General features: G+C 59.0%; 52 protein-coding genes (2 of these 52 running past the window's edge). 26 read left to right on the forward strand and 26 right to left on the reverse strand.

Translation table 11 applies throughout. The features are described 5' to 3' along the window. Together BK662_RS04125 and algB are read right to left on the reverse strand one after the other, a co-directional pair. Positions 1-1,777, reverse strand: partial view of an ATP-binding protein gene (locus BK662_RS04125; protein ID WP_123356953.1) — the 5' portion only. It extends 14 nt beyond the left edge of the window; 1,777 of the gene's 1,791 nt are visible here — the first part of the coding sequence; its start codon is at positions 1,775-1,777; its stop codon lies beyond the left edge, outside the window. 10 nt (positions 1,778-1,787) lie between these two features. Next, complete coding sequence (algB, locus tag BK662_RS04130) at positions 1,788-3,134, reverse strand: sigma-54-dependent response regulator transcription factor AlgB (RefSeq protein ID WP_123356955.1); 1,347 nt, start codon at positions 3,132-3,134, stop codon at positions 1,788-1,790. 435 nt (positions 3,135-3,569) lie between these two features. On the opposite strand from algB, the gene BK662_RS04135 reads away from it, so the two are divergent. From BK662_RS04135 to BK662_RS04165, 5 genes are all read left to right on the forward strand, one after another. Continuing rightward, entirely contained in the window at positions 3,570-3,854 is a 285-nt protein-coding gene (locus BK662_RS04135) for a hypothetical protein (protein ID WP_123356957.1), read from the forward strand. Positions 3,855-3,936: 82 nt separating this feature from the next. Beyond that, complete coding sequence (locus tag BK662_RS04140; protein ID WP_003177151.1) at positions 3,937-4,101, forward strand: DUF1328 domain-containing protein; 165 nt, start codon at positions 3,937-3,939, stop codon at positions 4,099-4,101. 2 nt (positions 4,102-4,103) lie between these two features. Further along, complete coding sequence (locus BK662_RS04145; RefSeq protein ID WP_123356959.1) at positions 4,104-4,568, forward strand: inhibitor of vertebrate lysozyme family protein; 465 nt, start codon at positions 4,104-4,106, stop codon at positions 4,566-4,568. A gap of 684 nt (positions 4,569-5,252) precedes the next feature. Then, positions 5,253-6,584, forward strand: a complete 1,332-nt coding sequence (gltP, locus tag BK662_RS04155; RefSeq protein WP_123356961.1) for a glutamate/aspartate:proton symporter GltP — start codon at positions 5,253-5,255, stop codon at positions 6,582-6,584. A gap of 204 nt (positions 6,585-6,788) precedes the next feature. After that, the gene (locus tag BK662_RS04165) at positions 6,789-8,018 is read left to right on the forward strand and encodes a spore maturation protein (protein ID WP_123356963.1); all 1,230 of its coding nucleotides are present in this window, start codon (positions 6,789-6,791) and stop codon (positions 8,016-8,018) included. 118 nt (positions 8,019-8,136) lie between these two features. On the opposite strand, the gene BK662_RS04170 is transcribed toward BK662_RS04165, so the two are convergent. From BK662_RS04170 to BK662_RS04210, 9 genes are all read right to left on the reverse strand, one after another. Continuing rightward, entirely contained in the window at positions 8,137-8,763 is a 627-nt protein-coding gene (locus BK662_RS04170; protein WP_123356965.1) for an ABC-type transport auxiliary lipoprotein family protein, read from the reverse strand. Continuing rightward, entirely contained in the window at positions 8,760-9,698 is a 939-nt protein-coding gene (locus tag BK662_RS04175; RefSeq protein WP_123356967.1) for an MlaD family protein, read from the reverse strand. The genes BK662_RS04170 and BK662_RS04175 overlap by 4 nt, the downstream gene beginning before the upstream one ends. Position 9,699: 1 nt before the next feature. Next, positions 9,700-10,503, reverse strand: a complete 804-nt coding sequence (locus tag BK662_RS04180; RefSeq protein ID WP_063342006.1) for an ABC transporter ATP-binding protein — start codon at positions 10,501-10,503, stop codon at positions 9,700-9,702. Continuing rightward, complete coding sequence (locus BK662_RS04185; protein ID WP_032830765.1) at positions 10,500-11,648, reverse strand: ABC transporter permease; 1,149 nt, start codon at positions 11,646-11,648, stop codon at positions 10,500-10,502. The genes BK662_RS04180 and BK662_RS04185 overlap by 4 nt, the downstream gene beginning before the upstream one ends. Before the next feature lie 54 nt (positions 11,649-11,702). Further along, positions 11,703-12,731 (reverse strand): DUF5924 family protein, encoded by a 1,029-nt coding sequence (locus BK662_RS04190; protein WP_123356969.1) that lies wholly within the window; start codon positions 12,729-12,731, stop codon positions 11,703-11,705. A 226-nt stretch (positions 12,732-12,957) separates the two neighbouring features. Beyond that, positions 12,958-14,334 (reverse strand): M16 family metallopeptidase, encoded by a 1,377-nt coding sequence (locus BK662_RS04195; protein ID WP_123356971.1) that lies wholly within the window; start codon positions 14,332-14,334, stop codon positions 12,958-12,960. Between the two features lie 56 nt (positions 14,335-14,390). Beyond that, entirely contained in the window at positions 14,391-16,049 is a 1,659-nt protein-coding gene (locus BK662_RS04200) for a Na/Pi cotransporter family protein (protein ID WP_123356973.1), read from the reverse strand. Positions 16,050-16,263: 214 nt separating this feature from the next. After that, positions 16,264-17,031 carry a TerC family protein gene (locus BK662_RS04205; RefSeq protein WP_123356975.1) on the reverse strand — a complete coding sequence of 256 codons (768 nt, stop codon included), beginning with the start codon at positions 17,029-17,031 and terminating at the stop codon, positions 16,264-16,266. An 84-nt stretch (positions 17,032-17,115) separates the two neighbouring features. Next, positions 17,116-18,423 carry a CitMHS family transporter gene (locus BK662_RS04210; protein ID WP_123356976.1) on the reverse strand — a complete coding sequence of 436 codons (1,308 nt, stop codon included), beginning with the start codon at positions 18,421-18,423 and terminating at the stop codon, positions 17,116-17,118. 320 nt (positions 18,424-18,743) lie between these two features. Here BK662_RS04210 and BK662_RS04215 point away from each other — a divergent pair, with 320 nt between their 5' ends. Continuing rightward, entirely contained in the window at positions 18,744-19,145 is a 402-nt protein-coding gene (locus BK662_RS04215) for a GFA family protein (protein WP_123356978.1), read from the forward strand. On the opposite strand, the gene BK662_RS04220 is transcribed toward BK662_RS04215, so the two are convergent. Then, entirely contained in the window at positions 19,146-19,472 is a 327-nt protein-coding gene (locus BK662_RS04220) for a DOPA 4,5-dioxygenase family protein (RefSeq protein ID WP_123356980.1), read from the reverse strand. Positions 19,473-19,556: 84 nt separating this feature from the next. Between BK662_RS04220 and BK662_RS04225 the strand changes: the two genes are divergently transcribed. Further along, positions 19,557-20,222 carry an NAD(P)-dependent oxidoreductase gene (locus tag BK662_RS04225; RefSeq protein ID WP_123356982.1) on the forward strand — a complete coding sequence of 222 codons (666 nt, stop codon included), beginning with the start codon at positions 19,557-19,559 and terminating at the stop codon, positions 20,220-20,222. A gap of 66 nt (positions 20,223-20,288) precedes the next feature. Here the strand turns inward: BK662_RS04225 and BK662_RS04230 are convergent, their stop codons facing one another. Continuing rightward, on the reverse strand, positions 20,289-21,239 hold the full coding sequence (locus tag BK662_RS04230; protein WP_123356984.1) for a choline sulfate utilization transcriptional regulator: 951 nt from the start codon (positions 21,237-21,239) through the stop codon (positions 20,289-20,291). Positions 21,240-21,353: 114 nt separating this feature from the next. On the opposite strand from BK662_RS04230, the gene betC reads away from it, so the two are divergent. From betC to BK662_RS04245, 3 genes are all read left to right on the forward strand, one after another. Then, positions 21,354-22,868, forward strand: coding sequence for a choline-sulfatase (gene betC / locus BK662_RS04235; protein WP_123356986.1), 1,515 nt, complete (start codon positions 21,354-21,356; stop codon positions 22,866-22,868). A 16-nt stretch (positions 22,869-22,884) separates the two neighbouring features. Continuing rightward, a complete protein-coding gene (choX, locus tag BK662_RS04240; RefSeq protein ID WP_123356988.1) occupies positions 22,885-23,805 on the forward strand; it encodes a choline ABC transporter substrate-binding protein in 921 nt (306 codons plus the stop codon). Between the two features lie 191 nt (positions 23,806-23,996). Next, positions 23,997-25,565, forward strand: coding sequence for a SulP family inorganic anion transporter (locus BK662_RS04245; RefSeq protein WP_123356990.1), 1,569 nt, complete (start codon positions 23,997-23,999; stop codon positions 25,563-25,565). Positions 25,566-25,692: 127 nt separating this feature from the next. On the opposite strand, the gene aroE is transcribed toward BK662_RS04245, so the two are convergent. Both aroE and hemF read right to left on the reverse strand, forming a co-directional pair. Beyond that, positions 25,693-26,514 carry a shikimate dehydrogenase gene (aroE, locus tag BK662_RS04250; RefSeq protein ID WP_123356992.1) on the reverse strand — a complete coding sequence of 274 codons (822 nt, stop codon included), beginning with the start codon at positions 26,512-26,514 and terminating at the stop codon, positions 25,693-25,695. A gap of 81 nt (positions 26,515-26,595) precedes the next feature. Beyond that, positions 26,596-27,510 (reverse strand): oxygen-dependent coproporphyrinogen oxidase, encoded by a 915-nt coding sequence (gene hemF, locus BK662_RS04255; RefSeq protein ID WP_123356994.1) that lies wholly within the window; start codon positions 27,508-27,510, stop codon positions 26,596-26,598. Positions 27,511-27,684: 174 nt separating this feature from the next. Here hemF and BK662_RS04260 point away from each other — a divergent pair, with 174 nt between their 5' ends. Beyond that, entirely contained in the window at positions 27,685-28,662 is a 978-nt protein-coding gene (locus tag BK662_RS04260) for an NADPH:quinone reductase (RefSeq protein WP_123356995.1), read from the forward strand. Between the two features lie 115 nt (positions 28,663-28,777). On the opposite strand, the gene tsaC is transcribed toward BK662_RS04260, so the two are convergent. The 3 genes from tsaC to BK662_RS04275 all read right to left on the reverse strand — a co-directional run bounded on the left by tsaC (position 28,778) and on the right by BK662_RS04275 (position 31,602). Further along, positions 28,778-29,335 carry an L-threonylcarbamoyladenylate synthase type 1 TsaC gene (gene tsaC, locus BK662_RS04265; RefSeq protein WP_123356997.1) on the reverse strand — a complete coding sequence of 186 codons (558 nt, stop codon included), beginning with the start codon at positions 29,333-29,335 and terminating at the stop codon, positions 28,778-28,780. Between the two features lie 54 nt (positions 29,336-29,389). After that, the gene (gene dprA / locus BK662_RS04270) at positions 29,390-30,496 is read right to left on the reverse strand and encodes a DNA-processing protein DprA (RefSeq protein ID WP_123356999.1); all 1,107 of its coding nucleotides are present in this window, start codon (positions 30,494-30,496) and stop codon (positions 29,390-29,392) included. Between the two features lie 80 nt (positions 30,497-30,576). Next, complete coding sequence (locus BK662_RS04275) at positions 30,577-31,602, reverse strand: LysM peptidoglycan-binding domain-containing protein (protein WP_123357002.1); 1,026 nt, start codon at positions 31,600-31,602, stop codon at positions 30,577-30,579. Positions 31,603-31,771: 169 nt separating this feature from the next. Between BK662_RS04275 and def the strand changes: the two genes are divergently transcribed. From def to BK662_RS04300, 5 genes are all read left to right on the forward strand, one after another. After that, positions 31,772-32,278 (forward strand): peptide deformylase, encoded by a 507-nt coding sequence (def, locus tag BK662_RS04280; RefSeq protein WP_008007919.1) that lies wholly within the window; start codon positions 31,772-31,774, stop codon positions 32,276-32,278. A gap of 70 nt (positions 32,279-32,348) precedes the next feature. After that, positions 32,349-33,308, forward strand: a complete 960-nt coding sequence (fmt, locus tag BK662_RS04285; protein WP_123357004.1) for a methionyl-tRNA formyltransferase — start codon at positions 32,349-32,351, stop codon at positions 33,306-33,308. Next, on the forward strand, positions 33,305-34,615 hold the full coding sequence (gene rsmB / locus BK662_RS04290) for a 16S rRNA (cytosine(967)-C(5))-methyltransferase RsmB (protein WP_123357006.1): 1,311 nt from the start codon (positions 33,305-33,307) through the stop codon (positions 34,613-34,615). Before fmt ends, rsmB begins: the two co-directional genes overlap by 4 nt. Before the next feature lie 22 nt (positions 34,616-34,637). After that, positions 34,638-36,011: a Trk system potassium transporter TrkA gene (gene trkA / locus BK662_RS04295; RefSeq protein WP_030127845.1), complete on the forward strand. Its 1,374-nt coding sequence runs from the start codon at positions 34,638-34,640 to the stop codon at positions 36,009-36,011. Between the two features lie 169 nt (positions 36,012-36,180). Beyond that, the gene (locus tag BK662_RS04300) at positions 36,181-36,495 is read left to right on the forward strand and encodes a tetratricopeptide repeat protein (RefSeq protein WP_008007911.1); all 315 of its coding nucleotides are present in this window, start codon (positions 36,181-36,183) and stop codon (positions 36,493-36,495) included. Positions 36,496-36,610: 115 nt separating this feature from the next. Here the strand turns inward: BK662_RS04300 and BK662_RS04305 are convergent, their stop codons facing one another. Continuing rightward, positions 36,611-37,498, reverse strand: coding sequence for a lysophospholipid acyltransferase (locus BK662_RS04305; RefSeq protein ID WP_123357008.1), 888 nt, complete (start codon positions 37,496-37,498; stop codon positions 36,611-36,613). 40 nt (positions 37,499-37,538) lie between these two features. Then, positions 37,539-38,096 carry a DNA-3-methyladenine glycosylase I gene (tag, locus tag BK662_RS04310; protein ID WP_123357010.1) on the reverse strand — a complete coding sequence of 186 codons (558 nt, stop codon included), beginning with the start codon at positions 38,094-38,096 and terminating at the stop codon, positions 37,539-37,541. 81 nt (positions 38,097-38,177) lie between these two features. Here tag and glyQ point away from each other — a divergent pair, with 81 nt between their 5' ends. The 4 genes from glyQ (at position 38,178) to BK662_RS04330 (ending at position 42,588) form a co-directional block, all read left to right on the forward strand. Beyond that, the gene (glyQ, locus tag BK662_RS04315) at positions 38,178-39,131 is read left to right on the forward strand and encodes a glycine--tRNA ligase subunit alpha (RefSeq protein ID WP_003213601.1); all 954 of its coding nucleotides are present in this window, start codon (positions 38,178-38,180) and stop codon (positions 39,129-39,131) included. Next, complete coding sequence (glyS, locus tag BK662_RS04320) at positions 39,128-41,182, forward strand: glycine--tRNA ligase subunit beta (RefSeq protein ID WP_123357012.1); 2,055 nt, start codon at positions 39,128-39,130, stop codon at positions 41,180-41,182. Before glyQ ends, glyS begins: the two co-directional genes overlap by 4 nt. Positions 41,183-41,186: 4 nt before the next feature. Next, positions 41,187-41,726 (forward strand): D-glycero-beta-D-manno-heptose 1,7-bisphosphate 7-phosphatase, encoded by a 540-nt coding sequence (gmhB, locus tag BK662_RS04325; protein WP_185047079.1) that lies wholly within the window; start codon positions 41,187-41,189, stop codon positions 41,724-41,726. A gap of 82 nt (positions 41,727-41,808) precedes the next feature. Beyond that, positions 41,809-42,588 carry a lysophospholipid acyltransferase family protein gene (locus BK662_RS04330; protein ID WP_123357016.1) on the forward strand — a complete coding sequence of 260 codons (780 nt, stop codon included), beginning with the start codon at positions 41,809-41,811 and terminating at the stop codon, positions 42,586-42,588. A 181-nt stretch (positions 42,589-42,769) separates the two neighbouring features. On the opposite strand, the gene BK662_RS04335 is transcribed toward BK662_RS04330, so the two are convergent. Both BK662_RS04335 and BK662_RS04340 read right to left on the reverse strand, forming a co-directional pair. Beyond that, positions 42,770-45,082, reverse strand: a complete 2,313-nt coding sequence (locus BK662_RS04335; RefSeq protein WP_123357018.1) for a CHASE2 domain-containing protein — start codon at positions 45,080-45,082, stop codon at positions 42,770-42,772. An 18-nt stretch (positions 45,083-45,100) separates the two neighbouring features. Next, positions 45,101-46,096 (reverse strand): FecR family protein, encoded by a 996-nt coding sequence (locus BK662_RS04340; protein WP_123357020.1) that lies wholly within the window; start codon positions 46,094-46,096, stop codon positions 45,101-45,103. 463 nt (positions 46,097-46,559) lie between these two features. On the opposite strand from BK662_RS04340, the gene BK662_RS04350 reads away from it, so the two are divergent. Next, positions 46,560-47,279 carry a response regulator transcription factor gene (locus tag BK662_RS04350; protein ID WP_123357022.1) on the forward strand — a complete coding sequence of 240 codons (720 nt, stop codon included), beginning with the start codon at positions 46,560-46,562 and terminating at the stop codon, positions 47,277-47,279. 72 nt (positions 47,280-47,351) lie between these two features. Here the strand turns inward: BK662_RS04350 and gyrB are convergent, their stop codons facing one another. The 4 genes from gyrB to dnaA are packed head-to-tail and all read right to left on the reverse strand — an operon-like array spanning position 47,352 to position 53,562. Further along, complete coding sequence (gene gyrB / locus BK662_RS04355; protein ID WP_007902994.1) at positions 47,352-49,769, reverse strand: DNA topoisomerase (ATP-hydrolyzing) subunit B; 2,418 nt, start codon at positions 49,767-49,769, stop codon at positions 47,352-47,354. 5 nt (positions 49,770-49,774) lie between these two features. Further along, positions 49,775-50,878, reverse strand: coding sequence for a DNA replication/repair protein RecF (gene recF, locus BK662_RS04360; RefSeq protein ID WP_008007898.1), 1,104 nt, complete (start codon positions 50,876-50,878; stop codon positions 49,775-49,777). Between the two features lie 20 nt (positions 50,879-50,898). Continuing rightward, entirely contained in the window at positions 50,899-52,002 is a 1,104-nt protein-coding gene (gene dnaN / locus BK662_RS04365) for a DNA polymerase III subunit beta (protein ID WP_007903001.1), read from the reverse strand. Between the two features lie 39 nt (positions 52,003-52,041). Continuing rightward, positions 52,042-53,562 carry a chromosomal replication initiator protein DnaA gene (gene dnaA, locus BK662_RS04370; RefSeq protein ID WP_123357024.1) on the reverse strand — a complete coding sequence of 507 codons (1,521 nt, stop codon included), beginning with the start codon at positions 53,560-53,562 and terminating at the stop codon, positions 52,042-52,044. Positions 53,563-54,129: 567 nt separating this feature from the next. Here dnaA and rpmH point away from each other — a divergent pair. The 5 genes from rpmH to mnmE all read left to right on the forward strand — a co-directional run. Then, entirely contained in the window at positions 54,130-54,264 is a 135-nt protein-coding gene (gene rpmH / locus BK662_RS04375) for a 50S ribosomal protein L34 (RefSeq protein ID WP_003213577.1), read from the forward strand. Positions 54,265-54,280: 16 nt separating this feature from the next. Then, the gene (gene rnpA / locus BK662_RS04380; RefSeq protein ID WP_038983561.1) at positions 54,281-54,682 is read left to right on the forward strand and encodes a ribonuclease P protein component; all 402 of its coding nucleotides are present in this window, start codon (positions 54,281-54,283) and stop codon (positions 54,680-54,682) included. Then, positions 54,675-54,920 (forward strand): membrane protein insertion efficiency factor YidD, encoded by a 246-nt coding sequence (yidD, locus tag BK662_RS04385; protein ID WP_052966011.1) that lies wholly within the window; start codon positions 54,675-54,677, stop codon positions 54,918-54,920. Before rnpA ends, yidD begins: the two co-directional genes overlap by 8 nt. A 2-nt stretch (positions 54,921-54,922) precedes the next feature. Continuing rightward, a complete protein-coding gene (gene yidC / locus BK662_RS04390; protein WP_123357025.1) occupies positions 54,923-56,611 on the forward strand; it encodes a membrane protein insertase YidC in 1,689 nt (562 codons plus the stop codon). Positions 56,612-56,690: 79 nt separating this feature from the next. After that, positions 56,691-57,434: the 5' portion of a tRNA uridine-5-carboxymethylaminomethyl(34) synthesis GTPase MnmE gene (gene mnmE, locus BK662_RS04395; RefSeq protein ID WP_123357027.1), read on the forward strand. Its footprint extends 627 nt past the window's final position; the window shows 744 of its 1,371 coding nt (coding positions 1-744); the start codon lies at positions 56,691-56,693; its stop codon lies off the right edge, out of view.

The raw sequence follows: 57,434 nt of genomic DNA on the forward strand, positions 1-57,434 counted from the left end.
CCATGTAGAACTGGGTCCCCTGCCCCGGCCGCGAATAGACACCCATCCGCCCGCCATGCAGTTGCACGATTTCCTTGCACAGCGCCAGACCAAGCCCGGCACCGCCCTTTTTGCGGCCGACCTGGACAAAGGGCTCGAAAATCCGTCCCTGCTGGCCGTAGGCAATGCCTTCGCCGTTGTCCTCGACACTGATAATCATCCGCTCTCCATGGCGCCGGGCCTGCAAACGGATCAGTCCATCGTGGGAAGTATGGCGCAAGGCGTTGTCGATCAAGTTGTCGAGCACCCGTTCCAGTTGCGCCTGATCGGCTTGCAGCCGCGGCAACGGGCCCTGCACTTCCACCAGCAGCTCAATGCCCTTCTCCTGCGCCGAGCCGGCAAAACGTGTCTGGGCCTGATCCAGCAAGTCTTCGATGGAGCACGGTGCCAGCGTGAGTTTTTGCAGGCCGTTTTGATAGCGAGAGAAATTCAGCAGGTCGTTGATCAACTGCATCAGGCGCTGCATTTCTTCGTTGACCGTGTCCAGAAGGTCGGCTTCGCGGGAGTCTGCGGAAAAATGCGTCCGCTCGCGGAACAGGCCGAATGCCATGTGCATCCCGGTAACCGGTGTGCGCAACTCATGGGAGGCGCGCAAGACGAACTCGCTGCGTACCCGTTCGAAGGCACGCTGTTCGGTGACGTCATGCAATACCATCACCGCGCCGAGAATATGACCCTGGGTATGGCTGACTGGCGTCAGGCTATACGTCAGCAATCGCGACTCACCATCGACCTCGATACTCAGATCGTCCGGCGCTCGCTCCAGAGTGCCGCCGCGCAACACCAGTTGCAGTTGTTCATCCAGTTCGGGACGCTCGAGCGCCGTACCCAGCCCTTGACCGAGACGCTCGGTGTCCCAGCCTAACTGGCGCTGAGCCACTGGGTTGAGGTGCTCGAGATGACCTTGACGATCGATAATCAGCAAACCGTCGTCGATGCTGTCGAGCACCGCTTGCAAACGTTGCTGACCGGCGAGCAGCTCGTCGATATTGGTCGCCTGGTGCTCACGCAGGGCCTCAGCCATGATTCCGAACCGCCGGGTCAACTGGTTCAGTTCCACCGCGGAAGAAATCGGCAGGGTCACTTCGAAATTGCCCTGGCCGATATTGTCAGCTGCCTGCACCAGAGCCTCAATCGGAGCCCCGAACCGCCGGGCGATCGCATGGGCGGTAATGAATCCGATGAACAACACTGCCACCCCGACCAACCCAAGCAGACCGGCAATCAACAGTGCCCGCTCCCGGGACTCGCGCTCGATCTCAGTGATGTTATCCAGTGCGCGCTTCTGTTCAGAGATCAAACCGTTACGCAACGCGTTGAATTTTTCCGTGAGATCCCCGTCATCATTGACTACCTGTACCGGAGCGCGGGAAAGATCAAAGGCCTGCAGCAAGCTCTGATAATCAGCCTTGGCCCTTTTGAAACCATACTGGGCACTCTCGCCAGACGGTTCGCGAGCAATGCCTTCGTCAAGCAATTCGAGGGAGTGTTGCCTGGAGGCCTCGAACGCCGCAGGGTCAGGGTTCTCGCCGAGCACGATGATCAGTTGATCACCCAGGGTCTGACGCAGCTTCAATCCCAGATCCAGCGTGACGAAGTTGTCACGGATGAGGGCTTCCTGGGTCCCTGCCATCTGCATCACGCTGACCAGCCCGAGCAAGAGCCCAAGCAGCGCCACCGTAATCAGCGCGGAAATACTCAGAAACAGCCGGGTGCGCAACGTCATCGCCAGTTTCATCGATTACGACTCACAGGTTGTACTGCTTGCGTTTGCGGTACAGGGTCGAGGCATCGATGCCCAGGGTCTTGGCTGCCTGATCCAGCGTGTCGGCCGTGGCGAGGACCGCGCCGATGTGAGCTTTCTCCAACTCATCCAGGCTCAACGCAGCACCAATGCGCGGCGTGTGGTTGGCCGGGGCCTCGGCCATGCCCAAGTGGCTGAGTTCGACCCGCTCCTGCGGACAAATAATGCTCGCGCGCTCCACCACGTTGCGCAGCTCGCGAATGTTGCCCGGCCAGCGGTAGCTGAGCAGCGCTTCGCGGGCCTCGTCGCTGAAACACCGGGCCGGACGCGAGTATTCCTTGACGAAGCGCGCCAGGAAACGGTCTGCCAGGTTCAGAATGTCTTCCCTGCGCTCACGAAGCGGCGGCAGGTGCAACGTGATGACGTTCAAGCGATAGAGCAAGTCTTCACGAAAACGGCCCTCGCGAACCATGTCTTCCAGGTTGAGGTTAGTGGCTGCGAGGATTCGCACGTCGGCGCGACGGGTCACCGGGTCGCCCACGCGTTCGTATTCCTTATCCTGAATGAAACGTAGCAACTTTGGCTGCAAGGTCAGGGGAAAATCGCCGATCTCGTCGAGAAACAACGTTCCGCCATCGGCCTGATTGACACGACCCAAGGTGCTTTCGCTGGCACCGGTGAATGCGCCCCGGCTGTGGCCGAAAAGCTCGCTGTCCATCAACTCGGCAGTCAGGGATGGGCAGTTGATGGTGACGCAGGATTTCTTCTGGCGTTTGCTCCAGCCGTGGATGGCCTGTGACAGTTCACCTTTACCGGTGCCGGATTCGCCGAGAATCAGGATATTGGCGTCAGTACTGGCGACCTGGCGTGCGGTTTCGAGCACCACTTTCATGGCCGGACTGTGGGAGTCCAGTCCCTCTTTGGGTTTGCGCACTTCACCTTCGAGGGCTTCCAGGCGCGCCGAGAGTTGGCGTACTTCCAGCTGTTTGGCAGTGGCCAGACGCAATTGGTCGGGGCTGCAAGGTTTGACCAGGTAGTCGGCGGCACCGGCTTGAATCGCATCCACGGCAGTGTCCACGGCCGAGTGAGCGGTCACGATCACCACCCGCATCCACGGCGCCTGGATGCGCATCTGGGCCAGCACATCGAGCCCATTGTCTTCACCCAGGCGCAAATCGAGGAAGCACAGATCGAAAACCTGGCGCTGCAACAAGGCTTCGGCCTGAGCAGCGCTGGTCGCGGTAGCCACGCTGTAGCCTTCATCTTCGAGGCAATAGCGAAAGGTTCGAAGGATGGCGGATTCATCATCCACCAGCAGAATGCGGCCTTGATGCTCAGTGGCTGATTCCATGTTCCTGCGCTCCTTTAATTGTTGATTTTGGTTAGGCCCGGAAAAATCGGGCAAGTTGCATGATTGATTGTGGCCGATTTCCGCCAAATCAGCGGAGCTATCTACTTGGTAACAAGATAACCAACTGATTTATCTGGTTTTTTATTAATAAACCGTTCTTCCGCGCTTGCCTGCGTCCCTTTCTGACATCTGCGCCCTTCCCTCAATTCCAAAAATATTGAAAGTTTCGGCGGGTTCATCGTGCATTACGCACGGCCTTGAATGGGCCATCGTGCAGGATGCGTCCAAACCGATTTCCACAAATCACTTAACACATTGATTTAAATAGAATTAATTCTGACAAAAAAGGTGGCATGCAGGCTGCAGGAGTCTGGTAACCAGGGCATTTAATGAACCAGCGCCCGCCAAACTACCCAGTGTGGGAGGAACTTCAGGATGAATCGCCAAGGTGCCGCCCAATTGCGTATCTCGCCATTGCTTGTCCAGCAAGGCTTGTTTGCCCTGCTGGCGCTATTGATCACCTTGATTGGCGGCCAACAGTACTTGCGTTGGGAACAGAGTCAGCAGCCAGAGACGCCGCACCTGTCGATTCCACACACTCCCCAAACCCACTTCAGCGCCGTCAGCAGCAGCCTGACTGACAGCGACTCGATGCGAATGATGGATGTCGACCAGGCCCAGCCTGTGGATGAGACGCCTCAGGAACGTTGGGTGTTTTAAGCAAACCAACTTGGCGCGCTCGACGCGCCGGGAAAAGCAGCACAAGCAACACCTTTAAACAGAAAGCGTAAGGAGAATCACCATGTTGAGCTGGGCAATCACATTCTTGATCATTGCCATCATCGCTGCAGTACTGGGCTTCGGTGGTATCGCGGGCACCGCCACGGGTATCGCCAAGATTCTCTTTGTCGTATTCCTGGTGATGTTCATTGCTTCCTTCTTCTTTGGCCGCCGCGGTCGAGGCTGACCATGAGCATTTCGTTAAAGATAGTGGCAGCCGCCCTGCTTCTGGGCGGCTGTGCCATGGCAATGGCGGCCAATGATGGCCAGATGCGGGCCAATGAATTGCTCACTGCAGACCCGCAGTACCGGGAAACCTGGCAAGGCGTTGTGAAGAAAGAGGAACGCCTGCCGGAATGGGTGATGAACCTGTCCGGCGATGCCGAGCAGATGAATGCTGTCGAAGAGGATGGCGACAAGTATGTGGTCGGGCCGCTCTGCGAAACTCGACAGACGTGTCTGAACAGACGCTTGATCGTGGCATTCAGCTTCGACAAAAAGGATGCCTACGCCATGCTCGTCGAAGTGCCAGCAGGCCTGCCGGCCGACAAGTCGCCCACACGACATGCCGACTACCGCTTCCTGGGAAAACCGGACGAAGGCATGCAGAAGTTATTGATGGAACAACTGAAGAAAGATCCGAATTGGTACTGAGTTTCGAAACACGAAAGAGGCCACAGCGTTTCTTTCCATTGCGCTACCCGAGGACGGTAGACGCATGACCAAGGGGTCGGGACGTTCTGACTGTTTCAGGGTCGGAGTGACCTACGGGTACAGGGAGTACCTGCTCACGGGCCGGGTCAGGTAAAGCTGCGACGCAAGTTCGCCGGGGCCAAGCGGCTTGACGGACTTGCGGAGAGCTTCAACGTGCAAAACGTTGATCTAGAGCATTCAGCTCATCTGTTCTTGCTGCATATTCCCCGCAAAACCGTTTCGCGGTGTTTCTTCGTGACCGTATATCGAGAAAGCTCCGACTTTCCCTGAAAGAGAATTCGCAGCCCAACGTAGGCTTTTTCCTAAATTTGCGTCTGTTTAAAAAACATCGACCTGCGCTGAAATGGCCGGCTCACGGCACTTATGCCCGCCGAAATGTCACCTTCGAACCGCTTGGGACGCAGGCTTCCGTTAGAAAATCTCATGCCGATTCGGCATAGGGTAGGCGTTTACGGCATTAGACGGCGCTTCCCGGCATCGGAATAGTTGCGCCTTTTTCGCTGCCTGAGAGCTGTAAATGCTCGCTCGCGGGGACCTTATACGGGGGCCGATGCAAGACTTGTTCGCCACTGGGCGTTTCAGTTCATGCATCGGCCTGAGTCAAACGCAAGTAAGGGTAAAGATATGAAGAAGGCAAAGCTTAGCCTCGCCTGGCAGATCCTCATCGGTCTGGTTCTGGGGATAGCAATTGGTGCAGTGCTCAACCATTTCAGTGCCGAAAAAGCCTGGTGGATTACCAATATCCTGCAACCGGCAGGCGATATCTTTATCCGTCTGATCAAGATGATCGTGATCCCGATCGTGATTTCCTCGCTGGTCGTCGGCATCGCTGGCGTAGGGGATGCGAAAAAACTCGGGCGTATCGGTCTGAAGACCATTCTTTACTTCGAGATCGTCACCACAATCGCCATTCTGGTCGGTCTGGTGCTGGCCAACGTGGTCCATCCGGGCACCGGCATCGACATGAGCACCCTGGGTACGGTGGATATCTCCAAGTACCAGGCCACTGCCGCCGAGGTTCAGCATGAACACGCGTTCGTCCAGACCATCCTCAACCTGATCCCGTCGAACATCTTTGCGGCCATGGCGCGCGGCGAGATGCTGCCGATCATCTTCTTCTCCGTGTTGTTCGGTCTCGGTCTGTCGAGCCTGCAATCGGACCTGCGCGAACCGCTGGTGAAGATGTTCCAGGGCGTATCGGAAAGCATGTTCAAGGTCACCCACATGATCATGAACTACGCCCCGATCGGCGTGTTCGCATTGATCGCCGTGACCGTGGCCAACTTTGGCTTCGCCTCCCTGCTGCCGCTGGCCAAACTGGTTGTTCTGGTTTACTTCGCTGTCGCCTTCTTCGCCTTCGTAGTGCTGGGCCTGATCGCTCGCCTGTTCGGCTTCTCGGTGATCAAGCTGATGCGCATCTTCAAGGATGAGCTGGTACTGGCCTACTCCACCGCCAGTTCCGAAACCGTGCTGCCGCGCGTGATCGAGAAGATGGAAGCCTACGGCGCGCCGAAAGCCATTTGCAGTTTCGTGGTGCCGACCGGCTACTCGTTCAACCTCGACGGTTCGACCCTGTACCAGAGCATCGCGGCGATCTTCATTGCCCAGCTCTACGGCATCGACCTGTCGATCAGCCAGCAATTGCTGTTGGTACTGACACTGATGGTCACCTCCAAAGGCATCGCCGGCGTACCGGGTGTGTCCTTCGTGGTACTGCTGGCTACTTTGGGTAGCGTCGGCATTCCGCTGGAAGGTTTGGCGTTCATCGCCGGTGTCGACCGCATCATGGACATGGCCCGTACCGCACTGAACGTAATCGGCAACGCCTTGGCCGTGCTGGTCATCTCGCGTTGGGAAGGTATGTACGACGACGCCAAGGGCCAGCGCTACTGGAACTCCCTGCCGCACTGGCGCAGCAAGGAAAAGCTGCCGGTTGGCGAAATCTCCAGCAACTGACGCATAACCCTGCGGGAGCGGGCTTGCTCGCGAAAGCGGTGGATCCGTCAACAGAGATGTTGAATGTTCCGGCCCCTTCGCGAGCAAGCCCGCTCCCACATTGGTCTTTTGCTGGCAGTACCAAACAAACCCCGGAGAAATCCGGGGTTTGTCGTTTCTGACTACCCCGCTATTATTCGCCGCATCTTCCGGGGGATTTGACTGATGCTTAATGGCCTGTGGCTTGGCTTCTTCATCGTGGCGGCCGTATCGGCGCTGGCGCAGTGGCTGATCGGCGGTAACACCGGGATCTTTGCGGCGATGGTGGAGAGCATTTTCGCCATGGCCAAATTGTCGGTCGAGGTGATGGTACTGCTGTTCGGCACCCTCACCCTCTGGCTGGGTTTTCTGCGGATCGCCGAAAAGGCCGGGATCGTCGAATGGCTGGCCAAGGCGCTGGGCCCTCTGTTCCTGCGCCTGATGCCGGAAGTGCCGCCCGGGCATCCGGCCATCGGCTTGATCACACTCAACTTCGCCGCCAATGGCCTGGGCCTGGACAACGCCGCCACGCCGATCGGTCTCAAGGCCATGCGTGCGTTGCAGGACCTCAACCCCAGCGACACGATTGCCAGCAATGCGCAGATCCTCTTTCTGGTACTTAACGCCTCTTCCCTGACCCTGCTGCCGGTGACGATCTTCATGTACCGCGCCCAGCAAGGCGCGCCCGATCCGACCCTGGTGTTCCTGCCGATCCTGCTCGCGACCAGTTGTTCGACCCTGGTCGGCCTGTTGTCGGTGGCGTTCATGCAGCGTCTGCGCCTATGGGACCCGGTGGTGCTCGCTTACCTCATACCCGGTGCCTTGGCCCTCGGCGCGTTCATGGCGCTGCTGGCGACGCTCTCGGCGACCGCTCTGGCGAGCCTGTCATCGATCCTCGGCAACCTGACGCTGTTCGGGCTGATCATGCTGTTTCTGGTGATCGGCGCATTACGCAAAGTGAAGGTCTACGAGGCGTTCATCGAGGGCGCCAAAGAAGGCTTCGACGTGGCCAAGAACCTGCTGCCGTATCTGGTGGCGATGCTCTGTGCCGTGGGCGTGCTGCGAGCATCCGGAGCGCTGGATTTCGGTCTGGACGGGATTCGTCATCTGGTGGAGTGGGCCGGTTGGGACACGCGCTTCGTCGATGCGCTGCCGACGGCCATGGTCAAACCCTTCTCCGGCAGCGCCGCACGGGCAATGCTGATCGAAACCATGAAGACCTCCGGAGTCGACAGCTTCCCGGCGCTGGTGGCGGCGACTGTCCAGGGCAGTACCGAAACGACCTTCTATGTGTTGGCGGTGTACTTTGGCGCGGTGGGCATTCAACGCGCACGGCATGCGGTGGGGTGTGCATTGCTGGCGGAGTTGGCGGGGGTGCTTGGCGCGATCGGGGTTTGTTACTGGTTCTTCGGCTAAACCAAGAACCCTGTGGGAGCGAACCTGCTCGCGATGAGGTTGGCACATTCAACAATTCTGTTGGCTGTTAAACCGCCATCGCGAGCAGGCTCGCTCCCACATTGATGTGTGTAGGTCTTCAAGGCCTCAGCGGTGGCGCGACTTTCTGACCTTGTTCAATCGCCCAAGCCACCACCTGCGCCGTCAATTGGTCGCTGGCCAAGCCAAAACCGGTCACCACCGCCGGCACCTTTACATCGCTCAACGGCTGACGCACTTCAAAGCGTCTGCTGGCGAGGATTCGTTGGTCATACCCACGCACCAGCAACGCATCCAGGCGCACGACCACGCTCGCCGCCGTGCCTTGGTACTCGGTCTGGAACGCTTGCAGGTTGCCGCCCAGTTCCAGGTCTGCCTGGAAATTACTGTCATCGGTGCTGAGCAAGGGCACGCGACCGTCACGCTGGAAACCATCGAGCAGACGATTGCGCAATAGCACCGGTGCCGGATCGCTCCAGCGTGAAGCCTTGTAGCTGCTGATCAGGTCACCTTGAGGTATCACCGCGATTTTCGGGTTGTTCAAGGCTTCGCTGGTCTGAGGCTTGGCCAGCCGCAACGACCAGCGCTGCGGCGTGCCGTGTTGGGCCGATGCGTCGCGCTGTGCCGACGGCAGTCGATAGACATCGGACGGCTCGGCCTTGGGGAAAATCGAACAGGAAGCGACCAACGCAAAACCGGCGAGGAGGGCGAGATGAGCCAGCTTCATGGCGTGAACTCCTTGTTTTTGTCACTGCCCAGCAGGTAACCGCTGGGGTTGGCCTCAAGCCGCTGGGAAATGGTCCGCAGCGAACTCAAGGTATCGCGCAGTTCACGCACCGCCGGTGCCAGGCCATTGAGGCCCTGCATGCCGCTGTTGAGGGAATCCTGATTGGCAGAGAGCAATGTATTGATGGTCGCGCTGCTTTGTTCCAGGGATTTCATCGCTTGCTCGGCACTGCCGAACATCTGCTTGCCTTGATCGTTGAGCAGGCCGTTGGCGTTGCGCATCAACGCGGTGGTCTGTTCCAGGGTGGCGCTGGCCTGCTTGCCAACCGAAGCCAGTTGCTGCATCGCCTGACGAATATCGCCGCGCTGATCGGCTATGGTGCCGGTGGTTTGCTCCAGGTTTTCCAGGGTGCTGCTGATACGCGCGACGTTCTCCGAGGAAAACAACTGATTGGCGTTGTTCATCAACACGTTCACGCCCGCCATCAGATCACTACTGTCATCCATCAACCGGGCAATGGGCGAGGGCGATGCAACGATTGTCGGCAAATCACCGTCCTTACCCTTGAGGGTCGGACTTTGTGGCGTGCCGCCGCTGAGCTGGATGATCGAAGTCCCGGTGATCCCGGTCAGCGCCAGTTTGGCCTGGGTGTCTTCCTTGATCGGAGTGTCTCCGCCCAGGCGAATCCGCGCCAACACCCGGCGCGGATCGTTCGGGTCCAGACGCAGCATCACCACGTCGCCGACCTTGATCCCGCTGTACTGCACGGCGCTGCCCTTGGACAGGCCGCTGACCGCCTCGTTGAAGACGATTTCGTAATCCTTGAATTCGGTATCGACGCTGGACTTGGCCAGCCACAGACCGAAGAGCAGGGCGCCTGCCACCACTATGACGGTGAACAGGCCGATCAATACGTGATGGGCTCGGGTTTCCATGTCAGACCTCGTTGAGCTGGTTAGCGGCCGTCAGCGCCGCGCGGCCGCGAGGGCCATGGAAGTATTCGTGAATCCACGCATCATCGGTTTCCGACACCTTGTCGATGGCGTCCGCCACCAGCACTTTTTTCTGCGCCAGCACCGCCACCCGGTCGGTGATGGTGTAGAGCGTGTCGAGGTCGTGGGTCACCAGAAACACACTCAGGCCCAAGGCATCGCGCAGGGTCAGGATCAGTTGATCGAAACCCGCGGCGCCAATCGGGTCTAGACCGGCGGTGGGCTCGTCGAGAAACAGGATGTCCGGGTCCAGCGCCAGTGCTCGGGCCAGGGCTGCGCGCTTGATCATGCCGCCGGACAGTGAAGCAGGGTATTTGTCGGCCGCCGACAACGGCAGCCCGGCCAACGCCATTTTCACTGCCGCTAGGTGCTCGGCGTCGGCACGGCTCAGGCCGGCGTGTTCAATCAGGGGCAGGGCGACGTTCTCGGTCACCGTGAGCGAAGAGAACAAGGCACCTTTCTGGAACAACACTCCGAACCGTCGCTCGACCAGCGAGCGCTCGTGTTCCGACAGGCTCGGCAAGTTCTTGCCGAAGACCTTCACCAGCCCTTCGCTGGGCTGACGCAGGCCGACAATGCTGCGCAGCAGCACCGATTTGCCGCTGCCGGAACCGCCGACCACCGCCAGAATCTCGCCCTTGTACAAGTCCAGGTCGAGGTTCTCATGCACGCTCTGGCGGCCGAAGCGATTGCACAGCCCACGGACTTCAATCACCGCCTCTGAAGGCGCTCGGGGTAAACGACTCACCAGTCCATCTCCATGAAAAACAACGCAGCCACGGCGTCGAGCACGATCACCACGAAGATCGACTGCACCACACTGGACGTGGTGTGCGCGCCGACGGACTCGGCGCTGCCGCTGACCTTGAAGCCTTCGAGGCAGCCGATGGCGGCAATCAGGAACGCAAAAATCGGCGCTTTGACGATCCCCACCAGAAAGTGCTGAACGCCGATGTCCGATTGCAGCAGTGACAGGAACATCGCCGGCGAGATATCCAGCGACAGCGCGCAGACTACGCCACCGCCGACAATCCCTGACACCATCGCCAGAAAGGTCAACATCGGCAACGCCACCAGCAACGCCAGGACGCGGGGTACTACCAGCAACTCCATCGGGTCGAGGCCGAGGGTGCGGATCGCGTCGATTTCTTCATTGGCTTTCATCGAACCGATCTGCGCGGTGAACGCGCTGGCGGTGCGGCCGGCCATCAGGATCGCCGTGAGCAATACGCCGAACTCCCGCAGAAAAGAAAACGCCACCAGGTCCACGGTGAAAATGCTCGCGCCAAAACTCGCCAGCACCGTCGCCCCGAGAAACGCCACCACAGCGCCCACCAGAAAGGTCAGCAGGGCGACGATGGGCGCGGCGTCGAGGCCGGTCTGTTCAATGTGAGCGACCATCGGCGTGAGGCGCCAGCGCTTGGGCCGAAACAACCCGCGAGCGATGGTTTCCAGGATCAGGCCGACGAAACCCAACAGCTGCAACGTGTCCTGCCAGACCGCGTCGACCGCGCGGCCGATGCGGGTCAGCAGTTGAATGCCGACGCTGATTTCCGGTTCTTTGATCGGCACACAGAAATCGGTGAGCGAGCAGTACACCGTCTGCAACAAGGCGCGATCAGCGGAGGAAAGGGTGCAGTCGGGATGTTCGGCAGATTTGCCCAGACGCTCGGCCCCCAGCAACTCCACCAGCAATGACGCACCCGCCGTATCGAGCGCGCCGAGGCCATTGAGATCGATGTGGGTGTTGTTGTCGTATTGGCCACGGAGCTTTTCGCTCAGGCGGCTGAGATCGGCGTAATGGGCGAGCGTCCAGTCACCCGTGACCCGCAACAGGGCAGGGCTATGCGAGGTGTCCAGTCGGGCACTACCGGGCATTGTGCTGCTGGTCATAAGCTCCGTGCTTGTTCGGCTATTACGCAGATCTGACTAATAGCACGAACCGCGTTACTTTTCTTTGATGGGTGTGCTGTCCGCGACCTTGAAGCGCAGCACGCCAATCAACTGACCGTCCTCAGTCAACACCCGAACCTGCCATTTGCCGGCGGGGTTGCCGGGGAAGTTCTGCTTGTGAGTCCAGGCGCGGTAGCCTTCCTTACGCCCCCCGTTGATGTCCAGCGGGATACGGTCGACTTCTTTACCGTTGAACATCCAGACGTGATAAATCCGCTCGGCCAGACCCCGCGGGGCGTTGATCGCGGTGTACGCGTACAGCCCACCTCCGCGAATCTGTTCGGCGCTGACTTCTTCCAGGCTCTTGCCGGGGGTTCGATCCTGCATTTGGGTACTGATCGCCACATCGGTCATCCACAGGGTCGCCGGCGGAACCCAGGAGCGCAGCACCCAACCGGCGGCGCCGATGCCGAGGGTGATGCTGAGGATCGCCAACGCATTGCGCACGGTGCGAATCGGGAAGATCGAGGCCAGGCTCGGGAACGCCAGCACCATGGCAATGCCCAGCGCCAGTTTGAAGCTCTGGGCGGTGGTCAGGTGCAGGATGACGGGCAGGGCGGTCAGCAGGGCCGCGAACAGGGTCAGGGTGTGCAACGCCAGGAACGCCCAACGGCGTGGTGCCAGCCATTTGTAGTAGAGCGGGTCGATGATCGAAATCAGCGCCGCCATGCTCAGTAATCCAGTGAAGAACAACTGGCCGCTGTTCCAGGTAGTGGTGATTAAAAAGAATGGCAGGACGAAGAACAGGCTTTCCTGATGGATCATCTGCGTCGCATAACGCAGCAGGGGCTGGGGTATTTCGCGCTTGAAGACCCTGGCGAACAGCTTGGTGAGGCTGTTTTCCAGCATCAGCCAGACCCAGCTGACCAGCATGATGGTGGTGATCCAGGTCGCCAGCCCTTGTTGGCGATCCACCAGCATGAAGCTGCCGACCCCTGAAATGAAACCGCCAAGCGCAATGACCCCGGGATAGCGCTTCATCAATTCCAGGATGCGCTGTACGTACAGGGTCAGATTCGGCATTCGGCGGTTCACAATAGTCGTGGGAAAAATCCTCGATAGGGTACCGCCCGGGAGGCCCTGTGGCGAGGGGGGCTCGCCCCCGTTGGGCTGCGAAGCGGCCCTGAAAAACGGCAACCCGGTTTATCTGACATACCGCATGCATTGATATTGCGACTGCTGCGCAGCCGAACGGGGGCAAGCCCCCTCGCCACAGGTGGAAACCATGCCTCGGTCCAAACAGGATTGGCTATCGTCTGCGGTATACGCGCCAACCCAATATTCCAAGCACCATCAGTCCAAAGCCCCCGACAATCGCCCACATCACCTGGTCATAACTCATCAGCGGCTTCTCGATCCGCAGATACCCCGGTTGCAGCAGCAACTCGCGCATTGCCTTGTTCGCCTCGGCCAGCGTCACGTCTTGCAGCGCCTTGGCCGGGTTGACGAAATGGCCGTCCTCGTAGTCGCCAAGGGCGCTCCAGTAATAGTCCGCCAGGGCGCTGTTGCCTTGCACGGCCCAGGCCTGGCGAGCGATGGCGGCTTGCTTGAGACGGGCGAAGGTGGCGGCCTGGAGACCATTCTTGAGTAGATCGGCTTTAAGCTCATCCAGCACCTGTTCCGCTGCCAGCACGTCGTCGCGATCAAGGTCGGCGTTCAGGCTCATGAAGCCCACACCGCCAAATACCTCGCGCTCGGCCGAAGGACCGTAGGACAACCCATGAGCCAGGCGCAATTGGCGATAGAGCGCCCAATCCAGATAGTCCTTGAGCAGGTCGAAGGTTTCGTCATGCTGGTCTTCCAGCACCGGTTCCGGCACCAACCAATGCAACTTGGCACCGCCGCCGACGAAACCGTTACTCAAATTGCGCTCGTGGGCCGCGCTGGCCTGAATGTCTGGCAGCGGCAGGTGAGCGCTAGGCTCAACCGCTTCGAGCGCACCATAGGCCCGTTCCAGATAGGCCGGCAGCAGGCGGTCGAGATCGCCGACAACGATCAGGGTCATGTTGTTGGGCGCGTACCAGTCCTTGCGCACCTTCTCCAATTGCTCGCGGGTCAGGTGATCGACTTGCGCGCGCTCGGGGCATTTGAGGCCCAGTTCCACCGCCAACTGATTACTCGCGGTGTGCCCCAGGTCCTGGCGATCCAGCCAGCGTTGCAGGTGCGAGTAATGACCACCGTCTTCGCGCTCGACCACTTGCTTGGCGACGTTGATCGCATTGTCGTCGATACGGGTCTGGGTCAGCAGCGCCAATAACAGGTCGAGAACCTTGCGCTGGTTTTTCGCCGGGGCTTCGATGACGAAAGTCGTGTCGGCATTGCTGGTGTAGGCATTCCACTCTCCGCCCAGGGCCTGCATGCGCTCTTCCAGACCGCCTTCGCCGGTGGCGTCGATGCCGCTGAACAGCAAGTGTTCGAGCAGATGCGGCAGCTCTTTGTCGGCACAGCTGAAATCATCCAGGCCCACGCCAACCACCAACCGGATCGCCACATGCCCGCGCTCGGTGCCCGGTTTGAGGACCAATTGCAGGCCGTTGCGCAACGTGTAGCCCTCGACCTGAAAGCGATCCAGGGCAATTGAAGGCAGTGAACCAAGTAACAGACAAGCGAACAACAGACAACGCATAACGAGTTTCCGTACGACCAGCGTAAGTTCAACAGACTTCAGGCAACTGTGGACGTTCAGGGTGAATGAGTGATGTCAGTCATATCATCGACCGCCAGAGCGCCGGTGTCCGAAGTGCCCAGCACCGCATAGGCGCTGCTGCAGAACAGTGAATTCAAGCGTCTCATGTCAGCAATCAGTTCCAGATGCAGCGAACTGGTCTCGATACTTTGCACGATCTTACGGTTTAAACGGCTGACATGAGCGTGGGCCAGACGGCGTTCCTGTGCGCGAAAGCGACGTTTCTCACGCAGTAACTGGCGAGCACTTTCCGGGTCGGCACTAAGGAACACTGACAACCCCAGACGCAGGTTGGCAATCAGCTGACTGTGCAGCCCCGCCAACTCCTCCAGGCCCACCTCGGAAAAAGACCGGCGTTGCGAGGTTTTCTGCTGCTGAACCTTGCGCAGCATGCGTTCGATCAGGTCGCTGGAGAGTTTCAGGTTGATCGCCAGCTCGATGGTTTCCGCCCAGCGCCGACTGTCCTGCTCGCTGAGGTCTTCGCGGGGCATTTGTGCCAGATAGAGTTTGATGGCGCTGTAGAGCGCTTCAACATCATCGGTCAGGCGACGCATTTCCTGGGTGACGGCTGTCTGTTTGCCGCGCAGCACGTCGAGCATGGCTTCGAGCATGCTGTCGACCAGATCGCCGATGCGCAGGGTTTCCCGGGCAGCGTTGGCCAGCGCCAGACTCGGGGTGACCAAGGCGGTCGAGTCAAGATGCCGCGGTTTGGCCGTGCCATTGATGTCCGGCCGCTCTGGCAGCAACCACGCACAGAGCCTGGCCATCGGCCCGACGCTGGGCAACAGGATCAGGCAACGCACGGTGTTGTAGAGCAGGTGGAAGCCGATGACCATTTCCTGAGGGCTGAAGTCGAGGCTGTCGATCCAGTGCACCAGCGGATCGAGCACCGGAATGATCAGCAGCAGGCCGATCAGTTTGTACAACAGGCTGCCAAGCGCCACCTGACGGCCGGCCGCGTTCTGCATGCTGGTGCTGAGGAAAGCAAGAATACCGCTGCCGATGTTGGCACCGATCACCAGACCGATGGCCACTGGCAAACTGATCACGCTGGCACCGGCAAGGGTCGCGGTCAGCAGGACGGCAGCCAGGCTGGAATAGGAAACCATCGCGAACAGCGCGCCGACCAAGGCATCGAGCAAAATGTCGCCAGTCAGCGAGGCGAAGATGACCTTCACCCCTTGCGCCTGAGTGATCGGCGCGGCGGCCTCGACGATCAGTTGCAGCGCGAGAATGATCAGCCCCAGACCGATGCTGACCCGGCCCATCTGCCCGACCCGGGTCTGTTTGCGCGACAGAAAGAAAATCACCCCGAGGAAAATCAGCAGCGGCGACAACCACGACAAGTCGAGAGTCAGTACCCGCGCCATCAGCGCGGTACCCACGTCGGCACCGAGCATGGTCGCCAGGGCCGGCGTCAGCGCCATCAGGCCCTGACCGACAAACGAGGTCACGAGCATGGCGGTGGCATTGCTGCTCTGGACCATGGCGGTCACCATGATCCCGGCGACAAACGCCAGCCAGCGCCTGGACATGTTATGGGCGATCACGTGGCGCAAGTTGGAGCCATAAACCCGCAGGATGCCGGTTCGGACGATGTGCGTGCCCCAGATCAAAAGGGTCACGGCCGATAACAAATTGAGCAGGGTGAGCATGCAGGCCCCCTGTGGTGGTAGCGCCCCAGTGGGGCAAGTCGACGGTGCCGCGCGTTTTTCTACGTTCTGTACTTAAGCTGTAGTTGGCTAACGGTCTGGACGCCAGCATCGCATAGCTAAAGAGGCGATTGAAACAAAACTGTCATGAAAAACAGTTTGCTGCAGAGATGACAAAGGGGCCCGAAGGCCCCTTTGTCATAGCAGGGTGTTCGGGTTACTGACCCGGAACATCCTTGCGCAGTTTCACTGGATCCTGCTGCTGCTTCTTCTTTTTCATCGCGGTGCGCATCTTGATGTTGATCGCTTCCACCGCCAACGAGAACGCCATCGCGAAGTAGACGTAGCCTTTTGGCAAGTGCACGTCGAGCGATTCGGCAATCAGCACAGTACCCACCAGCAACAGGAACGACAGCGCCAGCATCTTCAGCGACGGGTGCTTGTCGATGAACTCGCTGATGGTGCCAGAAGCCCACATCATCACCAGTACCGCAACGACAATCGCCGCGACCATGACCGGTACGTGGGAAACCATGCCCACCGCCGTGATCACCGAGTCCAGCGAGAACACGATGTCGATGATCGCGATCTGGATGATGGTGTACAGGAAATTGCCGCCCTTGCCCGAAGGCTCGTCGCCGCCTTCATCTTCACCTTCCAGCGCGTGGTACATCTCTTGCGAGCTTTTCCACAGCAGGAACAGACCACCGAAGAACAGGATCAGGTCACGCCCGGAAATACCCTGGCCGAACACTTCGAACAGGTCTGAAGTGAGGCGCATGACCCAGGTGATCGACAGTAGCAACAGGATCCGCGTGACCATGGCCAGCGCCAGGCCGAAGATCCGGGTGCGCGCCTGCATGTGCTTGGGCATGCGGCTGACCAGGATCGAGATCATGATGATGTTGTCGATGCCCAGGACGATCTCCAGGGCAGTCAGGGTGAAGAAGGCAACCCAGATTTCAGGGTTGGTCAGCCATTCCATGTGTATTCCTTTGAGGATGTGTTAAACCACGAAGGGCCCGGGCTTCAACAACAAAGCCTGGACCCGTCATGGTGAGTCTTGAGCTTATAGAGTGCTGAACAGCGGAAAAATCCCCATCAGCAATGCAGCGAACAGTATGCACAGGCAAACCAGCACTGCCCACTTCAAGGTGAACCGCTGATGGTCACCGAATTCGATACCGGCCAAGGCCACCAACAAGTAAGTCGATGGTACCAGCGGGCTCAGCAAGTGGACGGGCTGACCGACGATCGAGGCACGTGCCATTTCCACCGCGGTTATACCGTAATGACTGGCGGCTTCGGCAAGTACCGGTAACACGCCGTAATAAAATGCATCGTTCGACATGAAGAACGTGAACGGCATGCTCACCAGCGCGGTGATCACGGCCAGGTACGGGCCGAGGAAATCGGGGATGACCGCCAGCAGGCTTTTCGACATGGCATCGACCATGCCGGTGCCCGACAGGATACCGGTGAAGATACCCGCGGCAAAGATCAACCCGACCACCGCCAGCACGCTACCGGCGTGGGCCGCGACACGGTCCTTCTGTTGTTGCAGGCATGGGTAGTTGACGATCATCGCGATACTGAACGCCACCATGAACAGCACCGGCAGCGGCAACAGACCAGCGATCAGGGTGCCCATGAGCGTCAGGGTCAGCGCGCCGTTGAACCAGATCAGCTTTGGACGACGGGCGTCCGGGAACTGCGAAACACTGATTTCGCTGTGGTCGACTTCATCACCGACCAGATGCAGTTCACCCAGACGCGCACGCTCGCGTTTACCGTAGAAGTAGGCAATCGCCAGAATCGCTACCACGCCGGCCAGCATCGCCGGAATCATCGGTACGAAGATTGCGGACGGGTCCACGTGCAGCGCACTGGCCGCACGAGCGGTCGGGCCACCCCAAGGGGTCATGTTCATCACGCCACCGGCGAGGATGATCAGACCGGCCATGATCCGCGGGCTCATGCCGATGCGGCTGTAGAGCGGCAGCATGGCGGCCACGCAGATCATATAAGTGGTCGCGCCATCACCGTCCATGGACACGATCAGCGCCAGTACGGCGGTACCGACCGAAACTTTCAACGGGTCGCCCTTGACCAGTTTGAGGATCTTGCGCACGGCCGGGTCGAACAGGCCGGAGTCGATCATCAGGGCGAAGTAGAGAATGGCGAACATCAGCATCACGCCGGTCGGCGCGAGTTTAGTGATGCCTTCGAGCATCATCGGGCCGATCTTCGGCGAGAAGCCGCCGAACAAGGCGAAGATGATCGGGATGATGATCAGAGCGATCAGCGCGGACAGGCGCTTGGTCATGATCAGGAACATGAACGTGATGACCATGGCGAAGCCAAGGAAAGTCAGCATAGGAATACTCCAGGCGTAGCGCGGCTAGGGAATGGCGAACCGGATGGGGTCAGCGCAGAACGGGAAGCACGAGACGTACGGGCGGAGTGACAGCGAAGAGGCGGGTAGTAGCGGACATCAGAATCACCATTGTTGTTGTTTAATGGACCGGGCGGGCGATAAAACACTCGCATTGGCCAACCGGTCTGTTGCCGGCAGTGAGGGCGATCCTAATCGGGGAAGCTTTCAGCCAGCTTTCGCGAGTGAAAGCATTGACCGAATGTACAACCGGTCGTCGGCCGGATTGAAAGTCCGTAAACACGGGGCCAGGAGCAAAAGACATGGGCGAACTTCACACCGGCGGCTGCCACTGCGGACAAATGCGCTATCAATTCAGCGGGCCATTGCACGACATCGCTCACTGCCACTGCTCGATTTGCCGACGGGTCAGCGGTGGAATCGTGACCACCTGGATCACCGTGTCCGCCTCAGCATTTGCATGGATGGCGGGTACGCCGTCCCGGTACGAGTCTTCGTCTACTTGCGTGCGATATTTCTGCCCAAACTGTGGGGCGCAACTGGCGCTGGTGACGAAGCTCAGCCCCGAGAGCATCGACGTGACCATCGCCACCCTCGACCATCCCGACCAGGCGCCGGCCGAGCGGCATATCTGGACCGACAGTCGTTTGCCGTGGCTGCATCTGGACGAGCACTTGCCCGGAGAGGCCCAAGAACAACTCTGATCAGAAAACAGACAGGTTCAGCGGCCGGATCGCGCCCATCCAGATCGCGTGCTCGGTGTGGTCAAGCAGATCGTCGCCCGTGTCCGGGTGCAGGAATATCACTAATCCCTTGCGGTTAAGCGCCAGCCACGGCAACACCTCGCCAATGTATTGCGGCTCGAAAGCCAATTGGCAGCTCCAGTCCGGATGCGGGCCGACCGGGCGTTCGTGCAGGCGCCCCATCTTCAGTGGAAACAATTGCGCTGCCTGCTCACACAAGGCCCGTGCCTGTGGCAGGGTGCTGGCATCGAAATAGACGTGGGCGTGGTAACCCTTGATCGTTTGCATCTGACTCCCTCTGAAACCTTGTCGAACCCTCGCCGCTTCCCGCAGGTCACACACCATATACGCTGAATAGTAGGGAGCACGGCCATGAAAAATGCCGAAACCCCGGTGGTGAAGGTAGTGCTTTATGGTGCCATGAGTAGCCTGGGCAGTGCGCTGATGGCTGAAATGCTGCGGCGCCAGCATGAAGTGATCGCGATTCTCGATGACCTGAACGCGCTCGCGCCGCGCCCGGGTTTACGCACCAAGGCCGGTGACCTGTTCGATGCCAAGCGGGTCAAGCAGAGCGTGGCCGGCTGTTCGGCGGTGATCTGCCTGCTCGATGCGCCAGGCTTGCCGATGAACAGTGAACACATCGAAAAATCCATCGTGCCCGGCCCGGTCGAGGAGGTGCTGGCGGTGGATGCACTGATCGACGGCATGCAGGCCGCAGGTATTGCCCGGCTGTTTGTGGTGGGCGATTTCGAGGTGCTGGACGATCCGGAAATAGAAGACCCGCTGCAACGCCACGCCGCCGAAGAAATCCGCGAAGCTCTGCAAAGCAGCTCGTTGCACTGGACCTTGGTGAATGCACCACGCCGCGTGCCCGGGCTGACCATCGAGCATTTCAGTCACGTCGGCAGTAGCCTGGAACCTGGCCTGGCCGCAGCGCTGGAACGGCTGAACAGGGTAGCCGTAGGGATTGCCGATGAGCTGCACCTGAACCTGCATGTTGGTGAGCATGTGAGTTTTGTTGGGACTTCGGAATCGTAAAAGATCGCAGCCTTCGGCAGCGCCCACAGGCGCGTAGGAGCTGCCGAGGGCTGCGATCTTTTCGCTTTACACCGCAATCGAAGGCAAAGGAAGGCCATTGAGCGATTGCGCACTGCTGGCCTGTTCCGCCATCAACCAATCCACAAACAGCTGAATCAACGCCCCACGCCGTTTGCGCTGGGGCAGAACCACGTAATAGCCCAGCCGGGAAATCACCGTGTCGGCAATCGGGCGACACAACAGACCTTGCGCCAACAAGTTATCCACAAGGTGCCGCCATCCGATCGCAACGCCTTGGCCGCCAATCGCCGCCTGAATCAGCAAGGTGTAGTTGTCGAAGCGCAGTTGCCCCGGCGCTGGGGCCGAGGTGATCCCCAACTCGCGAAACACGCCGCTCCAGTCGAACCAGTTGCTGCTGTTTTCGCCTCGCAGGTGCAGCAGCGGAAACTCCAGCAATGCATGAGCCGGCAAGGGCAGGGGACGGTCCTTCAATAGCAGCGGGCTGCACACCGGAAACACCTCTTCGCTGAACAGCCAGTGGCTCTCGCCTTGCTTGAACCGGCCATCGCCGAACAGCACCGCCACATCGATGTCGGTACGCAGCATGTTGTGGCTGCGTTCGCTGGTGACCAAGCTGACGTCCACTTGAGGGTTGGCGGTATGGAAGCGGTGCAGACGCGGCATCAGCCAGTACGCAGCGAAGGCGAAATCGGTGGCCACCTGCAACACTTCGTGCTGTTGTTGTGCGCTGATTGCGCTCAATCCTGCGTCGATATTCTGCAAACCGAGCTGAACTTGCTCGAACAAAATAGACCCGGTCTCAGTCAGCTCGATACCGCGATAAATACGATCGAACAACCGGGTAGCGAGCCGTTCTTCCAATCGCTTGATCTGCTGACTGATGGCCGGTTGCGTGGTGCCGAGCTCCACCGCGGCGGCGGTGAAACTGCGTTGTCGGGCCGCGGCTTCAAAGGCACGCAGCAGGTCCAGGGACAAATCACCGAGGGCGTCATACATAAGCTGTGCTTATCCTAGTCATTGCCTGGCATGGGCTTTACCACAAGGATTATGGACTCCATGCTCGATCACAGCACTCTCGCATAAATATCCACTATGGAATGCCGCGATCACATGAAGCGCAAAAATATTCTTTTCATCATGGCCGATCAAATGGCCGCGCCAATGTTGCCGTTCTACGGCCCTTCGCCTATCAAACTGCCGAATCTCAGCCGCCTCGCCGCGGAAGGCGTGGTGTTCGACGCCGCGTATTGCAATAGCCCTCTTTGCGCGCCGTCGCGTTTTACTCTGGTCAGCGGTCAGTTGCCGAGCAAGATCGGCGCCTACGACAACGCGGCCGATTTTCCCGCCGACGTTCCAACCTATGCCCATTACTTGCGTCGCCTTGGTTACCGCACCGCGTTGTCGGGCAAGATGCATTTCTGCGGCCCGGACCAGTTGCACGGCTATGAAGAACGCCTGACCAGCGACATCTACCCGGCCGATTACGGTTGGTCGGTGAACTGGGATGAGCCGGACGTACGACCAACCTGGTATCACAACATGTCGTCGGTGCTGCAAGCCGGGCCCTGCGTGCGCACCAATCAGCTGGATTTCGACGAAGAGGTGGTGTTCAAGGCCCAGCAATACCTGTTCGATCACATCCGCGAGGATGGCGATCAGCCGTTCTGCCTGACCGTGTCGATGACTCACCCACACGACCCGTACACGATTCCCAAAGCTTTCTGGGATATGTACGACGACACCGACATCCCTTTGCCCGAAACACCCGCCCAGGATGAACTCGATCCCCACTCCCAGCGTTTGCTCAAGGTCTATGACCTGTGGGACAAGCCGCTGCCTGTGGATAAGATTCGCGACGCGCGTCGTGCCTACTTCGGTGCGTGCAGCTATATCGACAGCAACGTCGGCAAACTTCTGCAAACACTCGAGGAAACCGGGCTGATCGATGACACCATCATCGTATTCTCCGGTGACCACGGCGACATGCTCGGCGAGCGCGGCCTCTGGTACAAAATGCACTGGTACGAAATGGCTGCCCGTGTACCGCTGTTGATCAGTGCACCAGGGCAATTCGGGGCCGGGCGGGTCAGCGCGGCGGTGTCCACTGCCGATCTGTTGCCGACCTTTGTCGAACTGGCCGGCGGCTCGCTGGAACCGGGTCTGCCGCTGGACGGCCGCTCGCTGGTTTCGCACCTGCAAGGGCAGGGCGGTCACGATGAAGTTTTCGGTGAATACATGGCTGAGGGCACCATCAGCCCGTTGATGATGATTCGCCGCGGTGCCTACAAATTCATCTACAGCGAAGACGACCCTTGCCTACTCTTCGATGTACATAACGACCCGCGTGAACACGAAGAACTCAGCCATTCGCCGCAGCATCGGCAGCTTTTCGAGGATTTTCTCGCCGAGGCGCGGGCCAAATGGGATATCCCGGCGATCCACCAACAGGTGCTCGCCAGTCAGCGACGCCGGCGTTTCGTCGCCGACGCCCTGACCATCGGCAAGCTGAAGAGCTGGGATCACCAGCCGCTGGTGGACGCCAGTCAGCAGTACATGCGCAACCACATCGACCTCGACGATCTGGAACGTAAAGCACGTTATCCACAACCCTGCCAAAACCAATAATGTTAAGGGGAAGTCCATGCAAAGGTTATCCACAGTACTGACGGTCGGGCTTCTGGCTCTGGGCAGTGCCTCGGCCTATGCCGAGCAAAGCTGCGAGACGGTGAAAATGGCCGACCCGGGCTGGAGCGACATTGCTGCAACCAACGCCATCACCGGGATTCTGCTGGACGGCATGGGCTACAAGGCCAAGGTCGACACGCTGGCGGTGCCGATCACCTTTGGCGGTCTGAAGGATGGCCAGGTGGACGTATTCCTCGGTAACTGGATGCCGGCGCAGCAAGGTTTCTACGACAAGTTCGTGGCCAACGGCGACGTAACTCAGTTGGCGAAGAACCTTGATGGCACCGAGTTCACGCTGGCGGTCCCGGATTACGTTTGGGACGCGGGTGTGCATAACTTTAATGACTTGAATAAATTCGCCGACAAGTTCGACAAGAAGATCTATGGCATCGGCTCCGGCGCCCCGGCGAATATTTCGCTGCAAGAGATCATCAAGAAGAACGACTTCGATATGGGCCAGTGGAAGCTGATTGAGTCCAGTGAGCAGGCGATGCTGGCCGAAGTGTCTCGCGCCGTGAAGAAACAGAAGTTCGTGACCTTCCTCGGCTGGACGCCCCACCCGATGAACGTGCAGCTGAAAATGCATTACCTGAAGGGCGGCGAGAAGTACTTCGGTGACACCGGCAGTGTTTATACACTGACCCGCAAAGGTTATGCACAGGCCTGCCCGAACGTCGGCAAACTGCTCACCAACCTGAGTTTTACCCAGGAAATGGAGAACAGCATCATGGCCGAGGTGATGAACAAAAAAGTCAGCAATGCCGCGGCGGCCAAGGCCTGGATCAAGGCCAATCCGGCGGTGCTGGATAAGTGGCTGGACGGTGTGAAGACTGTGGACGGGAAGGATGCGTTGCCGGCCGTGAAAGCCAAGCTCTAACACCCCTCTGTGGCGAGGGAGCTTGCTCCCGCTGGAGTGCGTAGCGCTCCCATTTCGGCAACTGCAGTTTGTCAGTCTCACCGAGTTGTCCGGACTTGCGACTGCTGCGCAGCCGAGCGGGAGCAAGCTCCCTCGCCACAATGATCGTTTTACCCTGTTACCCTTGCGCAAAACCCCGCCCGAGAGGACCCATGGCCTTCCCCAGCCGCCATTCACTCTTTCCCTTCCTGACCTGGTTGCCCCGGCAAACCCGCGTCAGCGTCGGCCGTGATCTGATTGTCGGCCTGAGCGGTGCGATTCTCGCGTTGCCACAATCGATTGCCTACGCCCTGATCGCTGGTCTCCCACCAGAATACGGGTTGTACGCCGCGATTATCCCGGTGCTGATCGCCTGCCTCTGGGGTTCGTCGTGGCATTTGATCTGCGGTCCTACGGCGGCCATTTCCATCGTCCTGTACGCCAGCGTCAGTCCTCTGGCCGTCCCCGCGTCGCAAGACTACGTCACGCTGATCCTGCTTCTGACACTCCTTGCGGGCATTTTCCAGTGGCTGCTGGGTTTGCTGCGTTTCGGCGCCTTGGTGAATTTCGTCTCTCACTCGGTGGTGCTGGGCTTCACCCTTGGCGCAGCGGTGGTGATTGCCATTGGGCAACTGCCGAACTTGCTGGGGCTGGATGTGCCCAATCAGGCCACGGCGCTGAACAGCCTGGTGCTGCTGTTCAGTCATCTCAGTGAAGTGGACAAACCCTCGCTGGTACTGGGCCTGGCCACGGTGGTGATAGGCATCGTGCTGAAACTGCTGTTGCCCCGTTGGCCGACATTGTTGATCGCTCTGGTCCTGAGCGGATTGCTGGTATGGCTGTGGCCAGCGATGTTCGGTCATGTGAAGCTAGTCAGCGCCTTCGTCGGGCGACTGCCACCCTTCAGTCCGTTGCCGCTGGATCTGGACCTGGTGTTGCGCCTGCTGCCTAGCGCGGTGGCGGTCGGGATGCTCGGGCTGGTGACGAGCCTGTCGATTGCTCGCTCCTTGTCGGCGCGCTCGCAGCAGTTGCTCGACGCCAATCAAGAAGTCCGCGCCCAGGGTTTCTCGAACATGGTCGGTGCGTTTTTTTCCGGATCGCTGTCAGCCGGTTCCTTCACCCGCTCGGCCCTGAGCTATGACGCCGGTGCCTGCTCACCGTTGGCGGGGGTTTTTTCAGCGGTGTGGGTGGCGTTGTTCGCTATCTTCGGCGCGGTATTGATCGCGCACATTCCGATCCCGGCCATGGCCGGCAGCATTTTGTTGATCGCCTGGGGATTGGTCGACCATCGCGGCATTCGCGCCTTGTTGCGGGTCAGCCGTGCCGAGTTTCTGGTCATGGCGCTGACCTGTGTCGCGACGCTGTTGCTGGAATTGCAAACGGCGATCTACGCCGGTGTGCTGGCCTCGCTGTTCTTCTACCTTAAACGCACTTCGCAGCCTCGGGTGCAGCATTGGCGCGAGGGCGACGAAGACATTCTGCGAGTCGGCGGTTCAATCTTTTTCGGCGCCAGTCATTACCTGCAAGTGCGTTTGCAACGGATGCACGGCGCGCGGGTAGTGATCGAGGCGCAGCAAATCAACTTCATCGACTATTCGGGCGTGGAAATGCTGCATCAGGAAGCGCGGCGGCTGCTGCGCCAGGATCGCAGCCTGACCCTGCGGCGAGCACGGCCGCAGGTGGTGGAGGAATTGAGGAAGCTCGAAGGCGCGGAGAAATGCCCGATTCGCTTCGAAGATTGAAACACTGACGTTGATGCAACGGGATAACCTGTGGCGAGGGAGCTTGCTCCCGCTGGGTTGCGAAGCAGCCCTAAAATCTGCGGGCGCTTCGCACCCGAGCGGGAGCAAGCTCCCTCGCCACAAAGAACTACAGCGCCAATTGCCGGCGGAGTTCGGCCAGCACCGGCGCTGTATCCGGGCGCACGCCGCGCCACAGATAGAAAGCTTCCGCCGCCTGCTCGGCCAACATTCCCAGGCCATCCATCGCCACCGCCGCACCGTGCTCGCTGGCCCAGCGGCAGAACGAGGTCGGGTCTTTGCCGTACATCATGTCGTAGCAAACCGTCTTGCCCGGCTCGATCAAACTGCTGGCAATCGGCGGTACATCGCCTGACAGACTGGCGGACGTAGCGTTGATGATCAGGTCCACCGGTTCCAGCAACCAATCGAAGCCGCTGGCCGACACCGGCCCCAGATCCGCGAACAGTTCCGCCAGCACTTCGGCTTTTTCCACCGTGCGGTTGGCGATGATCACCGACGCCGGTTGCTCCGCCAGAAGCGGTTCCAGCGCCCCGCGCACCGCACCGCCGGCCCCGAGCAGCAGGATGCGCTTGCCCGCAAGGCTGAATCCGGCGTTGACCGTCAGGTCCCGTACCAGACCGGCCCCATCGGTGTTGTCGCCGAGCAGCGTGCCATCAGCCAGTTTGCTCAGGGTATTCACCGCGCCGGCCCGTTGCGCCCGCTTGGTCAAGCTGTTCGCCAAACGATAGGCGTCTTCCTTGAACGGCACCGTCACATTCGCCCCACGCCCCTCGCGGAAAAATGCCTGGGCACAGCCGGAAAAATCATCGAGGGGCGCCAGCAAAGTGCTGTAGTCCAGTTTTTGCCCTGTCTGCTCGGCGAACAAACGGTGGATCAGCGGCGACTTGCTGTGGCCAATCGGGTTACCGAATACGACGTAACGATCCATCTACATTCCTCAACCGTAGGAGCTGCCGAAGGCTGCGATCTTGACTGCAGCCCCGACGATGCAAAAACTCAAACCCTGGAATCAGGCCTTGGCCAACCAATCGCGGTCTTGCAGGAAGTACTCGGTCAGGCGCGCTTCTTCACTGCCCGGCTCGGCCTTCCAGTCGTAGGCCCAGCGCACTTGCGGCGGCAGAGACATCAGGATCGATTCGGTACGCCCGCCCGATTGCAGGCCGAACAACGTACCGCGGTCATAGACCAGGTTGAACTCGACGTAACGACCACGGCGAAACTCCTGGAATTCACGCTGTTTGGCCGTGAACGCATCATTCTTGCGGCGCTGCACGATTGGCAGGTACGCGTCGATAAACGCATCGCCGATGGCGCGCATGAAGGCGAAGCTGGTGTCGAAGTCCCACTCGTTCAAGTCATCGAAAAACAGGCCGCCAATGCCACGCGGCTCGTGGCGATGCTTGATGTGGAAGTAACTGTCGCACCAGGCCTTGTAGCGCGGGTAGACGTCTGGCCCGAACGGCGCGCAAGCCTGTTCGGCGACGCGGTGCCAGTGCATGCAGTCTTCTTCATTACCGTAATAAGGGGTCAGGTCGAAGCCGCCACCGAACCACCAGACCGGCTCTTCACCTTCTTTTTCAGCGATGAAAAAGCGCACGTTGGCGTGGGATGTCGGTACATGGGGGTTGTGCGGGTGAATCACCAAAGACACGCCCAAGGCTTCAAAGCCTCGGCCGGCCAATTCTGGCCGATGAGCGCTGGCGGAGGGTGGGAGACCGCTGCCAAAGACGTGGGAAAAGTTAACGCCGCCCTTTTCGATGACCGCGCCGTTTTCAATCACTCGGGTGCGACCGCCACCGCCGGCAGGTCGGGTCCAGGCGTCTTCGACGAAATGTGCGCCGCCGTCTTCGGCTTCCAGGGCAGCGCAAATGCGGTCTTGCAGGTCGAGCAGGTAGGCTTTTACGGCCTCGGTGCGGGTAGTCATGGCATCACCTTGAATCGGGCAAAGCTACGCGGCGCTCATACAGGCCGGCGGCAAATTGCTGCGTAGGATAACACTGCACCTTGTGCCGTCGCAGTTGACGAAGGTCAAGCTTTAAGAGTCCGATAGGGCGCTTGGCGCTACAACTCTAGAAGCTAATACTTAAGGAAAGTGCAGATGGCAAAGCGTATCCAGTTCCGCGCCCATGGCGGCCCCGAAGTACTCGAGCATGTCGATTACCAGCCCGCCGAACCCGGCCCACTGCAGGTGCGCGTGACCAACAAGGCCATCGGCCTGAACTTCATTGACACCTATTACCGCGGTGGCCTCTATGCGCCACCCGCCTTGCCGTCGGGCCTGGGCGCTGAAGGCGCGGGGGTGGTCGAAGCAGTCGGAAGCGAAGTCACCCGCTTCAAGATCGGTGATCGCGTGGCATACGGCAGTGGCCCTTTGGGTGCTTATAGCGACGTTCATGTATTGCCGGAAGCCAATCTGGTGCATCTGCCGGACGCCATCAGCTTCGAACAAGCCGCCGGCGTGATGCTCAAAGGCCTGACCGTGCAGTACTTGCTGCGTCAGACGTATGAACTCAAGGGTGGCGAAACCATTCTGTTCCACGCGGCAGCCGGAGGCGTCGGTTCCCTGGCCTGCCAATGGGCCAAGGCCTTGGATGTGAAACTGATTGGCACAGTCAGTTCAGCAGAGAAAGCCGCACTGGCGAAAGCCAATGGTGCCTGGGCGACCATCGATTACAGCCATGAAAACGTCGCACAACGCGTGCTGGAATTGACTGACGGTAAAAAAGTGCCGGTGGTGTACGACGGCGTAGGCAAAGATACCTGGCTAACCTCGCTCGACAGCGTCGCGCCTCGAGGGCTGGTGGTGAGTTTCGGTAATGCTTCAGGCGCAGTGGATGGAGTGAATCTGGGGATTCTCGCGGGGAAGGGTTCGCTGTACGTGACCCGACCGACCCTGGCGACCTACGCCAACAACGCTGAAAACCTGCAAAGCATGGCCGATGAGCTGTTCGAGATGATCATCAGCGGCAAGTTGAAGGTGGACATCAGTCAGCGCTATCCATTGGCTGAAGCGGCCAAAGCGCAGACCGAATTGTCGGCGCGGCGCACGACTGGCTCGACCGTTTTGTTGCCTTGAGGACGCCATCGCGAGCAGGCTCGCTCCCACAGTGGATCTTTGTCGAACACAAAATCCATGTCCACCGGAGACCTAATGTGGGAGCGAGCCTGCTCGCGATTGGCAGCGCTGCGGTCTAATCCGGGCGCACCACGTGGCCGGTGGCCAGATCACGAATCACGCTCGGATTCTTCCGCCCACCCAGATTGCCACCCAGCACCCAATCAACCTGCCCACGGAAATACTGCTCCACGCGAAGCCGCGTCCGCGCCGCCGGCCGTCCCTGAGGGTTGGCCGAGGTTGAAACCAACGGCCCGACCAACGCACACAAATCCCGCACCAGTGGGTGATCGCTAACCCGCAACGCCACCGTTTCATGCACACCGGTAATCCACTGGGGCAATAGATTCTGATGCGGCACCAACCAGGTGTTGGGGCCCGGCCAAGTGCTGGCCATGCGGTCCATCCACAATTCAGGGAAGTCTTCGAAGAGGAAGTCGAACTGGCGAATATTATCGGCCACCAGAATCAGGCCTTTATCCACAGATCGCCCCTTGATCAGCAACAGACGATCCACCGCCTCTTCGTCCCATGGGTCGCAACCCAGGCCCCAGACAGCTTCGGTTGGATAGGCAATGACCGCCCCAGCGCGAATTTCTCGTGCGGCTTGTTGCACACGCCAACTGTTGACCATGAAAGACTCTCCGGAATAAGGCTCTGCGCAGTTTACCGATCTTCCTTATAAAACCTAGCGTCCGCGCGCAAGCCAGCGGCCGCTTTCACAGACCGCACGGCCGTCCATTTCCAGCTCCGTCAGCGCTGCCAATACTTTCGACAGCGCCCAGCCGCTGGTGATCGCCAGGGCTTCGCTGGTATGGGGCGCCGCGTGGAGCAATATGAGCAGCGGATGAGTCTCTGTCGTCTGCGGCGTTTCTGTGGATAACGGCAGCCGTTGCCAGCCGCGCAAGGCTTCGAGGATGTGCTCGATGGTTTCCACCAGCACCGCACCGTCGCGGATCAGCTGATGGCAACCCTTTGCACCAGGGTGATGGATCGACCCTGGAATCGCATACACTTCACGCCCCTGTTCCGCCGCCAGCCTGGCGGTGATCAACGAACCACTGGCAACACTCGCCTCGACCACGAGCACGCCGAGGGACAAACCGCTGATGATTCGATTGCGCCGGGGGAAATTGCTGGGGGAAGGGCCGGCGTCCAGCGGAAACTCCGAAAGTACCGCGCTTCCCGAAGCAATCATGGCGTCCGCCAGCCGTCGATTGCGCTGTGGATAAAAATTTTCAAGCCCCGTGCCAAGTACGCCGACCGTTTGCCCGCCAACGTCCAGAGCCGCCTGATGCGCGGCAGCATCGATGCCCAGGGCCAGCCCGCTGGTGATGACAAAACCCGCGCCGGCCAGACTGCGGGAAAACGCGGTGGCAGTGTCCATTCCCGGTCGCGAAGCACGACGGCTGCCGACCATCGCCAGCTGTGGTTTTTCCAGAATTCCCGGATCTCCCGCGACGAATAACAGCGGCGGCGCATCACTGATTTGCGCCAGCAATGCGGGGTAGTCAGGTTGGTCCCACATCAGTAAATGCTGGCCCGGGCGCTCTAACCAAGCCAATGCGTGACTGGCGCCGTCACGGACTTCACTAGAGCGCCGGGCTTCCGCGCAAGCGAGTGGCAGGCCCAACGCACGCCAGGCGCTGGCCGGTGCGCTGATGGCTTTGGAGGCCGAGCCGAAGGCCTCAAGCAACTTCTTGAAACGCGCAGGGCCGAGTTCCGGCAAACGGTGCAGGCGTAAACGGGCTTCCAGTTCCGCAGGGGAAACGGACGTACAGGCAGACAGCGACATGGATCATCCTTGATCGTTATAGAGTCCCGTCGAATCGGGAATAAGCTGTGGATAACTCTGTTGGTAACTTGTGAGCAGGCTTAAGGATTTCGCACCTTGTCCATCACCGCCAGGGAGCGCGATGCGTTAAGGACAAGCCCGTAGCTGAGCTTGTCGTAAGTGCGAAAGACCATCAGCAAACCGGCCCGCTCGTCGGGAATTTTCAATGGCTGGCCGGTGATCCGGTCACGCACGGTTTCACCGGTTTTCATCACTGCCAGCACATTGCCTTCGGCCAGGCCATCGCGCTGCCCCTTGTTCAACGTGACGACATCCAGTGCGCCTATCTGGGTGACCCCACGCGGGACATCGATAATCAAGCCGTCGATTTCGGTTGTTGGCGCACTGGGCATGAAGGTCGAATTGATCGAGCGCTCTTCACCACCGAACAGCCGGTCGCCGAGTCGTACTTCCTGAGTGGTGCGTTGCAGGGCCAGGGTGGCGACGTCGCCTTCAGTGGCAATGATCTCGCCGCCACCGATGTCGTCGGCGTTTATCCCCAGAAACTCCTTGCTCTGCGGATCGGTGTAGACCTTGCCCTGACGGAAGATGCCGTACACCGGTTGTGCCGGGTCGAAATGGCCACGCGCGAATATTCGATCACCCGTACCGCTGAGCACCCGTTCGGCATCGCCGGCGACGATGTAGGGCGCCTTGTCGAAATCCTCTGCCTTGTCGACGATACGATTGCTCAGCAGAAAGCTGTTGATCGATTTCAGCGGAATGCTCGGAATGGCATCGGCCACCGGCGAGCTGCGAATTCGTGGCGAAAGCTTGATGGTGCCCCGGGAAGCACCGCGATTGAGGGTCAGGCGTGGCTGACCGTTGACGTAAACCAGCGACAGCGTATCGCCCGGATAGATGAGATTGGGGTTTTCGATCTGTGGATTGGCCTGCCAAAGCTGCGGCCACTCCCACGGTTCACGCAGGTATTTGGCGGAAATGTCCCAGAGTGTGTCCCCTGCCACCACGGTGTATTGCTGTGGAAAACCTTCCCTGAGTTGCACTTGCCCGTGCGCAAAACCGGCCGAGGCCAGAAGGAGCAAGGCGAGTAGTGATTTCCTCATGCGGTGAATCCCTTTATTATGTACGTTCGCGTGAAACGCCAGAGCCCTCGTGGCTCGCTTCCGGCTCATTATTGAAAAGCCGGAAGCTACGTTCACAACGGTAGCCTGCATCCTCGGACTCGCCAGGCCATCGACCCGACTTTACCTCACACGTGCAGCAATTGAGCTTATGGCCATTTTAGACATCCTCGAATTCCCCGACTCGCGCCTGCGTACTATCGCCAAACCAGTGGCTGTAGTGGACGACGAAGTGCGTCAGTTGGTCGATGACATGTTTGAAACAATGTATGAAGCGCCAGGCATCGGCCTTGCCGCGACCCAGGTCAACGTGCATAAACGTATCGTCGTGATGGACCTCTCCGAAGACCGCAGCGAACCGCGGGTGTTCATCAACCCCGAGTTCGAAGTCCTGACCGACGAGGTGGACCAGTATCAGGAAGGCTGCCTCTCGGTGCCGGGTTTCTACGAAAACGTCGACCGCCCGCAAAAGGTCAAGATCAAGGCCCTGGACCGCGACGGCCAACCGTACGAACTGATTGCCGAAGGCCTGCTCGCGGTTTGCATCCAGCATGAATGCGACCACCTCAACGGCAAATTGTTCGTTGATTACCTGTCTACGCTCAAACGCGACCGGATCAAGAAGAAACTGGAAAAGCTCCATCGCCAGAACGCTTGATGCCCTTCTTTCAAAGGCTTGCTGCGGCAAGCCTTTTTCTTTTCAAGACGCTTTGTAATTGAGAGTTTTCATGACTGAGCCACTGCGCATTGTCTTTGCCGGTACCCCGGAATTCGCCGCCGAACACCTCAAGGCCCTGCTCGACAGTCCTTACGAGATCGTTGCGGTCTACACCCAACCGGACCGTCCGGCGGGCCGTGGGCAGAAGCTGATGCCGAGCCCGGTCAAGCAGTTGGCGTTGGAAAACAATATCCCGGTGTTGCAGCCACCAACCCTGCGCAACGAAGACGCTCAGGCTGAACTGGCCGCACTGCAACCGGATTTGCTGGTGGTGGTCGCTTACGGGCTGATCCTGCCGCAAGTGGTGCTGGATATTCCGCGTCTGGGCTGCATCAACAGTCACGCATCCTTGCTGCCACGCTGGCGCGGTGCGGCGCCGATCCAGCGCGCTGTTGAAGCGGGCGACAGCGAAAGTGGCGTGACCGTCATGCGCATGGAACTGGGCCTCGACACCGGGCCGATGCTGCTCAAGGTCACTACACCGATCAGCGCCGAAGACACCGGCGGCAGCCTCCATGATCGCCTCGCTGAAATGGGCCCACCGGCCGTGGTTCAGGCGATTGCCGGCCTGGCTGCAGGCACTCTGGAAGGCGAAGTGCAGGACGACAGCCTCGCCACCTACGCACACAAATTGAACAAAGACGAAGCGCGCATCGACTGGAGCCGCCCGGCGGTTGAGCTGGAGCGTCTGGTTCGCGCCTTCAACCCATGGCCGATTACCCACAGCACGCTGAATGGCGAAGCGCTGAAAGTGCTGGCTGCGAGCCTGGCCGAAGGGAAGGGCACGCCGGGTGAAATCCTCAGCGCCAACAAGGACGGTTTGGTTGTCGCCTGCGGTGAACAGGCGCTGTGCCTGACCCGTCTGCAATTGCCCGGCGGCAAGGCGCTGAACTTCAGCGACTTATTCAACAGCCGTCGTGAGAAATTCGCCGTCGGCACCGTTCTCGGTCAAGCGGCGGACGCTCAATGAACCCACGTCTGGCCGCCGCCAAGGCACTGGCCGCTGTTCTTAACGGAAAAGCCTCACTCAACAGTTCTCTGCCGACACAAATGGACAAGGTCGAAGACCGTGATCGCGGCTTCACCCAGGACCTGGCGTTCGGCACGGCTCGCTGGCAGCCGCGTTTGTCGGCGCTGGCGGCCAAGTTGCTGCAAAAGCCGTTCAAAGCAGCTGATGCCGATGTCGAGGCGTTGTTGCTGGTCGGCCTCTACCAGCTGCTCTACACCCGGGTTCCGGCCCACGCGGCCATCGGCGAAACCGTCGGTTGCGCCGACAAACTGAAAAAGCCGTGGGCCAAAGCCTTGCTCAACGCCGTGCTGCGCCGCGCCCAACGGGAAAGCGAAACGCTGCTGGCGGAGCTGGAACACGACCCGGTGGTGCGCACCGCTCACCCGCGCTGGCTGCAAAAATCCCTCAAAGCCTTCTGGCCTGAGCAGTGGGAAGCCATTTGCGCGGCGAACAACGCGCATCCGCCGATGATTCTGCGGGTCAACCGCCGCCATCACACCCGCAATGCTTATCTCGGGTTGCTGACTGAAGCGGGTATCGCCGCCACGCCGTGTGTTTACAGCCGGGACGGCATCATCCTCGACGCAGCGGCCGACGTGCGCAGCCTCCCGGGTTTCGCCGAAGGCTGGATCAGCGTGCAGGACGAAGCCGCGCAACTGGCCGCTGATCTGCTGGACCTCGCGCCTGGCCAACGGGTGCTGGACGCCTGCTGCGCACCGGGCGGCAAAACCTGCCACATCCTTGAGGCCGAGCCCAAACTGGCCGGCGTGGTGGCTGTGGATCTGGAAGCCAAGCGTCTGGTGCGAGTGCGGGAAAACCTTGCACGCCTGGGCCTGAGTGCCGAACTGATCGCCGCCGACGGCCGCGACACCGTGACCTGGTGGGACGGCAAACCGTTCCAGCGCATCCTGCTTGATGCGCCGTGCTCGGCTACCGGAGTGATTCGTCGTCATCCGGACATCAAACTGACCCGCCAACCCGATGACATCGCCGCGCTGGCGGTGCTTCAGGGCGAGCTGCTCGATGCCATGTGGATAACGTTGGAAGTGGGCGGCATTCTGCTTTACGCCACTTGCTCCACGCTGCCGACCGAGAACACCGAAGTCATCGAAGCGTTCCTCGCTCGCACGCCGGGTGCCCGTGAACTCGATATCGCCAGTCAGGCCGGCATCAAGCAGCCCCATGGTCGCCAATTACTGGCCCAGGAAGGCGGTCATGACGGGTTCTATTACGCCAAGCTGATCAAGATTGCCGCCGCGCGCGGTTAACCGGTTTTAAGGGAGTGACTGGATGAAAATCATCATCCTCGGCGCAGGGCAGGTCGGCGGTTCGCTGGCAGAACACTTGGCCAGCGAAGCCAACGACATCACCGTGGTCGACACCGATGGCGAACGCCTGCGCGACCTCGGCGATCGGCTGGACATCCGCACCGTGCAGGGTCGCGGTTCGCTACCGACCGTACTGCGTCAGGCCGGTGCCGACGACGCCGACATGCTGGTTGCAGTGACCAATAGTGACGAAACCAACATGGTGGCCTGTCAGGTCGCTCACACCTTGTTCCACACGCCAACCAAGATCGCCCGGGTCCGCGAAGCCGCGTACCTGACCCGCGCCGAACTCTTCGATAACGAAGCGATTCCGGTCGATGTGCTGATCAGTCCGGAGCAAGTCGTTACCAACTACATCAAGCGCCTGATCCAGCATCCGGGTGCGTTGCAGGTAATCGACTTCGCCGAAGGCAAAGCGCAACTGGTGGCAGTGAAAGCCTATTACGGCGGTCCGCTGGTGGGTCAGCAACTGCGACAGCTGCGCGAACACATGCCGAATGTCGAAACCCGCGTTGCAGCGATTTTCCGGCGTGACCGGCCGATCCTGCCCCAGGGCGATACGGTGATCGAGGCCGACGACGAAGTGTTTTTCATCGCCGCCAAAGCGAATATTCGCGCGGTGATGAGCGAAATGCGCCGCCTCGATGAGAGCTACAAACGCATCGTCATCGCTGGCGGCGGGCAGATTGGCGAGCGTTTGGCCGAGGCCATCGAAAGCCGCTATCAGGTGAAGATCATCGAGATGAACCCGGCCCGCTGCCGCCATCTCTCGGACACCCTCGACAGCACCGTGGTGTTGCAGGGCAGTGCCTCCGATCGCGACTTGCTGATGGAAGAGAACATCGCCGACGCCGACATCTTCCTGGCGCTGACCAACGACGACGAAGCCAACATCATGTCGTCGCTGCTCGCCAAGCGCCTGGGCGCGAAGAAGGTGATGACGATCATCAACAACCCGGCCTACGTCGACCTGATCCAGGGCGGCGACATCGACATCGCCATCAGCCCGCAACTGGCGACCATCGGCACCTTGCTGGCCCACGTGCGACGCGGCGATATCGTCAGCGTGCATTCATTGCGTCGAGGTGCGGCGGAAGCCATTGAGGCCATCGCCCACGGCGATGCGAAGTCGAGCAAGGTGATTGGCAAAGCCATCGAAAACATCGGTCTGCCACCGGGGACCACCATCGGCGCGATCATCCGCGACGAAGAAGTGATCATCGCCCACGACGACACCGTGATCGAAGCCGGTGACCATGTGATTCTGTTCCTTGTGGATAAGAAGCATATTCGGGATGTGGAAAAGCTGTTCCATGTGGGGTTGAGCTTTTTCTAGACCGACGTTGGCCAATCCGGCCTCATCGCGAGCAGGCTCGCTCCCACGGGTCTCGGCCGTACACAGTATTTGTGTTCACTGAAGATCAACTGTGGGAGCGAGCCTGCTCGCGATAGCGGCCGGTCTGGCCCTGGCATCTCCCTGACACACCTTATAAAGGAATCCACCGATGATCGAATCCCTGGAAAAAATGCTCGCCAAGGGTGTGGATAACTCGCTGCTGCGCTTCGGCCTGGGCAAGGGTTATCTGGATCTTGGTGAAAATGCCAAAGCCGCAGAGCATTTCCAGCGCTGCGTCGAGTTCGATCCGAAGTATTCGGCGGCCTGGAAGCTATTGGGCAAGGCCCATCTGGCGCTGGCGGATTACGCGGCGGCGCGTCAGGCCTGGGAACAGGGCCTGGAAGCTGCCCGTAACCATGGCGACAAGCAGGCCGAGAAGGAGATGACGGTGTTTCTGAAAAAGCTTGAGCGTCAGGCGCACTGATCAAGATCAAAAGATCGCAGCCTTCGGCAGCTCCTACGAGATAAACGCCGAGACTTTGTAGGAGCTGGCGAAGCCTGCGATCTTTTGTTTTTACCGAGGGTTATCCACAGCAGCATCAGTACCAGCGTTCTTCGCCCGGCGGACGCTTCTTGAAGCGCTTCATGCTCCACATGTATTGGCTCGGATAAGCCCGCACATAGCGCTCGACCACCTGGCTCATCGCCGCGCAGGAGGTTTCGGTATCGGTGCTGTACATGGCCTCGGGGGCGGCTTCGAGGATCACTTTGTAACCCGAACCGTCCGGTAGCCGCAGGGCATGCAGGAACACGCCGACCGCTTTACCGCCGGCCAGCATGTTCGGGACGAATTTACTGGTCAGGGCCTGGGTGGCGAAGAACGGCACGAAGATCCCGGCGGATTCGGCCGGTTCCGGGTCTGCCGGAATGCCCACTGCACCACCTTTGCGCACTTCCTTGATCACGCTGAGGATGCCTTCCTTGGTGGAAGCGGCCACCCGGTTACCCAATTGCACCCGCTGCTTGCGCAGCAACTCATCCACCGCCTTGAGCTTGGGTGGACGGTAGAAAATGATCGGTTTGCACTGGTTGCAATAGAAGTGGTTCAACACTTCCCAGTTGCCCAAGTGACTGGTGATGCCAACCACGCCTTTGCCGGAGGCGAGGGCGTCTTTGAGCACATCGAGACCTTCGACTTCACGCACCAAATCAATGGAACGCTGAGCCGGCCAGATCCACGCGCAAGCGCTCTCGGTCAGGGACTTGCCAATGTCTTTCAAGCTCTGGCCCACCAGACGCTCGCGTTCGGCCGGGTCCATTTGCGGGAAGCACTTGGCGAGGTTGATCCGCACCACGTCGCGGGAACGGTTGGGGGTTTTCCACATCACCCAGCCAATGGCCGAGCCCACCGCCTGCACTGCCCGCCAAGGAAGCAGGGCAAACAACCGCAGAGCGCCTACCAGAAAGGCGCCTTTCAACTTATCCACAGGTCACTCCTGATCTTGTGCTGTGCGCGAGGCGGCTATTCTAACCGCCGTTCGCCAAGGGGGCGTAGCGATCGCAATCCCGAGTGTGGTCCATGACCATGCCCGAAGCCTGCATCAACGCGTAACAAATGGTCGGGCCGACGAACGTGAAACCGGCTTTTTTCAGGCCTTTGCTCATCTCGACGGCGGCCGGTGTCACGGCCGGCACTTCACTGCGATCCTTGAAATGATTGATCACAGGCGTTCCGCCGACGAACGACCAGAGAAACGCCACCGGGTCCTCCAGCGCCAGCCACGCCTGGGCATTGCGCCGGGCTGCATTGAGTTTGAGGCGATTGCGGATGATCCCCGGATCGAGCATCAACTCATCGATTTCCGCATCGCTCATCTGTGCCACGCGCTGTACGTCGAAGCCGAACAGCACCTCGCGATAACGCTCTCGTTTGCGCAACACGGTGATCCAGGAAAGCCCGGCCTGGAACCCTTCGAGCAAAAGCAACTCGAACAAACCCTGCGCATCGCGTAGCGGCGTGCCCCACTCCTGATCGTGATAAGCCATGTATAGCGGATCTTCGGTACACCAAAAGCAGCGTGGCATAAGGCTCCAGGGGGCGTGCGCAGGACCGAATCGGGTATACTCCCGCTCTTTAAATCGCAGCCCAAGAAACAGGTGAATTTCGTGAGCCAGCCTACGCCAGCCGTGCGTACCTTCCAAGACTTGATCCTCGCCCTCCAGCAATACTGGGCCGAGCAAGGTTGTGTGGTACTTCAGCCCTACGATATGGAAGTAGGCGCCGGCACTTTCCACACTGCCACGTTCCTGCGCGCCATTGGCCCGGAAACCTGGAACGCCGCTTATGTGCAGCCCAGTCGTCGCCCGACTGACGGCCGCTACGGCGAAAACCCGAACCGTCTGCAGCACTACTACCAGTTCCAGGTAGTCCTGAAGCCGAACCCGGACAACTTCCAGGAACTGTACCTGGGCTCCCTCAAGCACGTGGGCCTCGACCCTCTGGTGCATGACATCCGTTTCGTCGAAGACAACTGGGAGTCGCCAACGCTGGGCGCCTGGGGTCTGGGCTGGGAGGTCTGGCTCAACGGCATGGAAGTGACGCAGTTCACTTACTTCCAGCAAGCGGGCGGCATCGAGTGCTACCCGGTGACCGGCGAGATCACTTACGGTCTGGAGCGTCTGGCCATGTACCTGCAAGGCGTGGACTCGGTCTATGACCTGGTCTGGGCTGACGGTCCGTTCGGCAAGGTGACCTACGGCGACGTGTTCCACCAGAACGAAGTGGAGCAGTCGACCTACAACTTCGAACACGCCAACGTCGAGAAGCTGTTCGAGTTGTTCGACTTCTATGAAAGCGAAGCCAAGCGCCTGATCGAACTCGATCAGCCATTGCCGTTGCCGAGCTACGAAATGGTGTTGAAGGCTTCCCACACCTTCAACCTGCTGGATGCGCGCCGGGCGATCTCGGTGACTGCGCGTCAGCAATACATTCTGCGTGTACGCACCCTGGCGCGTTCCGTTGCGCAAGCCTACCTGCTGGCTCGCGCCAAGCTGGGCTTCCCGATGGCGACCCCGGACCTGCGTGATGAAGTACTGGCCAAGCTGGAGGCTGCACAATGAGTGCTCAAGATTTCCTGGTTGAATTGGGCACCGAAGAACTGCCACCCAAAGCCCTGAACACCCTGGCCGAAGCATTTATGGCCGGTATCGACAAAGGCCTGCAAGCCGCCGGCCTGAATTACGAAACCAAAACCGTCTACGCAGCGCCACGTCGTCTGGCCGTGCTGATTACCGCGCTGGCGACCCAGCAGCCGGACCGCAGCATCAACCTCGACGGCCCGCCGCGTCAGGCCGCGTTCGATGCCGAAGGCAACCCGACTCAAGCAGCCCTGGGCTTCGCCAAGAAGTGCGGCGTCGATCTGAGCGAAATCGATCAGAGCGGTCCGAAACTGCGCTACAGCCAAAGCATCGCCGGCAAGCCGACCGCGAGCCTGATGCCAACCATCGTCGAAGATTCCCTGAACGACCTGCCTATCCCCAAGCGCATGCGCTGGGGTGCGCGCAAGGAAGAATTCGTTCGCCCGACTCAATGGCTGGTGATGCTGCTCGGTGACCATGTCATCGACTGCACCATCCTCGCGCAAAAGTCCGGCCGCGATTCCCGTGGTCATCGCTTCCACCATCCTGAAAGCGTGCGCATCACCTCGCCGGCCAACTACCTGAGCGATCTGCGTGCTGCCTATGTACTGGCCGATGCCAACGAGCGTCGCGAGCTGATCAGCAAGCGCACCGAAGAATTGGCCACATTGCAGGAAGGTACGGCCATCGTGCCGCCGAGCCTGCTCGACGAAGTGACCGCGCTGGTTGAATGGCCGGTGCCGCTGGTGTGCTCGTTCGAAGAGCGTTTCCTCGACGTGCCGCAAGAAGCGCTGATCACCACCATGCAGGACAATCAGAAGTATTTCTGCCTGCTGGATGCCGATGGCAAGTTGCTGCCTCGTTTCATTACCGTGGCCAACATCGAAAGCAAAGACCCGCAGCAGATCATCGCCGGTAATGAGAAAGTGGTTCGCCCACGCCTGACCGACGCCGAGTTCTTCTTCAAGCAAGACAAGAAGCAGAAACTCGAAGAGTTCAACCTGCGTCTGCAGAACGTGGTGTTCCAGGAAAAACTTGGCAGCGTCTACGACAAGGCCGAACGCGTGTCGAAACTGGCGGCGTACATTGCCGCTCGCATCGGCGGCAACGCTTCTTGGGCGGCACGTGCCGGCCTGCTGTCCAAATGCGACCTGGCGACCGAGATGGTCGGTGAGTTCCCGGAGATGCAAGGTGTCGCCGGTTACTACTACGCCCTCAACGACGGCGAGCCGCAAGACGTCGCCTTGGCGCTGAATGAGCAGTACATGCCGCGCGGTGCCGGCGCTGAATTGCCGACCACGCTGACCGGTGCGGCCGTGGCCATCGCCGACAAGCTCGATACGCTGGTGGGTATTTTCGGTATCGGCATGCTGCCTACCGGCAGTAAAGACCCCTATGCCCTGCGCCGCGCCGCGCTGGGTGTGTTGCGGATCCTGATCGACAAGAAACTCGAACTCGACCTGAATGACGCCGTGGCGTTTGCCGTGAATGCGTTCGGTACCAAGATCAAGGCTGCCGGCTTGAATGACTCGGTACTGGAATTCATCTTCGACCGCCTGCGTGCCCGTTACGAAGACGAGGGCGTGGATGTCGCGACCTATCTGTCGGTGCGTGCCCTGAAACCGGGTTCGGCCCTGGACTTCGACCAGCGCGTACAAGCGGTAGAAGCCTTCCGCAAATTGCCGGAAGCCGCTGCCCTGGCCGCCGTGAACAAGCGTGTTTCGAACTTGCTGAGCAAGGTCGAAGGCACCGTTCCTTCGGTCGTTGAAGCCAAGTACTTCGACAACGCCAACGAGTTCTCTCTGTACTCGGCGATCCAGCAGGCTGACCAGGCTGTTCAGCCAATGGCCGCTGCTCGTCAGTACAGCGAATCGCTGGCGCGTCTGGCGGCATTGCGCGAGCCGGTGGATGCGTTCTTCGAAGCGGTGATGGTCAACGCCGAAGATGCCAAGGTGCGAGCCAACCGCTACGCGCTGCTGGCGCGTCTGCGTGGTTTGTTCCTCGGCATCGCTGACATTTCGCTGCTGGGCTAAGGGGCTGCTGTTGAAACTGCTGATTCTCGATCGGGACGGAGTGATCAATTACGACTCCGATGCGTACATCAAGTCGGTGGAGGAGTGGATTCCGCTCCCCGGTTCGATCGAAGCGATCGCGCAGTTGAGCAAGGCTGGCTGGACGGTAGCGGTCGCTACCAATCAGTCAGGCATCGCTCGCGGTTATTACGACATCGCCACTCTGGAAGCCATGCACGCTCGCTTGCGCGAGCTGGTGGCGGAGCAGGGCGGCGAAGTCGGGCTGATCGTCTATTGCCCGCACGGGCCGGACGATGGCTGCGATTGCCGCAAGCCAAAACCCGGGATGTTGAAAACCATCGCCGCCCATTACAACGTTTCGCTGACGAATCTATGGTTCGTCGGCGATACTCTCGGTGACCTGGAAGCCGCTAAAGCCGTCGACTCTCAGCCAGTTTTGGTAAAGACCGGGAAAGGCGAAAAGACTCAGGGCAAAATCCTACCGGCGGGCACCTTGATTTTTGACGATCTGGCGGCGATTGCCGCGGAACTTATTCACAACTAAGACTCTTCTGACCATCCTGGCCAAGGACTGATCGGGAGTGCGCTTGAATAGGCGGGCAATGCCCGCAACGGTAAATGTCGCCATGTCGATACTGCAGGCCATCAGAACTTTCCTCTTTTACCTGCTGCTGGGCACCAGCTCTTTGCTCTGGTGCACCCTGAGCTTTTTTATCGCGCCGTTTCTGCCATTCAAGGCGCGCTATCGCTTTATCAACGTGTACTGGTGCCGCTGCGCCTTATGGCTGAGCAAAGTCTTTCTGGGTATTCGTTACGAAGTGAAGGGTGCCGAGAACGTGCCTGACCAGCCCTGCGTGATTCAGTCGAACCACCAGAGCACTTGGGAAACATTCTTTCTCTCGGCGTACTTCGAGCCTCTAAGCCAAGTGCTCAAGCGCGAACTGCTCTACGTTCCGTTCTTCGGCTGGGCCATGGCCATGCTGCGACCGATCGCCATCGACCGTGGCAACCCAAAAGCCGCGCTCAAGCATGTGGCGAAGAAGGGCGATGAACTGCTCAAGGACAATGTCTGGGTGCTGATCTTCCCTGAAGGGACTCGCGTTCCCTACGGCACCATCGGCAAGTTCTCCCGTGGTGGCACCGCATTGGCCGTCAATGCGTCATTACCGGTACTGCCGATTGCGCACAATGCCGGCAAGTTCTGGCCAAAAACCGGTTGGGCGAAGCAGCAAGGCGTGATCACCGTCATCATTGGCGCGCCAATGTACGCCGAAGGGAGTGGGCCGCGAGCCATCGCCGACCTGAATGATCGGGTGCAGGCCTGGAACGAACAGATGCAGCGCGAGATGGGCTCGCTACCAGCAGCCCCGGCGGCACCCAACGCCACCGATCAAGTGACTGTCTGAGATTCTGTGGATAACCTGTGTACCGTTTTGTTGAAAAACGTCGTTTTTAGTATTTAAGCTTATGATTTACTTACATATTTCTTAAGCAAATAAAACGTCGAAAAAGGTGCATAAGTTTATTTCGGACGTAAAAAACCGGCTGATATAGCCGGTTTTTTTATGTCCGTTGAAAGCGTCTGGCTCACTCGCTCAATAGCGGTAACTGGACACTGAACGTCGTGCCTTGCCCCACCATGCTATGACAGGAAATCCTCCCGCCATGACGGTCCACCACGGCCTTGACCATGGACAAACCCAGCCCCAGGCCGTCGCTACCATGAGCCGAGGTAAAACGCCGATACTGACTGAACAACTCGGGAAGTTCATCGACAGCAATCCCTCGGCCCTGATCGGCGATTTCGCACAGCAGCCAGCCCTCGGCACAACTCACCCGCACTGAGATCCGCGTGCCCGCCGGACTGTACTTGATGGCGTTTTCCAGCAGGTTGAACAGTGCCCGTGTCAGTAGCGATTGATCGGCCAGGACCAACACTTCAGCGTCTTCGTCGAGGTCATGCAGCAACTGAATGTTCTTCAGATGAGCGATGCTCGAGGCCTGGTCGAAGGTATCGAGTAACAACATCGCGAACATGCTCGGCTGAAACTGATAGGCCTCAGACTCGGCTTTTGCCAACTGCACAAAAGCCTCGGTCAGGTGCAGCGCCTTGCGCACTTGTAATTCGATCTGGCTGAACACTTGAGTGTCGCCCGCCCCCTGATGCCGCTGGACGTCGAGCAAGGCGAGTATCGCCGAATGGGGAGCTCTGAGGTCATGAGATAAAAAGCGCAGCAACACGGTTCGCTGTTCTTCGGCGTCCCGCTCAACGCTCAAGTCAGTGAGGCTCAGTAGCCAGCCAATCACAGAGTCTCCCTCGGCCGGCAACAGCGGTGCCAGGTCCAGACGCAAGCTGCGTGCCTGGGTGTCACGAAACTCCAGCGGCTCAAGGGTCGACAACGCAGATGGCGTTCCATCGGACGGCACCGGGTAACCCAGGTCGCTCAGCTGCTCAAGCATGTCCTCGCCCACCAGGCCACGACCAAATACCTCTCGAGCCTTGCGGTTGGCCAGCAGAATGCGCCCGTTCGGATTGCTGATCAGCGTCGCCACCGGCAGGTATTCAAGTCCATCGGCAATGAAACGTCGAGTGTCGCGAGTCCGGCTCATGGCCTGCTCCAGCGCGACGATTTGCCCTTGCAGCACATCACTGGCCGGAGCCTGGATACGACGACGTTCGGGAAAGACTTTTGGCTCGCTGTCCAGGCGCGCCAGTTCCCAGCCGAAATAGGCGAGCACTGCGTTCAACCTTCGCCAATTCCAGATCAGATAGCCCAGCGTCATACCCAGCAGGCTCGCAGCCGGTGACCACCACCAGCCAAGCCGCAGCAGCAAACTCGAACCCAGCAGAGCGGCCGCCATTGCCCCCAGAGTCAGCCATAGCGCACGATGCGGACGTACCAACAGCAGGCCCAGCAACTCACCGACAATCACCACCGATAGCAACGCCGCCAAGCGCTGATCGAGAACCACGATGTTGCGGTGTTGCAGCAGCCCATTGAGGATATTCGCCTGAATCTCGATGCCCGGTGTGGTGCCGATACTGGCCGATTGTGGGGTCACATAACGGTCCCCCAGGCCTGGAGCGGTCGAGCCGATCAGGATCAAGCGATCGCGCAGCAACTCGGGCGGGACTTCGCCGCGCAATACACTGACGTAGGGCACGCTGGGAAAGCCCGCGTCGGAACGGATGAAAGGAATCCGTATTTCATGGGCTCGCTGCCAGCCTTGCGCCGATGGCAGGGCCGGGGTACCAGGCATCGGTGCATTTCCCTTATCGGTAAGGGTTTCTTCGTACAGCAGCCAGGCCAGTTGCGGACGGGGTTTTTGCGCCGGTCCTTCGCTTAAATACACGCTGCGTACAATTCCGTCGGCATCCGCTTCGGCATTGATGTGCCCGATACCTTTGGCGCAATGGCTCAGCGGGACCACCGGTTCAATTTCCCCCAAGGGCTGCCCATAACGTGCGACGCCTTCGCGCAGCAGCGGCACGAAAACATTCCCGGCCCGACAGGCCGCCTGGGCCAAAAGCTGATCGTTGCCGGGATGGCTATCGGGCTCGCTGAAGATAACGTCGAACAGAACGCCTTTAACATTCGCGGCACTGAGCCGATCCAGCAGTTGCGCATGCATGGCCCGCGACCACGGCCATTGGCCAAGCTGCTGCAAGCTATAGTCATCAATCGTGACGATGAGTATTCGCGGGTCCACCGGTAGCGGACTCAGCCGGCGCAGGTTGTCATACAGCAGATTACTCAGGACCAGCCCCTGAGTCATGGACAACATTGCCGTCAGCGGCAACAGGATCAGACAAACCCACAGCCACTCGCGGACCATCCGCTGAAACAACCGCTGAGCCTGGGTCGGCTCGCGGTCATCCTTCCTTGGTCGTCTCTTCATCGGTCGTGGGCCAGGGCGCTATTGGACACGGGTGGTCCTGGGGTAATAGAAAATGTCATACACCCCGGTCTCTCCCTCTAACCCCTGAGCATCATAGGCAGACAGGCGAACATGGTAGAAAAACGCTTTCAGCCCGCTGAATTTGACCTCTGGCGTGCTGGAAAACTGCTCTTGCTTGATGTCCAGAAAGGCTGCGTCGGTAGCCACTTGCGCCCGATAACGCGTGGCCCCTTCAATGGGTTTCATGATCAATTGCCAGACAGGCACATTACCCGTCTGACCGGCTTGCCCCAACAATCGTGGGGCAGTTAACAAGTCGATTGGCGTCAACGTGCCTTGTTTCTGAATACGCAAACCTTGACGAGCCATGACCTGGACCTCATCAGCTTCAGCGCTCTGAGTCCGTTTGGCAGCCGACCGGGCAGGGCGGGCGCCCGACGTTTCCTCATCACGATTGACCGCCACTTGGCCATTCAGAACCTCAAGCAGTGCTTGACCTCCGTCACCGTTGCGCACGCGAAAATGCGTGCCCCGTACGCCCAGTACACCGACCGGCGTGACGATCTGAAAGCGATCATGGTCGCTGGCACGTTTGATCACATACGACTCAACCTGCCCCTGCTCAAGAATGACCTGAGGGATCGAATGTTCTTCATTGAGATGCAGGGTGATATGGGAACTAGAGGGCAGCACCACCCGCGAGCCATCACCCAGGGACAGGCTGACAAACGCCGAGGGCGAGGTCTTGACGCCTTCCTGCTCGTCGATCGACATGCCTTCCTGCAATGGCGTCTGTTTGCCTTTGGCGTCCAGCTTCCACGCTTCGCCGGTCAGATGCTCGATAGTCGCCGGCAGCGGTTGACCATGGCACTGTTGGTTTTCATCGATGTAAGGCAAACGTTTTGCCGACGTGAAAGCTGCTGATGCACTCTCGATGAGCAATCCCATCAGGCCGGTAACGAGTAAAAGACAGACGCCAGAACAGCGTGGAAGCAATAAGGTCATGGGGTTCATGGATTGCTTTTTATGCTCTTTTCGAAATCATGCCGGGAATGCGCACGATACCTGACCGGACGCTCTGGCAGATAGCCATGAGAGCAAATGAGATGACACATCCCTGTGTCGAAACCGAGCAGGCACTCCATGTGTTTTCCCCTGAACTGCAGACTGTCGAAAACCGGTAATCGACGGTCCTGCCAGGTTGGCATTGACGCTCCTTGCGTCGGGACACATCCCAATGCCCCTGTGCCGCTCAGCGAGAGCGAATTTACCGACATAAGTGACCTTGCGAGCCGATTCTCAATATTTATTCAGAATTGATCGAAGGCTAAAAACATCCCGTCGGCGAAGTGACATCAGCGTAGCCATACTCGGGACCTTCGAAGCAATTCGCCACAATTGTTCAGAATCAATCAATCAGCCTAAACTCTCGCAGGAATTTTCACTTAGCACTTACGAGATGAAGGAAACACTCGGCATGCGTGTCGCAATACTGGATGACGAGCCCGCCGAACTCCGCCGGGTGGAACAGACACTGCGACAGATCCCCGTCACGGGAGAGCAGGCGTGGACGTTGCATTGCTTCGAGCGGGGAGAGGACTTACTACGGCAACTCCGGCGGGAGACCTTCGACCTGCTGATCCTCGATTGGCAACTGCCCGATATCAGCGGCCTGTCTTTGTTGCGCTGGACCCATGAACACATGGACGTGCCACCGGCCGCGATCATGCTCACCAGTCGCGATACCGAAAGCGATATCGTCCAGGCATTGAACTCCGGGGCCGATGATTACGTGAGCAAACCGTTTCGTCCCAACGAGCTGATGGCTCGGGTCAGCGCAGTGCTTCGTCGGCATGGGCTGCAACGCGCGGCAGCCACCGAAATACTGACCTTCAATGACCTCGAATTCGACGACGCCGAACTCACCGTCACCCGCGCCTCCACCCCCATTAGCCTGACCGAACGGGAATACCGTCTCGCCCGTTGCCTGTTCGCCAATCTGGGCCGACCTTTGTCCCGTGAATACTTGTATGAGCGCTTTTGGACTCATGAAGAAATAGTTTCCTCCCGCCCGCTGGACACTCATATTTATCGCCTGCGCAACAAGTTGGGCCTGACGGCTGATCGCGGTTGGCAACTGCTGACGATTTACGGGTATGGGTATCGGCTCGAGAGCGTGGCCACTGCCAGCGAATGACGACGTTTAGACGATCAATAAAAAAGGCCAACGCTAAGCGTTGGCCTTTTTCGTTTTAGCGGTCCTGCCGGATCAGAAATCCAGGTTGGAAACCGCCAAGGCGTTGCTTTCGATGAAGTCACGACGAGGTTCGACCGCATCACCCATCAGGGTGTTGAAGATCTGATCCGCGCCAATGGCGTCTTCGATGGTCACTTTGAGCATCCGGCGCTGGCTTGGGTCCATGGTGGTTTCCCATAGCTGATCCGGGTTCATTTCGCCCAGCCCCTTGTATCGCTGGATGGTGTGACGCTTGGTGCTTTCAGCCATCAGCCATTCAAGTGCTTCCTTGAATTCGGTGACCGGCTTCTTGCGCTCGCCGCGCTGGATGTACGCGCCGTCGTCCAGCAAGGTGCTCAATTGAGCGCCCAACGACACAACAGTCTTGTAATCGTTACTGCCGAAGAAATCGCGGTTGAAGGTGATGTAGTTCGACAGGCCGTGGGAGATCAGCTCGACCTCTGGCAGCCAGACGTTACGTTCACGGTCTTCACGCAGGCTGGCTTTGTAAACCAGGCCGGATTTCTCGACGGTGCGCAGGCGAACTTCGAACTGAGCCATCCAATCCTGCATCGCTGCGTGATCGGACAGTTGCTCCATGCTCACCGCTGGCAGGTAGATGAAGTGCTCGGTCAGCTCCTGCGGGTACAGGCGCGACAGGCGCTTGAGGGTCTTCATCACCAGGCGGAAATCATTTACCAGACGCTCGAGGGCTTCACCGGAGATACCCGGGGCTTCTTCGTTCAGGTGCAGGCTCGCGTCTTCCAGGGCCGACTGCGTCATGTACTCTTCCATGGCGTCGTCGTCTTTGATGTATTGCTCTTGCTTGCCTTTCTTGACCTTGTACAGCGGCGGCTGAGCGATGTAGATGTAACCGCGCTCAATCAACTCCGGCAACTGACGGAAGAAGAAGGTCAGCAACAGGGTACGGATGTGCGAACCGTCGACGTCAGCATCGGTCATGATGATGATGTTGTGATAACGCAGCTTGTCGATGTTGTACTCGTCGCGGCCAATGCCGCAGCCCAGCGCGGTGATCAAGGTGCCCACTTCTTGCGAAGAGATCATCTTGTCGAAGCGTGCCTTCTCGACGTTCAGGATCTTGCCCTTGAGCGGCAGGATGGCCTGGGTGCGACGGTTACGTCCCTGCTTGGCGGAACCGCCAGCAGAGTCACCTTCCACAAGGTACAGTTCGGAGAGGGCAGGGTCTTTTTCCTGGCAGTCGGCCAGTTTGCCCGGCAGGCCGGCGATGTCCAGCGCGCCTTTCCGGCGGGTCATCTCACGAGCCTTACGCGCTGCTTCACGCGCACGCGCCGCGTCGATCATCTTGCCGACAACCAGCTTGGCTTCGTTCGGGTTTTCCAGCAGGAAGTCGGAGAAGTACTTGCCCATTTCCTGTTCGACCGCGGTCTTCACTTCGGAAGACACCAGTTTGTCCTTGGTCTGGGAGCTGAACTTCGGATCCGGCACTTTTACCGAAATGATCGCGGTCAGGCCTTCGCGGGCATCGTCACCGGTGGTGGCGACTTTATGTTTCTTCGCCAAGCCTTCAGCTTCGATGTAGGTGTTCAGGTTACGCGTCAGTGCGGAACGGAAACCCACCAGGTGAGTACCGCCATCGCGCTGTGGAATGTTGTTGGTGAAGCACAACAGGTTCTCGTTGAAGCTGTCGTTCCATTGCAGGGCGATTTCAACGCCGATGCCGTCTTCGCGCTGGATGTTGAAGTGGAACACCTGATTGACCGCAGTCTTGTTGGTGTTCAGGTATTCAACGAACGCTCGCAGGCCCCCTTCGTACTTGAACAACTCTTCCTTACCGCTGCGCTCGTCCTTGAGGACGATGCCGACACCGGAGTTGAGGAAGGACAGTTCGCGAATCCGCTTGGCCAGGATGTCCCAGCTGAAATGGATGTTCTTGAAGGTTTCAGCCGAAGGCTTGAAGTGAATCTGGGTGCCAGTGGTTTCGCTCTCGCCAACGATCTTCATCGGCTCTTGCGGAACACCGTGGACGTAAGTCTGTTCCCAGATCTTGCCGCTGCGGCGAACGGTCAGGATCAGCTCTTTGGACAGTGCGTTCACCACCGATACACCTACACCGTGCAGACCGCCGGATACTTTATAGGAGTTGTCGTCGAACTTACCGCCGGCGTGCAGCACGGTCATGATGACCTCGGCTGCCGAAACGCCTTCTTCTTTATGCACGTCTACCGGGATGCCACGACCGTTGTCGCGAACGGTGATGGACTCATCCGGGTGAATGATGATGCTGATGTCGTCGCAGTGGCCGGCGAGAGCTTCGTCGATCGAGTTATCGACCACTTCGAACACCATGTGGTGCAGACCGCTGCCATCGTCGGTGTCACCAATGTACATACCGGGACGTTTGCGTACGGCATCCAGGCCTTTCAGCACTTTAATGCTCGTTGAGTCGTACGTATTTTCTTCGCTCAATGCCTTCACTCCCGATGGTCGTGGGTCTGGGTGATACGGCCCTGTTCCACGTGGAACAGAGCGACTGGCGTTTCCGTCTGCCAGCCTTCCCTCAATAATTCGTGATCTACACAGGTGATAAAGACCTGGCAGCGTAAGTCTTCCAGCAAGCGGCAAAGCGCGCGACGGTGGTGCTCGTCCAATTCGGACGGCAGGTCATCCACCAGATAAATACACTGGCCGCGACGGGCCTGGCTAACCAAGTGCCCTTGGGCGATCCGCAATGCACAGACCACTAACTTCTGCTGGCCACGAGACAAGATGTCCGCGGCATTATGTGCGCCCAATCTAAGACGCAAATCAGCGCGTTGTGGTCCGGCCTGGGTATGACCCATTTGCTGATCCCGCTGAAGGGACCCGGCGAGCACTGCACTCAGCTCACGGTCTTTGTCCCAACCTCGGTAATAGCTGAGCGTTAAGCCCTCAAGCTCAACCAGTTCGCTCAAGGTCTGTTCAAAGACTGGTTTCAAGGCTTTGATGTAAGCGCGGCGGTATTCATCTATTTCAGCGCTGGCCTGGCACAGTTCCCTGTCCCAAACCGCTTGCGAAACGGCGTCAAGTGTACCATGTCGCAGCCAAGAGTTTCTCTGGCGCAAGGCCTTCTGCAAGCGCTGCCACGTGGACATGAATCGGGGTTCCACGTGGAACACACCCCAGTCGAGAAACTGCCGGCGAATCTTCGGCGCACCTTCCAGCAGGCGGAAGCTGTCCGGGTTGATCAACTGCAACGGCAGGATCTCTGCAAGCTGCGCAGCACTTCGGGCGTTCTGCCCATCAATGCGGATCTGGAACTCACCCTGGCGGTCGCGAGATATCCCCAACGCGCTGTGTCCACCCTCGGCCAGTTCTACCTGGCCAAACACCGTACACGCCAATTGCTCGTATTGAATGACGGGTAACAGACGGCTGCTACGAAACGAACGGGCAAGCCCCAGCAGATGAATGGCTTCCAGAACACTGGTTTTGCCGCTGCCGTTGGCGCCGTAAAGAATGTTTATTCGGGGGGAGGGGGAGAAGGTCACCGGGTGCAGATTGCGCACCGCGGTGACCGAGACGCGACTTAAGGACATCTAGGTTCTGCTGAGCATGATTACAGGCGCATCGGCATGACAACGTAGGCCGAGTCGTCGTTGTCAGACTCTTGCACCAGCGCACTGCTGTTGGAATCGGACAGGATCAAGCGAACCTGCTCGGTGGTCATCACGCCCAGTACGTCGAGCAGATAGCTCACGTTGAAGCCGATTTCCAGAGAGCCGCCGTTGTACTCAACGCCCACTTCTTCTTCCGCTTCTTCCTGTTCCGGGTTGTTCGCCTGGATCTTCAGCTGACCATTGGCCAGTTGCAGACGGATGCCACGGTACTTCTCGTTGGACAGAATCGCGGTACGGCTGAACGCTTCACGCAATGCCTGGCGATCACCGAGTACCAGCTTGTCGCCGCCTTTAGGCAGAACACGCTCGTAGTCAGGGAATTTACCGTCGACCAGTTTCGAGGTGAAAGTGAACTCGCCGGTGGTGGCGCGAATGTGGTGCTGGCCCAGCACGATGCTGACGTTGCCGTCCGGTTCGGTCAGCAGACGCGCCAGTTCCAGAATACCTTTGCGTGGCACGATCACCTGATGACGATCCGGCTGACCGATATCGGCCTGCATCGAACACATGGCCAGACGGTGACCGTCAGTCGCCACGGCGCGGATGATCCCGGCCGAGACTTCCAGCAGCATGCCATTGAGGTAGTAGCGTACGTCCTGCTGCGCCATGGCGAAGCTGGTGCGTTCAATCAGACGACGCAGTTTGCTTTGCTCAAGGCTGCAGGTCAGCGAGCCTGGGCCTTCTTCTACCGTCGGGAAGTCATTGGCCGGCAGGGTCGACAGGGTGAAGCGGCTACGGCCGGCCTTCACCACGAGCTTCTGCTCATCGACCTTGATGTCGATCAGCGCATCGTTCGGCAAGCTCTTGCAGATGTCCATCAGCTTGCGCGCAGGCACAGTGATGGAGCCCGGGTCCGCAGGCTCTTCGAGTTGCACACGACCGACCAGCTCGACTTCCAGGTCGGTACCGGTCAGCGACAATTGCTGGCCTTCGACAACCAGCAGCACGTTGGAGAGCACCGGCAAGGTCTGTCGGCGCTCGACGACGCCTGCGACCAGTTGCAGGGGTTTCAACAGGGCTTCGCGTTGAATGGTGAAATGCATGGTCTAGTCCCTTGCCTTAATAAGCTGCGCTGGTGTTCATCAAGTAGTCAGTGTACGCAGCAGGTTCTTATAGTCCTCGCGGATGTCCGCGTCGGATTCCTTAAGCTCGTTGATCTTGCGGCAGGCGTGCAAAACAGTCGTATGGTCGCGGCCGCCAAACACATCGCCGATTTCCGGCAGGCTGTGGTTGGTCAGTTCCTTGGACAACGCCATGGCGACCTGACGCGGACGTGCTACCGAGCGTGAACGACGCTTGGACAGCAGGTCGGAGATCTTGATCTTGTAATACTCGGCGACGGTGCGCTGAATGTTATCCACAGACACCAGTTTGTCTTGCAGCGCCAACAAGTCTTTCAGGGATTCGCGAATCAGCTCGATGGTGATATCGCGGCCCATGAAGTGCGAGTGGGCGATCACGCGTTTGAGCGCGCCTTCCAGCTCACGGACGTTGGAGCGAATACGCTGGGCAATGAAGAACGCTGCATCGTGTGGCAGATCGACTTTGGCCTGGTCGGCCTTTTTCATCAGGATCGCCACGCGGGTTTCCAGCTCCGGCGGCTCGACGGCAACCGTCAGGCCCCAGCCGAAACGTGACTTCAGGCGTTCTTCAAGGCCTTCGATTTCTTTCGGGTAGCGGTCACTGGTAAGAATGACCTGCTGGCCACCTTCAAGCAGGGCGTTGAAGGTGTGGAAAAACTCCTCCTGGGAACGTTCCTTGCGGGCGAAGAACTGAATGTCATCGATCAACAGCGCGTCCACCGAACGGTAGAAGCGCTTGAACTCGTTGATCGCATTCAGCTGCAACGCCTTGACCATGTCCGCGACGAAACGCTCGGAATGCAGGTACACGACCTTGGCATTCGGATTCTTCTTTAATAGATGGTTACCCACAGCGTGCATCAAGTGGGTTTTACCCAAGCCAACGCCACCATAAAGGAAGAGCGGGTTGTAACCGTGCTTGGGGTTGTCCGCCACCTGCCAGGCCGCAGCCCGGGCGAGTTGGTTGGACTTGCCTTCGACGAAGTTCTCGAAGGTAAAGGTGCGGTTCAGGTAGCTGGTGTGCTTGAGCGCGCCTTCAACTTGCACCGTGCGCTGTTCGGCGCGAACCGGGGCCTGTTGCGAACTGGCGCCGGCCATTGGATCGAAGCTGTCCCGGGACGGCTCTTCACTGACTTCAGCTACTTTCTGTGTCGCACGTTTGGTCGAGACCGCTGCCGGGGCTGGCGCCGGAGCGCTGACAGGCGCTTGAGCGGCCTGAGCCTGGGACGCCGCAGCGGCCAGCGGGGCATTGGGTGCCGCACGCGGTGCCGAACTGCGTTTGCTGCCTATTAATAAGGAAAGCGCCGGCGCCAGGCCATTGCCATGCTCATCCAGCAGTTCAAGGACGCGGCCCAGGTACTTTTCATTGACCCAGTCGAGAACAAAACGATTCGGCGCGTAGACACGCAGCTCGTCACCTTCGGCTTCGACCTGTAGTGGACGGATCCAAGTGTTGAATTGTTGGGCAGGCAGCTCATCGCGCAAAAGCTCTACGCACTGCTGCCAAAGTTCCACTGACACGGATATCCCCTAAGTTGAAAGCCGGTGAGGCAAAAACAAGCGGTCATTGTAGCGACCAGACGTCCACTTATCCACATGCAGGTTGCGCACAGGGCATGATTTATCAATGCGTTAACCCTTGAAAAGAAGACCAACGGTATGTGCATAAGCTCTGTGGATAACCGCCCATGAGGGCACTGGACAAGTGGGGTCGAAACTCGGTGGATAACCTGCCTGTGGATAACTAGCCTTTCCACACACAGCTTATCCGACAGCGCAGCACAGGCTGACCACCGTTTTCCACCGTAGTTGTCATTCTCTGTACATCACGGTTTAGAAGGGCTAAAGGCAGTTATCCACAGATGAACGTGCTCCTAGCTTTTATAAGCTTTACAGAAAAGCTTTAAATAATTCCCTTCTTTATTTCTATATCTAGAGAACGACCTTCAGCGAGCAAATCGTCTGGAGATCTATTTATAAGGAAACGCTGGTTGGAAATTGACCTAGAGGCTTGCTTTCTCTAGAATCCCCGGTCTCTTAAAACGGGGGCCATTCCGGCCCGTTGTGGACGAACCAGGTAACACGACAATGAAACGTACTTTCCAACCAAGCACTATCAAACGCGCTCGTACCCACGGTTTCCGTGCTCGCATGGCTACCAAGAACGGTCGTGCCGTCCTGTCGCGTCGTCGCGCCAAAGGTCGTGCGCGTCTGGCAGTTTGATAATCCGGCACTGGAGGTGAGTCAGGACTTCAGTCGGGAAAAGCGTCTGCTTACTCCCCGGCATTTCAAGGCAGTCTTTGACTCCCCTACCGGCAAGGTTCCGGGGAAAAATCTCCTGCTCCTTGCGCGCAATAACGATCTTGATCACCCCCGTCTCGGGTTGGTTATCGGGAAAAAGAGCGTAAAGCTCTCCGTCGAGCGCAATCGCCTCAAACGTCTGATGCGCGAATCGTTTCGCCTGAACCAGGATTTACTGGTCGGTTGGGACATTGTTATCGTCGCGCGCAAAGGTTTGGGTGACGTAGAAAGCCCCGAATTGATTCAGCATTTCGACAAACTCTGGAAACGTCTGGCACGCAGCAAGCCGGTACCAGCAGTCAAAACCGAAACTGTAGGGGTAGACAGTCCCGATGCGTAAACTGGCACTCGTTCCGATCCAGTTTTATCGCTATGCCATCAGTCCTCTGATGGCCAGTCACTGTCGTTTCTACCCCAGTTGTTCCTGCTACGCGTATGAAGCCATAGAAAATCATGGCCTTCTGCGCGGTGGCTGGCTGACCTTTCGTCGTTTAGGTCGCTGTCATCCGTGGAATCCCGGTGGTTATGACCCGGTTCCATCTATCCCTACCTCCCGTTCTTCTTCGATGGCCGAGTAATCATGGATATCAAACGCACGATCCTGATCGTCGCCCTGGCAATCGTGTCCTACGTTATGGTCCTTAAATGGAACCAGGACTATGGCCAGGCTGCCCTGCCGACTCAGAATGTTGCTTCCAGTACTACCGCACCGGGCCTACCGGATACGGTGACTGGCAATAATGCTTCTGTCAGTGACGACATTCCACGCGCCGCAAGCGATACCAGTGCAACTGCACCTGCTGAAACACCAGTAGCTGCAAGCAAAGACCTCATCCAGATCAAAACGGATGTGCTCAACCTGGCAATCGATCCACAAGGTGGCGATGTTGCCCAGTTGACGTTGCCGCTGTATCCACGTCGCCAGGACCATCCGGAAATTCCATTCCAGCTGTTTGATAACGGCAACGAGCGGACTTATCTGGCTCAGAGCGGCCTGATCGGCACCAACGGTCCGGACGCGAGTCCTGCCGGTCGTCCGGTTTACTCCTCCGAGAAGAAGATTTATCAACTGGCTGACGGTCAAGACCAATTGGTCGCGGATCTGAAGTTCAGCAAGGACGGCGTCAACTACATCAAGCGTTTCACACTGAAACGTGGCCTGTACGACGTAACCGTTTCCTACCTGATCGACAACCAGAGCGCTCAGCCCTGGTCCGGTGCAATGTTCGCGCAATTGAAGCGTGACGCCAGCTCCGATCCTTCTTCCAGCACCGCCACCGGCACCGCGACTTACCTGGGCGCCGCCCTGTGGACAAGTAACGAGCCGTACAAGAAAGTGTCGATGAAGGACATGGACAAGGCTCAGCTGAAAGAAACCGTCACCGGTGGCTGGGTTGCCTGGTTGCAACACTACTTCGTGACTGCATGGATTCCGGCCAAGGGCGAAAACAACGTCGTCCAGACCCGTAAAGACAGCAAAGGCAACTACATCATCGGCTACACCGCCCCGGCAATGAGTGTCGCGCCAGGTGCCAAAGCCGAAACCAGCGCCGTTCTGTACGCGGGTCCGAAAAGCCAGGCTGTGCTGAAAGAGTTGTCCCCAGGTCTGGAACTGACTGTCGACTACGGCATTCTGTGGTTCATTGCCCAGCCAATCTTCTGGCTGCTGCAACATATCCACGCGCTGGTCGGTAACTGGGGCTGGTCGATCATCTTCCTGACCATGCTGATCAAAGGGATTTTCTTCCCGCTGTCGGCTGCCAGCTACAAATCCATGGCGCGCATGCGCGCAGTGGCACCGAAACTGGCCGCGCTGAAAGAGCAACATGGCGACGACCGGCAGAAAATGTCGCAATCCATGATGGAGCTGTACAAGAAAGAGAAGATCAATCCGCTGGGTGGCTGCTTGCCAATCCTGGTACAGATGCCGGTTTTCCTTTCGCTGTACTGGGTTCTGCTGGAAAGCGTGGAAATGCGCCAGGCGCCGTTCATGCTGTGGATTACTGACCTGTCGATCAAGGATCCGTTCTTCATTCTGCCGATCATCATGGGCGCAACCATGTTCATCCAGCAGCAGTTGAACCCGACACCTCCGGATCCGATGCAGGCCAAGGTGATGAAGCTGATGCCAATCATCTTCACCTTCTTCTTCCTGTGGTTCCCGGCGGGTCTGGTGCTGTACTGGGTTGTGAACAACTGCCTGTCCATCGCCCAACAGTGGTACATCACGCGTAAGATCGAAGCGGCTACCAAAAAAGCCGAGGCGTAACTTACTCTGTGGATAACCACTCAAAACGCCCCCTAGTGGGGCGTTTTGCTATCTGTCACTTTTGTCTGGATACCGGTTTATGAGCGTTCCTCGTGAAACCATCGCTGCCGTCGCCACCGCTCAAGGTCGCGGCGGTGTGGGCATCGTCCGTATTTCCGGGCCGCTGGCGAGTCTGGCGGCCAAAGCCATCAGCGGTCGCGAACTGAAACCGCGGTTTGCCCATTACGGCCCCTTCCTCAGTGCAAACGGAGAGGTGCTGGACGAAGGCATCGCGCTGTATTTCCCGGGACCGAACTCGTTCACCGGTGAAGATGTGCTTGAGCTGCAGGGTCATGGCGGGCCGATCGTTCTGGATATGCTGCTCAAGCGTTGCCTGGAACTGGGCTGTCGTCTGGCCCGGCCGGGTGAATTCAGTGAGCGTGCCTTCCTCAACGACAAGCTCGATCTAGCTCAGGCCGAAGCCATTGCCGACTTGATCGAGGCAAGTTCTGCACAGGCGGCACGCAATGCCCTGCGTTCGTTGCAGGGAGCATTTTCCCAGCGTGTGCATAACCTCACCGAGCAACTGATAGGACTGCGCATTTACGTCGAAGCAGCCATCGACTTCCCCGAAGAAGAAATCGACTTCCTCGCCGATGGCCATGTCCTGAGCATGCTCGACAAAGTGCGCGACGAATTATCCACAGTGCTGCGTGAAGCCGGGCAAGGAGCCTTGCTCCGCGACGGTATGACCGTAGTGATCGCCGGTCGGCCGAATGCCGGCAAGTCCAGCCTTCTGAATGCCTTGGCCGGGCGTGAAGCTGCGATCGTGACCGAGATTGCC

This window comes from Pseudomonas frederiksbergensis (assembly GCF_003732275.1).
In the GTDB taxonomy this organism is placed as follows: Bacteria; Pseudomonadota; Gammaproteobacteria; order Pseudomonadales; family Pseudomonadaceae; genus Aquipseudomonas; species Aquipseudomonas frederiksbergensis_H.

What these genes read in the sequence shown, in the direction of transcription:
- algB (WP_123356955.1), bottom strand. Translation starts at nt 3,134, where the DNA reads ATGGAATCAGCCACTGAGCATCAAGGCCGCATTCTGCTGGTGGATGAT.
- BK662_RS04135 (WP_123356957.1), top strand. Translation starts at nt 3,570, where the DNA reads ATGAATCGCCAAGGTGCCGCCCAATTGCGTATCTCGCCATTGCTTGTC.
- BK662_RS04140 (WP_003177151.1), top strand. Translation starts at nt 3,937, where the DNA reads ATGTTGAGCTGGGCAATCACATTCTTGATCATTGCCATCATCGCTGCA.
- BK662_RS04145 (WP_123356959.1), top strand. Translation starts at nt 4,104, where the DNA reads ATGAGCATTTCGTTAAAGATAGTGGCAGCCGCCCTGCTTCTGGGCGGC.
- gltP (WP_123356961.1), top strand. Translation starts at nt 5,253, where the DNA reads ATGAAGAAGGCAAAGCTTAGCCTCGCCTGGCAGATCCTCATCGGTCTG.
- BK662_RS04165 (WP_123356963.1), top strand. Translation starts at nt 6,789, where the DNA reads ATGCTTAATGGCCTGTGGCTTGGCTTCTTCATCGTGGCGGCCGTATCG.
- BK662_RS04170 (WP_123356965.1), bottom strand. Translation starts at nt 8,763, where the DNA reads ATGAAGCTGGCTCATCTCGCCCTCCTCGCCGGTTTTGCGTTGGTCGCT.
- BK662_RS04175 (WP_123356967.1), bottom strand. Translation starts at nt 9,698, where the DNA reads ATGGAAACCCGAGCCCATCACGTATTGATCGGCCTGTTCACCGTCATA.
- BK662_RS04185 (WP_032830765.1), bottom strand. Translation starts at nt 11,648, where the DNA reads ATGACCAGCAGCACAATGCCCGGTAGTGCCCGACTGGACACCTCGCAT.
- BK662_RS04190 (WP_123356969.1), bottom strand. Translation starts at nt 12,731, where the DNA reads ATGCCGAATCTGACCCTGTACGTACAGCGCATCCTGGAATTGATGAAG.
- BK662_RS04195 (WP_123356971.1), bottom strand. Translation starts at nt 14,334, where the DNA reads ATGCGTTGTCTGTTGTTCGCTTGTCTGTTACTTGGTTCACTGCCTTCA.
- BK662_RS04200 (WP_123356973.1), bottom strand. Translation starts at nt 16,049, where the DNA reads ATGCTCACCCTGCTCAATTTGTTATCGGCCGTGACCCTTTTGATCTGG.
- BK662_RS04205 (WP_123356975.1), bottom strand. Translation starts at nt 17,031, where the DNA reads ATGGAATGGCTGACCAACCCTGAAATCTGGGTTGCCTTCTTCACCCTG.
- BK662_RS04210 (WP_123356976.1), bottom strand. Translation starts at nt 18,423, where the DNA reads ATGCTGACTTTCCTTGGCTTCGCCATGGTCATCACGTTCATGTTCCTG.
- BK662_RS04215 (WP_123356978.1), top strand. Translation starts at nt 18,744, where the DNA reads ATGGGCGAACTTCACACCGGCGGCTGCCACTGCGGACAAATGCGCTAT.
- BK662_RS04220 (WP_123356980.1), bottom strand. Translation starts at nt 19,472, where the DNA reads ATGCAAACGATCAAGGGTTACCACGCCCACGTCTATTTCGATGCCAGC.
- BK662_RS04225 (WP_123356982.1), top strand. Translation starts at nt 19,557, where the DNA reads ATGAAAAATGCCGAAACCCCGGTGGTGAAGGTAGTGCTTTATGGTGCC.
- BK662_RS04230 (WP_123356984.1), bottom strand. Translation starts at nt 21,239, where the DNA reads ATGTATGACGCCCTCGGTGATTTGTCCCTGGACCTGCTGCGTGCCTTT.
- betC (WP_123356986.1), top strand. Translation starts at nt 21,354, where the DNA reads ATGAAGCGCAAAAATATTCTTTTCATCATGGCCGATCAAATGGCCGCG.
- choX (WP_123356988.1), top strand. Translation starts at nt 22,885, where the DNA reads ATGCAAAGGTTATCCACAGTACTGACGGTCGGGCTTCTGGCTCTGGGC.
- BK662_RS04245 (WP_123356990.1), top strand. Translation starts at nt 23,997, where the DNA reads ATGGCCTTCCCCAGCCGCCATTCACTCTTTCCCTTCCTGACCTGGTTG.
- aroE (WP_123356992.1), bottom strand. Translation starts at nt 26,514, where the DNA reads ATGGATCGTTACGTCGTATTCGGTAACCCGATTGGCCACAGCAAGTCG.
- hemF (WP_123356994.1), bottom strand. Translation starts at nt 27,510, where the DNA reads ATGACTACCCGCACCGAGGCCGTAAAAGCCTACCTGCTCGACCTGCAA.
- BK662_RS04260 (WP_123356995.1), top strand. Translation starts at nt 27,685, where the DNA reads ATGGCAAAGCGTATCCAGTTCCGCGCCCATGGCGGCCCCGAAGTACTC.
- tsaC (WP_123356997.1), bottom strand. Translation starts at nt 29,335, where the DNA reads ATGGTCAACAGTTGGCGTGTGCAACAAGCCGCACGAGAAATTCGCGCT.
- dprA (WP_123356999.1), bottom strand. Translation starts at nt 30,496, where the DNA reads ATGTCGCTGTCTGCCTGTACGTCCGTTTCCCCTGCGGAACTGGAAGCC.
- BK662_RS04275 (WP_123357002.1), bottom strand. Translation starts at nt 31,602, where the DNA reads ATGAGGAAATCACTACTCGCCTTGCTCCTTCTGGCCTCGGCCGGTTTT.
- def (WP_008007919.1), top strand. Translation starts at nt 31,772, where the DNA reads ATGGCCATTTTAGACATCCTCGAATTCCCCGACTCGCGCCTGCGTACT.
- fmt (WP_123357004.1), top strand. Translation starts at nt 32,349, where the DNA reads ATGACTGAGCCACTGCGCATTGTCTTTGCCGGTACCCCGGAATTCGCC.
- rsmB (WP_123357006.1), top strand. Translation starts at nt 33,305, where the DNA reads ATGAACCCACGTCTGGCCGCCGCCAAGGCACTGGCCGCTGTTCTTAAC.
- trkA (WP_030127845.1), top strand. Translation starts at nt 34,638, where the DNA reads ATGAAAATCATCATCCTCGGCGCAGGGCAGGTCGGCGGTTCGCTGGCA.
- BK662_RS04300 (WP_008007911.1), top strand. Translation starts at nt 36,181, where the DNA reads ATGATCGAATCCCTGGAAAAAATGCTCGCCAAGGGTGTGGATAACTCG.
- tag (WP_123357010.1), bottom strand. Translation starts at nt 38,096, where the DNA reads ATGCCACGCTGCTTTTGGTGTACCGAAGATCCGCTATACATGGCTTAT.
- glyS (WP_123357012.1), top strand. Translation starts at nt 39,128, where the DNA reads ATGAGTGCTCAAGATTTCCTGGTTGAATTGGGCACCGAAGAACTGCCA.
- BK662_RS04330 (WP_123357016.1), top strand. Translation starts at nt 41,809, where the DNA reads ATGTCGATACTGCAGGCCATCAGAACTTTCCTCTTTTACCTGCTGCTG.
- BK662_RS04335 (WP_123357018.1), bottom strand. Translation starts at nt 45,082, where the DNA reads ATGAAGAGACGACCAAGGAAGGATGACCGCGAGCCGACCCAGGCTCAG.
- BK662_RS04340 (WP_123357020.1), bottom strand. Translation starts at nt 46,096, where the DNA reads ATGAACCCCATGACCTTATTGCTTCCACGCTGTTCTGGCGTCTGTCTT.
- BK662_RS04350 (WP_123357022.1), top strand. Translation starts at nt 46,560, where the DNA reads ATGCGTGTCGCAATACTGGATGACGAGCCCGCCGAACTCCGCCGGGTG.
- recF (WP_008007898.1), bottom strand. Translation starts at nt 50,878, where the DNA reads ATGTCCTTAAGTCGCGTCTCGGTCACCGCGGTGCGCAATCTGCACCCG.
- dnaN (WP_007903001.1), bottom strand. Translation starts at nt 52,002, where the DNA reads ATGCATTTCACCATTCAACGCGAAGCCCTGTTGAAACCCCTGCAACTG.
- rpmH (WP_003213577.1), top strand. Translation starts at nt 54,130, where the DNA reads ATGAAACGTACTTTCCAACCAAGCACTATCAAACGCGCTCGTACCCAC.
- yidD (WP_052966011.1), top strand. Translation starts at nt 54,675, where the DNA reads ATGCGTAAACTGGCACTCGTTCCGATCCAGTTTTATCGCTATGCCATC.
- yidC (WP_123357025.1), top strand. Translation starts at nt 54,923, where the DNA reads ATGGATATCAAACGCACGATCCTGATCGTCGCCCTGGCAATCGTGTCC.